At 70.3% G+C, this 56,202-nt stretch carries 50 protein-coding genes and 1 tRNA gene (1 of these 51 only partly in view); 34 read left to right on the forward strand and 17 right to left on the reverse strand.

Annotated features, from left to right (window positions below; all coding sequences use genetic code 11):
• From ABTU92_RS13610 to ABTU92_RS13620, 3 genes are all read left to right on the forward strand, one after another.
• Positions 1 to 2,718: valine--tRNA ligase (locus tag ABTU92_RS13610; RefSeq protein WP_408091450.1), on the forward strand; the 2,718-nt coding region annotated here is incomplete at its 5' end.
• A 361-nt stretch (positions 2,719 to 3,079) separates the two neighbouring features.
• On the forward strand, positions 3,080 to 3,418 hold the full coding sequence (locus ABTU92_RS13615; RefSeq protein ID WP_408091452.1) for a P-II family nitrogen regulator: 339 nt from the start codon (positions 3,080 to 3,082) through the stop codon (positions 3,416 to 3,418).
• Between the two features lie 102 nt (positions 3,419 to 3,520).
• Positions 3,521 to 4,258, forward strand: coding sequence for an NAD-dependent epimerase/dehydratase family protein (locus ABTU92_RS13620; RefSeq protein WP_408091454.1), 738 nt, complete (start codon positions 3,521 to 3,523; stop codon positions 4,256 to 4,258).
• 13 nt (positions 4,259 to 4,271) lie between these two features.
• On the opposite strand, the gene ABTU92_RS13625 is transcribed toward ABTU92_RS13620, so the two are convergent.
• Positions 4,272 to 4,874: a DNA-3-methyladenine glycosylase gene (locus ABTU92_RS13625; protein ID WP_408091456.1), complete on the reverse strand. Its 603-nt coding sequence runs from the start codon at positions 4,872 to 4,874 to the stop codon at positions 4,272 to 4,274.
• 336 nt (positions 4,875 to 5,210) lie between these two features.
• Here ABTU92_RS13625 and ilvD point away from each other — a divergent pair, with 336 nt between their 5' ends.
• Both ilvD and ABTU92_RS13635 read left to right on the forward strand, forming a co-directional pair.
• Positions 5,211 to 6,935, forward strand: a complete 1,725-nt coding sequence (ilvD, locus tag ABTU92_RS13630) for a dihydroxy-acid dehydratase (RefSeq protein WP_408091458.1) — start codon at positions 5,211 to 5,213, stop codon at positions 6,933 to 6,935.
• A complete protein-coding gene (locus ABTU92_RS13635; protein WP_408091460.1) occupies positions 6,922 to 7,848 on the forward strand; it encodes a tetratricopeptide repeat protein in 927 nt (308 codons plus the stop codon). The genes ilvD and ABTU92_RS13635 overlap by 14 nt, the downstream gene beginning before the upstream one ends.
• A 14-nt stretch (positions 7,849 to 7,862) precedes the next feature.
• Here the strand turns inward: ABTU92_RS13635 and ABTU92_RS13640 are convergent, their stop codons facing one another.
• The 4 genes from ABTU92_RS13640 to ABTU92_RS13655 all read right to left on the reverse strand — a co-directional run bounded on the left by ABTU92_RS13640 (position 7,863) and on the right by ABTU92_RS13655 (position 9,649).
• Positions 7,863 to 8,273 (reverse strand): type II toxin-antitoxin system VapC family toxin, encoded by a 411-nt coding sequence (locus ABTU92_RS13640; protein ID WP_408091462.1) that lies wholly within the window; start codon positions 8,271 to 8,273, stop codon positions 7,863 to 7,865.
• Positions 8,270 to 8,524, reverse strand: a complete 255-nt coding sequence (locus tag ABTU92_RS13645; RefSeq protein WP_408091464.1) for a FitA-like ribbon-helix-helix domain-containing protein — start codon at positions 8,522 to 8,524, stop codon at positions 8,270 to 8,272. Before ABTU92_RS13645 ends, ABTU92_RS13640 begins: the two co-directional genes overlap by 4 nt.
• 94 nt (positions 8,525 to 8,618) lie before the next feature.
• Positions 8,619 to 9,413: an exodeoxyribonuclease III gene (gene xth / locus ABTU92_RS13650; RefSeq protein WP_408091466.1), complete on the reverse strand. Its 795-nt coding sequence runs from the start codon at positions 9,411 to 9,413 to the stop codon at positions 8,619 to 8,621.
• Positions 9,414 to 9,520: 107 nt separating this feature from the next.
• Positions 9,521 to 9,649 carry a hypothetical protein gene (locus tag ABTU92_RS13655; protein WP_408091468.1) on the reverse strand — a complete coding sequence of 43 codons (129 nt, stop codon included), beginning with the start codon at positions 9,647 to 9,649 and terminating at the stop codon, positions 9,521 to 9,523.
• A gap of 81 nt (positions 9,650 to 9,730) precedes the next feature.
• Here ABTU92_RS13655 and ABTU92_RS13660 point away from each other — a divergent pair, with 81 nt between their 5' ends.
• From ABTU92_RS13660 to ABTU92_RS13675, 4 genes are all read left to right on the forward strand, one after another.
• On the forward strand, positions 9,731 to 10,876 hold the full coding sequence (locus ABTU92_RS13660) for an efflux RND transporter periplasmic adaptor subunit (RefSeq protein WP_408091470.1): 1,146 nt from the start codon (positions 9,731 to 9,733) through the stop codon (positions 10,874 to 10,876).
• Positions 10,877 to 11,047: 171 nt separating this feature from the next.
• Positions 11,048 to 14,242, forward strand: a complete 3,195-nt coding sequence (locus ABTU92_RS13665) for an efflux RND transporter permease subunit (RefSeq protein ID WP_408091472.1) — start codon at positions 11,048 to 11,050, stop codon at positions 14,240 to 14,242.
• A 93-nt stretch (positions 14,243 to 14,335) separates the two neighbouring features.
• Positions 14,336 to 15,349: a Bug family tripartite tricarboxylate transporter substrate binding protein gene (locus tag ABTU92_RS13670; RefSeq protein ID WP_408091474.1), complete on the forward strand. Its 1,014-nt coding sequence runs from the start codon at positions 14,336 to 14,338 to the stop codon at positions 15,347 to 15,349.
• A 266-nt stretch (positions 15,350 to 15,615) separates the two neighbouring features.
• Positions 15,616 to 16,821: a diguanylate cyclase gene (locus ABTU92_RS13675; RefSeq protein WP_408091476.1), complete on the forward strand. Its 1,206-nt coding sequence runs from the start codon at positions 15,616 to 15,618 to the stop codon at positions 16,819 to 16,821.
• A 16-nt stretch (positions 16,822 to 16,837) separates the two neighbouring features.
• On the opposite strand, the gene ABTU92_RS13680 is transcribed toward ABTU92_RS13675, so the two are convergent.
• Together ABTU92_RS13680 and erpA are read right to left on the reverse strand one after the other, a co-directional pair.
• On the reverse strand, positions 16,838 to 17,848 hold the full coding sequence (locus ABTU92_RS13680) for a tripartite tricarboxylate transporter substrate-binding protein (protein ID WP_408091478.1): 1,011 nt from the start codon (positions 17,846 to 17,848) through the stop codon (positions 16,838 to 16,840).
• A gap of 199 nt (positions 17,849 to 18,047) precedes the next feature.
• Positions 18,048 to 18,389, reverse strand: a complete 342-nt coding sequence (erpA, locus tag ABTU92_RS13685; protein WP_408091480.1) for an iron-sulfur cluster insertion protein ErpA — start codon at positions 18,387 to 18,389, stop codon at positions 18,048 to 18,050.
• A gap of 101 nt (positions 18,390 to 18,490) precedes the next feature.
• Here erpA and ABTU92_RS13690 point away from each other — a divergent pair, with 101 nt between their 5' ends.
• From ABTU92_RS13690 to surE, 11 genes are all read left to right on the forward strand, one after another.
• Entirely contained in the window at positions 18,491 to 19,708 is a 1,218-nt protein-coding gene (locus tag ABTU92_RS13690; protein WP_408091482.1) for a deoxyguanosinetriphosphate triphosphohydrolase, read from the forward strand.
• Between the two features lie 36 nt (positions 19,709 to 19,744).
• On the forward strand, positions 19,745 to 21,550 hold the full coding sequence (argS, locus tag ABTU92_RS13695) for an arginine--tRNA ligase (RefSeq protein ID WP_408091484.1): 1,806 nt from the start codon (positions 19,745 to 19,747) through the stop codon (positions 21,548 to 21,550).
• Between the two features lie 82 nt (positions 21,551 to 21,632).
• Positions 21,633 to 23,366, forward strand: coding sequence for an SPOR domain-containing protein (locus tag ABTU92_RS13700; RefSeq protein ID WP_408091486.1), 1,734 nt, complete (start codon positions 21,633 to 21,635; stop codon positions 23,364 to 23,366).
• Between the two features lie 284 nt (positions 23,367 to 23,650).
• On the forward strand, positions 23,651 to 24,661 hold the full coding sequence (gene nagZ, locus ABTU92_RS13705; RefSeq protein WP_408091488.1) for a beta-N-acetylhexosaminidase: 1,011 nt from the start codon (positions 23,651 to 23,653) through the stop codon (positions 24,659 to 24,661).
• A gap of 279 nt (positions 24,662 to 24,940) precedes the next feature.
• Positions 24,941 to 25,837: a segregation and condensation protein A gene (locus tag ABTU92_RS13710; RefSeq protein ID WP_408091646.1), complete on the forward strand. Its 897-nt coding sequence runs from the start codon at positions 24,941 to 24,943 to the stop codon at positions 25,835 to 25,837.
• Between the two features lie 64 nt (positions 25,838 to 25,901).
• On the forward strand, positions 25,902 to 27,110 hold the full coding sequence (gene scpB, locus ABTU92_RS13715; RefSeq protein WP_408091490.1) for an SMC-Scp complex subunit ScpB: 1,209 nt from the start codon (positions 25,902 to 25,904) through the stop codon (positions 27,108 to 27,110).
• Between the two features lie 282 nt (positions 27,111 to 27,392).
• On the forward strand, positions 27,393 to 27,653 hold the full coding sequence (locus ABTU92_RS13720; RefSeq protein ID WP_111359047.1) for a twin-arginine translocase TatA/TatE family subunit: 261 nt from the start codon (positions 27,393 to 27,395) through the stop codon (positions 27,651 to 27,653).
• 190 nt (positions 27,654 to 27,843) lie between these two features.
• Positions 27,844 to 28,395 carry a Sec-independent protein translocase protein TatB gene (tatB, locus tag ABTU92_RS13725; protein WP_408091492.1) on the forward strand — a complete coding sequence of 184 codons (552 nt, stop codon included), beginning with the start codon at positions 27,844 to 27,846 and terminating at the stop codon, positions 28,393 to 28,395.
• Positions 28,392 to 29,213, forward strand: coding sequence for a twin-arginine translocase subunit TatC (gene tatC / locus ABTU92_RS13730; RefSeq protein ID WP_408091494.1), 822 nt, complete (start codon positions 28,392 to 28,394; stop codon positions 29,211 to 29,213). The genes tatB and tatC overlap by 4 nt, the downstream gene beginning before the upstream one ends.
• Positions 29,214 to 29,339: 126 nt before the next feature.
• Positions 29,340 to 30,689: a serine--tRNA ligase gene (serS, locus tag ABTU92_RS13735; RefSeq protein ID WP_408091496.1), complete on the forward strand. Its 1,350-nt coding sequence runs from the start codon at positions 29,340 to 29,342 to the stop codon at positions 30,687 to 30,689.
• Positions 30,690 to 30,979: 290 nt separating this feature from the next.
• Positions 30,980 to 31,744 (forward strand): 5'/3'-nucleotidase SurE, encoded by a 765-nt coding sequence (gene surE / locus ABTU92_RS13740; RefSeq protein ID WP_408091498.1) that lies wholly within the window; start codon positions 30,980 to 30,982, stop codon positions 31,742 to 31,744.
• Between the two features lie 250 nt (positions 31,745 to 31,994).
• Here surE and ABTU92_RS13745 read toward each other — a convergent pair whose 3' ends face one another.
• Positions 31,995 to 32,381, reverse strand: a complete 387-nt coding sequence (locus tag ABTU92_RS13745; protein ID WP_408091500.1) for a response regulator — start codon at positions 32,379 to 32,381, stop codon at positions 31,995 to 31,997.
• Positions 32,382 to 32,787: 406 nt separating this feature from the next.
• Between ABTU92_RS13745 and ABTU92_RS13750 the strand changes: the two genes are divergently transcribed.
• From ABTU92_RS13750 to ABTU92_RS13765, 4 genes are all read left to right on the forward strand, one after another.
• Entirely contained in the window at positions 32,788 to 33,441 is a 654-nt protein-coding gene (locus ABTU92_RS13750) for a protein-L-isoaspartate(D-aspartate) O-methyltransferase (RefSeq protein WP_408091502.1), read from the forward strand.
• A gap of 303 nt (positions 33,442 to 33,744) precedes the next feature.
• A complete protein-coding gene (locus ABTU92_RS13755) occupies positions 33,745 to 34,671 on the forward strand; it encodes an ABC transporter ATP-binding protein (protein WP_408091648.1) in 927 nt (308 codons plus the stop codon).
• Complete coding sequence (locus ABTU92_RS13760; RefSeq protein WP_408091504.1) at positions 34,668 to 35,435, forward strand: ABC transporter permease; 768 nt, start codon at positions 34,668 to 34,670, stop codon at positions 35,433 to 35,435. The genes ABTU92_RS13755 and ABTU92_RS13760 overlap by 4 nt, the downstream gene beginning before the upstream one ends.
• Positions 35,436 to 35,703: 268 nt before the next feature.
• Positions 35,704 to 37,236: a peptidoglycan DD-metalloendopeptidase family protein gene (locus ABTU92_RS13765; RefSeq protein WP_408091506.1), complete on the forward strand. Its 1,533-nt coding sequence runs from the start codon at positions 35,704 to 35,706 to the stop codon at positions 37,234 to 37,236.
• A gap of 141 nt (positions 37,237 to 37,377) precedes the next feature.
• Here the strand turns inward: ABTU92_RS13765 and ABTU92_RS13770 are convergent, their stop codons facing one another.
• The gene (locus ABTU92_RS13770; RefSeq protein WP_408091508.1) at positions 37,378 to 38,307 is read right to left on the reverse strand and encodes an ATP-binding protein; all 930 of its coding nucleotides are present in this window, start codon (positions 38,305 to 38,307) and stop codon (positions 37,378 to 37,380) included.
• 237 nt (positions 38,308 to 38,544) lie between these two features.
• On the opposite strand from ABTU92_RS13770, the gene yajC reads away from it, so the two are divergent.
• The 5 genes from yajC (at position 38,545) to ABTU92_RS13795 (ending at position 42,970) form a co-directional block, all read left to right on the forward strand.
• Positions 38,545 to 38,892 (forward strand): preprotein translocase subunit YajC, encoded by a 348-nt coding sequence (gene yajC / locus ABTU92_RS13775; protein WP_408091510.1) that lies wholly within the window; start codon positions 38,545 to 38,547, stop codon positions 38,890 to 38,892.
• A 117-nt stretch (positions 38,893 to 39,009) separates the two neighbouring features.
• Positions 39,010 to 40,617 (forward strand): protein translocase subunit SecD, encoded by a 1,608-nt coding sequence (gene secD, locus ABTU92_RS13780; RefSeq protein WP_408091512.1) that lies wholly within the window; start codon positions 39,010 to 39,012, stop codon positions 40,615 to 40,617.
• A gap of 16 nt (positions 40,618 to 40,633) precedes the next feature.
• A complete protein-coding gene (secF, locus tag ABTU92_RS13785) occupies positions 40,634 to 41,587 on the forward strand; it encodes a protein translocase subunit SecF (RefSeq protein ID WP_408091514.1) in 954 nt (317 codons plus the stop codon).
• A 7-nt stretch (positions 41,588 to 41,594) separates the two neighbouring features.
• Positions 41,595 to 41,978 (forward strand): Mth938-like domain-containing protein, encoded by a 384-nt coding sequence (locus tag ABTU92_RS13790; protein ID WP_408091516.1) that lies wholly within the window; start codon positions 41,595 to 41,597, stop codon positions 41,976 to 41,978.
• Between the two features lie 149 nt (positions 41,979 to 42,127).
• On the forward strand, positions 42,128 to 42,970 hold the full coding sequence (locus ABTU92_RS13795; protein ID WP_408091518.1) for a phytoene/squalene synthase family protein: 843 nt from the start codon (positions 42,128 to 42,130) through the stop codon (positions 42,968 to 42,970).
• Between the two features lie 180 nt (positions 42,971 to 43,150).
• Here ABTU92_RS13795 and trmFO read toward each other — a convergent pair whose 3' ends face one another.
• Both trmFO and ABTU92_RS13805 read right to left on the reverse strand, forming a co-directional pair.
• Positions 43,151 to 44,557, reverse strand: a complete 1,407-nt coding sequence (trmFO, locus tag ABTU92_RS13800) for a methylenetetrahydrofolate--tRNA-(uracil(54)-C(5))-methyltransferase (FADH(2)-oxidizing) TrmFO (RefSeq protein WP_408091520.1) — start codon at positions 44,555 to 44,557, stop codon at positions 43,151 to 43,153.
• 219 nt (positions 44,558 to 44,776) lie between these two features.
• The gene (locus ABTU92_RS13805; protein ID WP_111360476.1) at positions 44,777 to 44,938 is read right to left on the reverse strand and encodes a DUF1127 domain-containing protein; all 162 of its coding nucleotides are present in this window, start codon (positions 44,936 to 44,938) and stop codon (positions 44,777 to 44,779) included.
• A 583-nt stretch (positions 44,939 to 45,521) separates the two neighbouring features.
• On the opposite strand from ABTU92_RS13805, the gene ABTU92_RS13810 reads away from it, so the two are divergent.
• From ABTU92_RS13810 to ABTU92_RS13820, 3 genes are all read left to right on the forward strand, one after another.
• Positions 45,522 to 45,953: a hypothetical protein gene (locus tag ABTU92_RS13810; protein ID WP_408091522.1), complete on the forward strand. Its 432-nt coding sequence runs from the start codon at positions 45,522 to 45,524 to the stop codon at positions 45,951 to 45,953.
• Positions 45,954 to 46,125: 172 nt separating this feature from the next.
• Positions 46,126 to 46,593, forward strand: coding sequence for a MaoC family dehydratase (locus ABTU92_RS13815; RefSeq protein WP_408091524.1), 468 nt, complete (start codon positions 46,126 to 46,128; stop codon positions 46,591 to 46,593).
• A gap of 270 nt (positions 46,594 to 46,863) precedes the next feature.
• Positions 46,864 to 47,271 carry a hypothetical protein gene (locus tag ABTU92_RS13820; protein WP_408091526.1) on the forward strand — a complete coding sequence of 136 codons (408 nt, stop codon included), beginning with the start codon at positions 46,864 to 46,866 and terminating at the stop codon, positions 47,269 to 47,271.
• A 282-nt stretch (positions 47,272 to 47,553) separates the two neighbouring features.
• Here ABTU92_RS13820 and ABTU92_RS13825 read toward each other — a convergent pair whose 3' ends face one another.
• The 3 genes from ABTU92_RS13825 to ABTU92_RS13835 all read right to left on the reverse strand — a co-directional run bounded on the left by ABTU92_RS13825 (position 47,554) and on the right by ABTU92_RS13835 (position 48,970).
• Positions 47,554 to 48,345, reverse strand: a complete 792-nt coding sequence (locus ABTU92_RS13825; protein WP_408091527.1) for a DUF2189 domain-containing protein — start codon at positions 48,343 to 48,345, stop codon at positions 47,554 to 47,556.
• Positions 48,346 to 48,613: 268 nt separating this feature from the next.
• The gene (locus tag ABTU92_RS13830; RefSeq protein WP_408091529.1) at positions 48,614 to 48,856 is read right to left on the reverse strand and encodes a DUF3222 family protein; all 243 of its coding nucleotides are present in this window, start codon (positions 48,854 to 48,856) and stop codon (positions 48,614 to 48,616) included.
• A gap of 38 nt (positions 48,857 to 48,894) precedes the next feature.
• Positions 48,895 to 48,970: transfer RNA gene (locus tag ABTU92_RS13835), tRNA-Lys, on the reverse strand.
• A gap of 196 nt (positions 48,971 to 49,166) precedes the next feature.
• Between ABTU92_RS13835 and ABTU92_RS13840 the strand changes: the two genes are divergently transcribed.
• Positions 49,167 to 50,342, forward strand: coding sequence for a M20 aminoacylase family protein (locus ABTU92_RS13840; RefSeq protein WP_408091531.1), 1,176 nt, complete (start codon positions 49,167 to 49,169; stop codon positions 50,340 to 50,342).
• Positions 50,343 to 50,611: 269 nt separating this feature from the next.
• On the opposite strand, the gene ABTU92_RS13845 is transcribed toward ABTU92_RS13840, so the two are convergent.
• Together ABTU92_RS13845 and ABTU92_RS13850 are read right to left on the reverse strand one after the other, a co-directional pair.
• Positions 50,612 to 53,332: a glycosyltransferase gene (locus ABTU92_RS13845; RefSeq protein ID WP_408091533.1), complete on the reverse strand. Its 2,721-nt coding sequence runs from the start codon at positions 53,330 to 53,332 to the stop codon at positions 50,612 to 50,614.
• Positions 53,333 to 53,519: 187 nt separating this feature from the next.
• Positions 53,520 to 54,065 carry a beta-1-3, beta-1-6-glucan biosynthesis protein gene (locus ABTU92_RS13850; protein ID WP_408091535.1) on the reverse strand — a complete coding sequence of 182 codons (546 nt, stop codon included), beginning with the start codon at positions 54,063 to 54,065 and terminating at the stop codon, positions 53,520 to 53,522.
• Positions 54,066 to 54,337: 272 nt separating this feature from the next.
• On the opposite strand from ABTU92_RS13850, the gene ABTU92_RS13855 reads away from it, so the two are divergent.
• A complete protein-coding gene (locus tag ABTU92_RS13855) occupies positions 54,338 to 55,972 on the forward strand; it encodes a beta-(1-6) glucans synthase (protein WP_408091537.1) in 1,635 nt (544 codons plus the stop codon).
• Here the strand turns inward: ABTU92_RS13855 and ABTU92_RS13860 are convergent.
• Positions 55,938 to 56,202: the 3' portion of a hypothetical protein gene (locus tag ABTU92_RS13860; RefSeq protein WP_408091539.1), read on the reverse strand. Its footprint extends 119 nt past the window's final position; only the last 265 of its 384 coding nucleotides appear in the window; the start codon falls outside the window, past its right edge; its stop codon occupies positions 55,938 to 55,940. The two genes, ABTU92_RS13855 and ABTU92_RS13860, sit on opposite strands and share 35 nt — an antisense overlap.

Below are 56,202 nucleotides of genomic sequence, written 5' to 3' on the forward strand. Positions count from 1 at the left end.
CCGCCATCTTGGGACGCGGCGCAGGCGTTCCGGGCCGGACGGCCGGACCGTGCGAACGCCGCGCCCTACTGCCTCGTCATCCCGCCGCCCAACGTCACCGGCTCGCTCCACATGGGGCACGCGCTCAACAACACTCTCCAGGACGTGCTGGTGCGGTTCGAGCGCATGCGCGGCAAGGACGTGCTGTGGCAGCCCGGCACCGACCACGCCGGCATCGCCACCCAGATGGTGGTCGAGCGCCAGCTCATGCAGCGCAAGGAGCCGTCGCGCCGCGAGATGGGCCGCGAGGCGTTCCTGGAGCGCGTCTGGGCCTGGAAGGCCGAATCCGGTGACACCATCGTCAACCAGCTCCGCCGGCTCGGCGCCTCGTGCGACTGGTCGCGCGAGCGCTTCACCATGGACGAAGGGCTTTCGCGCGCGGTGCTGAAGGTCTTCGTCAAGCTTTACGACGACGGGCTGATCTATCGCGACAAGCGGCTGGTCAACTGGGACCCCAAGCTCCTCACCGCCATCTCGGACCTCGAGGTGCAGCAGGTCGAGGTGAAGGGGAATCTCTGGCACATCCGCTATCCGGTCGAGGGCACGAGCGAGTTCATCACGGTCGCGACGACGCGGCCGGAGACCATGCTGGGCGACACCGCGGTCGCCGTGCATCCGAGCGACGAGCGCTACCAGCACCTCGTCGGCAGCCACGTGATCCTGCCGCTGGTCGGCCGCCGCATCCCGATCGTCGCCGACGAGTATTCGGATCCGGAGAAGGGCACGGGCGCCGTCAAGATCACCCCGGCGCACGACTTCAACGACTTCGAGGTCGGTCGAAGGCACCACCTGCCGCTCGTCAACGTGCTCGACACCGAGGGCCGGCTCGACCTCGCCGAGAACGCGGCGTTCCTCGACAAGGTCGAGATGAGCGAGGCGCTGCGCGAGACGATCGCGCTGCACGGGCTCGACCGCTTCGAGGCGCGCAAGAAGATCGTCGAGCGGCTGGAGACCGAGGGCCTGCTCGAGAAGATCGAGCCGCACACCCATATGGTGCCTCACGGCGACCGCTCCAGCGTCGTCATCGAGCCCTTCCTCACCGACCAGTGGTACGTCAACGCCAAGGCGCTCGCCGTCCGGGCGATCGACGCGGTGCGCGACGGGTCGACCGTCTTCGTCCCGAAGACCTGGGAGAAGACCTATTTCGAGTGGATGGAGAACATCCAGCCGTGGTGCATCTCCCGCCAGCTCTGGTGGGGCCACCAGATCCCGGCGTGGTACGGGCCGGACGGCAAGGTGTTCGTCGCCGAGACCGAGGAGGAGGCGGTCTCGCGGGCGCTCGCCTACTACGCCGAGACCGAGGCGATCACGCCCATGGAAGGGCACGACATGGCGCTCGACCCGGACAGCCGGGCGCCGTTCCTGATCCGCGACGAGGACGTGCTCGACACCTGGTTCTCCTCGGCGCTGTGGCCGTTCTCGACGCTCGGCTGGCCGGACGAGACGAAGGAGCTCGCGCGCTACTACCCGACGAGCGTGCTCGTGACCGGGTTCGACATCATTTTCTTCTGGGTCGCCAGGATGATGATGATGGGACTTCACTTCCAGGACGAGGTCCCGTTCAAGACCGTCTACATCCACGCGCTGGTCCGCGACGAGCGCGGCCAGAAGATGTCGAAGTCCAAGGGCAACGTCATCGATCCGCTCGAGCTGATCGACCAGTACGGGGCCGACGCGCTGCGCTTCACGCTCGCCGCCATGGCGGCGCAGGGGCGCGACATCAAGCTGGCGAAGTCGCGGGTCGAGGGCTACCGCAACTTCGCGACCAAGCTGTGGAACGCCAGCCGCTTCGCCGAGATGAACGGCTGCGTCACGGTGCCAGGCTTCGATCCGCGTGGCGCGACCGAGACGCTCAACCGTTGGATCGGCCACGAGCTCGCCCGCGCCGTCGGCGACACCACGGCGGCGCTCGAGGCCTACAAGTTCAACGAGGCGGCAGGCAGCGTCTACCGCTTCGTCTGGAACGTCTATTGCGACTGGTACCTGGAGCTCGCCAAGCCGGTGCTGCTCGGCGCCGACGGGCCGGCCAAGGACGAGACGCGCGCCATGGTGGCGCATGTGCGCGACGCCATCCTGCGGCTCCTTCACCCGTTCATGCCGTTCGTCACCGAGGAGCTGTGGACCGTCACGGCCGAGGGCGGCCCGGCCCGCGACGGTCTGCTGGCGCTCGCCCCGTGGCCGTCGGCCGAGGGGCTGGAGAACCCCGAGGCGGAGGCCGAGATCGGCTGGGTGATCGACCTCGTCACGGCGATCCGCTCGGTGCGGGCCGAGATGAACGTGCCGCCCGCCACCAAGCTGCCGCTGGTGCTGACCGGCGCGGCCGAGACGTTCGAGCGGGCGCGGCGCTGGTCCGATGTGATCGAGCGGCTCGCCCGGCTGGAGAGCATCGGCCACGCCGCGGCGGCCCCCAAGGGCGCCGTGCAGCTCGTCGTGCGCGGCGAGGTGGCGGCCATTCCGCTCGCCGGCGTGATCGACATCGCCGCCGAGAAGGCCCGGCTGACCAAGGAGAAGGCCAAGGCCGAGGCGGACATCGCGCGGGTCGACAACAAGCTCGCCAACGCCGACTTCCTGGCGCGCGCTCCCGAGGAGGTGGTCGAAGGCGAGCGCGAGAAGCGCGAGGAGGCGGTCGCCCGCCGCGACAAGATCCTCGAAGCCCTGGAGCGGCTGAAGGACGCTTGAGGCGGGCTGCCGCAGCATCGGTCATCCCGGGACGCGGGCGCACCCCGCGCGCCCGGGATCCATAACCCCTGTCTTCGTGAGCCATCGGCTCGGGCGTATGGGTTCCGGTTCCGCGGACCTTCGGTCCGCGTTCCGGAACGACGGCGCATGATCCGGGGCGCACCCGTCCGCCGCCATCCCCCGCACGATCGCCCCCGGCGCATGGCGGCAATCCTGCAAATCCGTGGAATTCCGTCTGTTTCGACGCGCGTTTGACGGTATCTTGCGCCGCACCGACACGCCTTCGGACCGCCGCGCCTTTTTCGGGCGCCGGGGCCTTCCCCGTCTGCTCGGCGTCCGTTCCCGATTTCTGGAGTGCCGCATGAAGCTCGTCACCGCCGTCATCAAACCCTTCAAGCTCGACGATGTTCGCGACGCCCTCACGGCGGCCGGCACCCAGGGCATGACCGTCACCGAGGTCAAGGGCTACGGCCGCCAGCGCGGCCACAAGGAGGTCTATCGCGGCGCCGAGTACGTGGTGGCGTTCCTGCCCAAGATCCGCATCGACGTGGTGGTCGACGACGACCGGGTCGAGCGGGTGATCGAGACGATCCGCGGCGCCGCCCGCACCGACCACATCGGCGACGGTAAGATCTTCGTCACCCCGATCGAGCGGGCGCTGCGCATCCGCACCGGCGAGGTCGACGGCGACGCCCTCTGACGGGCTTCGACGACGCGGCTCCGCGCCGACCGACGGAACCCCGATACGCCTCCGGCGCTTCGACGGTTGTCACCGGGGCTCCCGGGGACCGTCGGAGGCGTCATGCGCATCTTTCTTGCCGGAGCGACCGGGGTGATCGGGCGGCGCCTGGTGCCGCTGCTGATCCGCGACGGTCACGAGGTCACCGGGACCACGCGCCTGCCGGAAAAGGCGGAGGCGCTGGCGCGCGCCGGTGTGCGGCCCGCCGTGGTCGACGTGTTCGACGGCCCGGCGCTCGCCGCGGTCGTCGAGAAGGCGCGGCCGGACGTCGTCGTCCACCAGCTCACCGATCTGCCCGACCTGCTCGATGCCGAGGGGCTGAACGAGGCGCTGGCCCGCAACGCCCGCATCCGCATCGAAGGGACCTGCAACTTGGTCGCCGCCGTGCAGGCGGCGCGGGTGCCGCGGCTCGTCGCTCAGAGCATCGCCTTCGCCTATGCCGAGGGGCCGCGCCCCTACACGGAAGCCTCGCCGCTCGCCGCGGCCGAGGAGGGGCCGCAGGCCGTGACGGCGCGCGGCCTCCACGCTCTGGAGGAGCTCGTCACCACGATGCCGGGCTTCGACGGCCTCGTGCTCCGCTACGGCCGGCTCTACGGCCCCGGCACCTGGGCCGAGACGGCGCCGGCCGGCGCCCCCCTGCATGCCGACGCGGCGGCCGAGGCGGCCCGGCTGGCGATCACCCGCGGGGCGCCCGGCATCTACAACATCGCCGAGGAGGACGGCGAGGTGGCGATCGACAAGGCGCGCGCCGCGCTCGGCTTCGATCCGGCGTTCCGGATCGCCGCGGGCGCGACGGCGTGACCGGCGGCGGCGTTCACGTCCTGCGAAACGGCTTGCTGAGGAACGGCGAGCCCTTCAGCCCGTAGCGCCACGGCCTGTCGGCCGCCTTGGTGATGCCGATGCGCGGGCCGGCGACGATCTCGGGCGTGCCCTGGCGCGCCAGCAGCACGAAGGGCGGGGCGTCGAGCGGCGCCCCGTCGAGCGCCCGCGTGATGCCGAGCGCCTCGCACAGGCGCCCCGGACCGGCGCACAGCAGGCGGTCGTCGGCGACGCCGCGGCGCGCCCGCATCGTCTCGATCCCCTCCGTTGGCGCGATCGCCCGGATCAGCACCGCGCTGGCCGAGCCCTCCGGCTCGCACACCGCGTTCACGCACCAGTGGATGCCGTAGGATCGGTAGACATACGCATGCCCGGGCGGGCCGAACATCACGGCGTTGCGGGCCGTGCGGCCGATATAGCTGTGCGCCGCCGGGTCCGTGTGGTGATAGGCCTCGACCTCGACGATCACGCCGCCGATGCCGTCGACCAGCAGCGTCGCCCCGATCAGATCGGGCGCGACGCGATGGACGCTGCGATCGAAGAAGCCGCGGTCGAGCCGCTGCGGGGCGCGGCGAGCGGGCGGGGCGGTCCGCGTCATGGTGAACGAAAGCTCGACGAAATCGGTGGTTTCGGCAGGTTCGCTTTGACGGTCCGTCGACCGGTCATGGGCATAGTGCGCGGCGGGGCGACGGGGTCTTTTCGCAGATCGACACGACGACGAAGCTGCGCGCTCCGCAAGCCGTCTGTGCACCCGTGACCACAGCGTGTGTCACGACAGCAACAGGGGATCAACATTTCCGTGACCGGGCCTGTGGCAAGCCTAAACGCCTATTTTCCGCCACACGCCTCCACGATTTCGAATGGGTCAAGATCGCTGACCTCGGTGCACGAACGTGCCGGTCGCGAGCGGTCTCGACCGGGGACACGACGCGCGATGGATGCCAGGACGGACCTGAAGAGCAGGTTGCCCAGCCGGCACGTGACCGAGGGTCCCGAGCGCGCGCCGCATCGGTCCTACTACTACGCCATGGGCCTCACCAAGGCGCAGATTCATCAGCCCTTCGTCGGCGTCGCGAGCTGCTGGAACGAGGCGGCGCCCTGCAACATCGCGCTGATGCGCCAGGCCCAGGCGGTCAAGAAGGGCGTCGCGGCGAACGGCGGCACGCCGCGCGAGTTCTGCACCATCACGGTCACGGACGGCATCGCCATGGGCCACGAGGGCATGAAGTCCTCGCTGCCGTCGCGCGAGGTGATCGCCGACTCGGTCGAGCTGACCATCCGGGGCCACGCCTACGACGCGCTGGTCGGTCTCGCCGGCTGCGACAAGTCGCTGCCCGGCATGATGATGGCGATGTGCCGCCTGAACGTGCCGTCGATCTTCATCTACGGGGGCTCGATCCTGCCCGGCACCTTCAAGGGCCGGCCCGTCACGATCCAGGACGTGTTCGAGGCGGTCGGCCGGCACTCGGTCGGCGACCTCTCGGACGGCGACCTCGACGAGCTCGAGCAGGTCGCGTGCCCGTCGGCCGGCGCCTGCGGGGCGCAATTCACCGCCAACACGATGGCGACCGTCTCCGAGGCGATCGGCCTCGCGCTGCCGTACTCGGCCGGCGCGCCGGCGCCCTACGAGATCCGCGACCGCTTCTGCATGACGGCCGGCGAGCAGATCGTCGAGCTGATCCGCCGCAACATCCGGCCGCGCGACATCGTCACCCGCGAGGCGCTCGAGAATGCCGCCGCGGCGGTCGCCGCGACCGGCGGCTCGACCAATGCGGCCCTGCACCTTCCGGCGATCGCCCACGAGTGCGGCATCGCCTTCGACCTGTTCGACGTGTCCGAGGTGTTCAAGCGCACCCCGTACATCGCCGACCTCAAGCCCGGCGGCCGCTACGTCGCCAAGGACCTGTTCGAGGTCGGCGGCATCCCGCTCATCCTGAAGACGTTGCTGGACCACGGCTTCCTGCACGGCGACTGCATGACCGTGACGGGCCGCACGATGGCGCAGAACCTCGCTTCGGTGGCCTGGAACAAGGCCCAGGACGTGGTCCTGCCGGCCAACCGGCCGCTGCTGCCGACTGGCGGCGTCGTCGGCCTCAAGGGCAATCTCGCCCCGGACGGCGCGATCGTGAAGATCGCCGGCCTGGAGAGCCTCACCTTCACCGGGCCGGCGCGCTGCTTCGACGGCGAGGAGGCCTGCTTCGAGGCGGTGAGGAAGCGCCGCTACAAGGAAGGCGACGTGCTGGTCATCCGCCACGAGGGTCCGCAGGGCGGCCCCGGGATGCGCGAGATGCTCGCCACCACGGCGGCCCTCTATGGGCAGGGCACCGGCGGCAAGGTGGCGCTGATCACCGACGGCCGCTTCTCCGGCGCCACCCGCGGCTTCTGCGTCGGCCATGTCGGGCCGGAGGCGGCGGTCGGCGGCCCGATCGGCCTCCTGCGCGACGGCGACATCATCGAGATCGACGCCGAGGCCGGCACCCTGAACGTGAAGCTCTCCAAGGCCGAGCTCGACGCCCGCCGGGCCGAGCTCAAGCCCAAGCGGCCGACGGCGACGTCGGGTTACCTGTGGAAATACGCCCAGCAGGTGGGATCGGCGCGGACCGGCGCCGTCACGCATCCGGGCGCCGTAGCCGAGAAGAAGTGCTATGCGGACGTCTAGGCGTATCGGCATCCTGGTCGCAGTCGGCCTCGCCCTCGGGCTGGGCAGCGCGGTCGCGTTCGATGCCACGCGCGGCCCGGTGGGGCCGGTGACCCCGGTCGGCCCGGTCGGGCCCGTGCAGGTGGCGCCGGCGGTGAGCATCGACCTGTTCCCGCGCGGCGCCGCCATCCTGGCGCCCGGCACGCTGCAGGCCGCCCCGACGCTGCGCAACCTCACCCCGGTCGAGGCGTTCCGCTCGGGCGCCCAGGCGCTGCGCGCCGGCGACACCAAGAACGGCCTGTCGTCGCTCGAATACGCCGCCGCCAGCGGCCACCCGATCGCCCAGTGGAAGCTCGGCCGGATGTATGCCGAGGGCGACGGCGTCAAGCAGGACGACGTCCGCGCCTTCGAGTACTTCCGCGAGGTCGCCGACGCCTATGCGGACGAGAGCCCCGGCACGCCGCGCGCCCGCTTCGTCGCCAACGCCTTCGTGGCGCTCGGCAACTACTATCTCGACGGCATCCCGAACTCGGTCGTGAAGTCCGATCCGGACCGCGCCCGCGAGATGTTCACCTACGCGGCCTCCTATTTCGGCGACCCGGACGCCCAGTATCACCTCGGCCGCATGTATCTCGAAGGGTACGGCGGCGTGAAGGACGCCCGCCAGGCGGCCCGCTGGCTGCAGCTCGCCGCCAACAAGGGCCAGTACCAGGCCCAGGCGATGCTCGGTGCCATGCTGTTCAAGGGCGAGGCGATACCGCGCCAGGGCGCCAAGGGCCTGATGTGGCTGACGCTCGCTCGTGACGCCGCGACCCCGCAGGAGGCGTGGATCACCGACCTGCACGCCGCCGCCTTCAAGACCGCCACGGAGACGGAGCGGGCCAAGGCGCTCGCCCATCTCGAGCACTGGCTGCGCGGCGGGCGGAAGGAGTAGGGGCGGGCGGCGGCTCAGATCGTCTCCGGGAGCAAGGTCGCATAACGAGTGCCCCCGCATCGACGTGCGAGGCGGACGTCCAGCGTAGCGGCCCGGCAGCTCCGCGCTTCTGCCAGTGCGAGGTAGAAGCAGTCGTACACCGCGTGGCGAAGGTCCACGGCGATCTCAAAGGCCCGGTCCGCCAACGACGCGCAGGGCACGACCTCGTCGAGAAGATCGATCGCGTCGTCCAGTCGCCGCCGAGCATCCTCCGGGTCGAAGCCCTCGAACTGCACCGTCTTCCACGCTGCATTGGCGAGTTCGGCGATGATCAGCTCGGGCGCGATGAGCGGTTCGCTCCTACGCAGAACGGCGCGTGCTTCCGCGCTCGACGAACTCTTGAAAACCCAACGGAACACGATACTCGCGTCGACCACGAGGGTCATGGACTGTCCTCGTCGTCGCGTCCGAACCGGATGGCCGCCGAGACGTCGAAGTCGCCGAGATCGGGGCAGTCTTCGAGCAACCGCCGGGACCTCTCGAGCTTTTGCTCGGGAGACAGACGCGGCCGCTCCGGCGCCGCCGCGGCGAGCACCTCGCGCAGCTCCTGCTCCAGCGATCGTCCGTTCAGCGCGGCGCGGCGTTCGAGGCGTGCGATGACGGCGTCGTCGAGATTGCGGACCAGGATCTCGCCCATCTCGTCCTCCGGTTGTGGGGCACCGCCAGCATAGCATGATCCGCGGCCTTGCCGTGGCGCGGGCGGCGCTGCCCTCGAGTGCGAGCCGGAACCCTCACCCCGCCTCGAGGGCGAGGTCGCACCACACCGGAACGTGGTCGGAGGGCTTGTCCCAGCCGCGCACGTGCTTGTCGATGCCGGCGGCGGCGAGGCGATCGGCTGCCTGCGGCGACAGCAGGAGATGATCGATTCGCAGGCCGAGATTCTTCTGCCAGCAGCCGGCCTGATAGTCCCAGAATGTATACAGACCCGGCGCGTCGGAGCCGGCCCGGATCGCGTCGGTGAACCCGAGCGCCTTCAGGGCCGAGAACTTGTCGCGGGTCTGCGGCAGGAACAGCGCGTCGCCGGCCCATGCCTCAGGGTTGGGGACGTCGAGGGCGGTGGGCAGCACGTTGTAGTCGCCGGCCATCACGAACGGCTCCTCCAGGGCCAGCCGGTCGCGCGCATAGGCGGCGAGCCGGTCCATCCAGCGCAGCTTGTAGGGGTACTTCTCCGTGCCCACCGGGTTGCCGTTGGGCAGGTAGAGGCAGGCGACCCGCACCACGCCGCCGGCCTCGGTGGAGACGACGCCTTCGATGAAGCGGGCGTGGTCGTCGTCCGGATCGCCCGGCAGGCCCGGCGTCACCTCGTCGAACGGCCGGCGCGACAGCAGCGCGACACCGTTGAACGTCTTCTGGCCGTGCACCGCGACGTTCCAGCCTGCGGCCTCGATCGGCTCGCGCGGGAAGGCGTCGTCGACGCATTTGATCTCCTGCAGGCAGACGATGTCGGGCTGGCGTTCCTGCAGCCAGGACAGCAGGTGATCGAGCCGCTGCTTCACCGAGTTTACGTTCCAGGTCGCGATCCGCATCGTTGTCTCCTGCGCCTCGCACTTGCGATACAAGGCGCGCCGTCCCGATTACAATTTCGCAATCATCATAGCGGATTGCTGTTTCGGTTTTCGCGGTATGCTAATTGCTAGTCGGTGACAATGCCGACGCCACCGGCCACTCGTTCGAGGCACCCTCCTTTGGCCCCGTCATGGACCGCGCTCGGGTTCATCGAAACGTCGATCGTCGGAGCGATGATCGGCGGTTCGATATTCATCGGGGCGTCGTCGCGACGCAACACGATCCGGCCGGGCGGACGGCGGCCATGTCGCACGGCAACTGAACACACGGGCAGGCCATGATCCGTCGTCGGGCTCTCTGGGGTGTGGTGGGTGTGCTCGCCCTCGCGGGCAGCGCCTTCGCCGTGCAGTGGCTCGGTGCCGAGAAATCCACGAGCCAGCCGGCGCGCACCGCCGGGCCGCGCGCCGTCGCGGTCGAGGCCGCGATCGCGGTCCACAAGAGGAGCCCGGTGACGGTCGAGGCGCTCGGCTCGGTGACGCCGCTCGCCAGCGTCGCGGTGCGCACCCGCATCGACAGCGAGATCGTCGGCATCCATTTCGAGGACGGCGCCGTGGTCAAGAAGGGCGACCTCCTGGTCACGCTCGACAGCCGCGCGCTCGAAGCCCAGATCCGGCAGGCCGAGGCGCAGCTCGCCCGCGACAAGGCGCAGCTCGAGGGCGCCGAGCGCGACCTGCGGCGCTACACCGAGCTGGTCGCGCGAGCCGCCACGCCGCAGACCAATCTCGACAACGCCAAGACCCAGGCCGACGTCTACCGGGCCGCGATCCTGGCGAGCCAGGCGACCATCGACCACCTCAAGGTGCAGCTCGGCTTCACCACGATCCGGGCGCCGATCTCGGGCCGCACGAGCCAGGCCAACGTGAAGATCGGCAATCAGGTGCGCACCGCCGACCTGACGCCGATCGCCACCATCAACCAGACGGCGCCCGTCTACGTCTCCTTCACGGTGCCGCAGCGTCTGCTGCCGCAGATCCGCGCCGCGCTGACCAACGAGGACGCCGTCGTCGAGGCCGTGATCCCGGGCGAGGCGCGCCGCGCCCGCGGCCAGATCGCCATGATCGAGAACACGGTCGACGCGGCGACCGGCATGGCGACCATCCGAGCGACGATGCCGAACGCCGACGAGCTGCTGTGGCCCGGCACGCTGGTCACGGCGCGCCTCACGTTGCGGATCGAGGACGCCGTGACGGTGCCGTCGACGGCCGTGCAGGTGAGCCAGCAGGGCAGCTTCGTCTATGTGGTGAAGGACGGCGTCGCCAAGGTGCAGCCCGTCACGGTGCTGCGCGCGAGCGGCCCCGAGACGGTCGTCGAGACCGGCCTGTCGGGGGGCGAGACGGTGGTGACGGCCGGCCATCTGCAGCTCACCGACGGCACGCGCGTCACGGTGCGCGGCGAGCCGCCGCCCCGCAAGGCCGGAGCGTGATCGCCCGCCTCAGCCACGGATGGAGGGTGGGCAAAGCGAAGCGTGCCCACCGATCCGGCTTGCCGGCGCGGCCAGGAACGCGGGCTCGACAGCGTGGGCACGGCGCGCCGAGCGCGCGCCTTTGCCCACCCTACGCGCAGCGCGCCGAAACGAGGTAGGAGACGGACCCCCGTGACGATCTCGGAGACCTGCATCCGCCGCCCGGTGCTGACGACGCTGATCACCGCGTCGATGATCGTGTTCGGCATCTTCGCCTACCGGCTGCTCGCCGTCGCGGCGCTCCCGACCGTCGACTATCCCACCATCTCGATCACCGCGACGCTGCCGGGCGCCAGCCCCGAGACCATGGCGGCCTCGGTCGCCTCGCCGATCGAGCGGCAGCTCTCGACCATCTCGGGCATCTCGTCGATGACCTCGATGTCGTCGCTCGGGACGACGCAGATCACCATCCAGTTCGATCTCGGCCGCGACATCGACGGGGCGGCCCTCGACGTTCAGACGGCGCTGTCGGTGGCGCAGCGACGGCTGCCGATCGAGATGACGACCCCGCCGAGCTTCCGCAAGGTCAATCCCGGCGACTTCCCGATCCTCTACATCAGCCTGGTCTCGCCGACCCTGCCGCTCTCCACCATCAACGATTACGGCGAGATCACGCTCGCCCAGCAGATCTCGCAGATCCCGGGCGTCGCCCAGGTGCTGGTCTACGGCGCGCAGCGCTTCGCCGTGCGGGTGCAGGTCGACCCGGTCGCGGCTGCGGCCCGCAACATCTCGCTCGAGGACATCCGCAACGTCGTCGCCAAGACCAACTCCAACACGCCGGTCGGCACCATCTCGGGCACCGACCGGAACGTGACCCTGACCGCCACCGCCGCGATGACCAAGGCGGCCGACTACCGCAAGGTCGTCGTCGCGTTCCGCAACGGCACGCCGGTCAAGCTGGAGGACGTGGCGCGCGTCGTCGACTCGGTCGAGAACGACCGGATCGCGAGCTACTTCAACAACGAGCGCGCGATCGTGCTGGCCATCCAGCGGCAGCCCGCCGCCAACACGGTCGCGGTGGTCGACGCGGTGCGCGAGCGGCTGCCGGGCTACCGGGCGCAGATCCCGGCGGCGATCCGCATGGAGGTGCTGAACGACCGCTCCGTCTCGATCCGCGAGGCCGTCTACGACGTGCAGGAGACGCTGGCGATCGCGATCGGCCTCGTCGTGCTCGTCATCTTCCTGTTCCTGCGCACCCTGCCGGCCACCATCATCCCGGCGCTCGCGGTGCCGATCTCGCTGATCGGCACCTTCGCGGTGATGTACGCGCTCGGCTTCTCGATCAACAACATGACCATGCTGGCCCTGACCCTGTCGGTCGGCTTCGTGGTCGACGACGCGATCGTCATGCTCGAGAACATCGTGCGCCACATCGAGGGCGGCATGCGGCCGTTCGAGGCGGCCCTCAAGGGCGCCCGCGAGATCGGCTTCACCATCGTATCGATCACGTTCTCGCTGATCGCCGTGTTCATCCCGGTGCTGCTGATGGGCGGTCTCGTCGGCCGCGTGTTCCGCGAGTTCGCCGTCACCATCGCGGTGGCGATCCTGATCTCCGGCTTCGTGTCGCTGACGCTCACCCCGATGCTCTGCGCCCGCGTGCTGCGCGGCCACCACGGCGGTGAGCAGAAGCAGAACGTGGTGCTGCGGCTGTTCGAGCGCGGCTTCGAGGGCATGCTGCGCGCCTACGAGGTGACGCTCGACCTCGTGCTGCGCCACAAGCCCGCCGTCCTGGTCGTCACGCTCGCCACCATGGTGGCGACGGTGTGGCTCTACGTGATCGTGCCGAAGGGCTTCTTCCCGGTCGAGGACACCGGGTTCATCTCGGCGACCGTGGAAGGCCCGGCCGACATCTCGTTCAAGGCGATGACGGAGCGACAGCGCAAGATCGCCGAGATCGTCCGCGCCGATCCGGCCGTCGCCTACGTCAACTCGACGGTCGGCGTCGGCGGGCCGAACCCGACCCCGAACTACGGCCGCATGTTCATTGCGCTCAAGCCCAAGAAGGAGCGCGGCGAGAACGCCACCGCCGTGATCCAGCGGCTGCGCCGCGAGACCGGCAAGGTCGTCGGCATGGCGACCTATTTCCAGAACGTCCAGAACATCAACATCACGGGCCGCATCTCGAAGAGCGAGTACCAGTACACGCTGCAATCGAGCGACACGGCCGAGCTGTACCGGGTCGCCCCGGAGTTGCGCGAAAAGATCGCGGCGCTGCCGGGGCTGCGCGACGTCACCACGGATCTCTACATCTCCAACCCGCAGATGACGGTCGAGATCGACCGCGAGCGTGCCGCCTTCTACGGCATCTCGGTCGATCAGGTCAGGCAGGAGCTGTTCAACGCCTTCGGCACCCGCCAGGTCGCGACCATCTACACGCCGTCGAACGACTATCAGGTGATCCTCGAGAGCCTGCCCGAGTTCCAGGCCGACCCGTCCGGGCTCGAGCGCATCTTCCTCAAGACCAATGTCAGCGGCGCGGCCGGCAACACGCTCACGCCCGGCGGCGGCGTCACCGGCAACACCGCGGCGAACGGGCCGTCGATCCCGCTCTCGGCCGTGACCCGCATCGTCCGGACGGTCGGGCCGCTGCAGGTCAACCATCAGGGCCAGCAGCCGGCCGTGACGATCTCGTTCAATCTCGTGCCCGGCTCGTCGCTCGGCCAGGCCGTCGACGCGATCCGCGAGATCGAGCGCGAGTCGAACCTGCCGGCGTCGATCGCCACCGGCTTCCAGGGCTCGGCCCAGGTGTTCCAGGAGTCGCTGCGCGGGCAGGGCGTGCTGGTGCTCGCCGCCGTATTCGCCGCCTATGTGGTGCTCGGCATCCTGTACGAGAGCTTCATCCACCCGATCACCATCATCTCGGGCCTGCCGTCGGCCGGCGTCGGCGCGCTCTTGATCCTGATGGCGTTCGATATGGAGCTGTCGGTGATCGCCATGATCGGCATCGTCATGCTGGTCGGCATCGTCAAGAAGAACGCCATCATGATGATCGACTTCGCGATCGAGCGGCGGCGGGTCGGGCTCGGCGCCGAGGCGGCGATGCGCGAAGCCTGTCTGTTGCGCTTCCGCCCGATCATGATGACCACCTTCGCGGCGATCTTCGGCGCGCTGCCGATCGCGCTCGGCACCGGCGCCGGCGCCGAGCTGCGCCAGCCGCTCGGCGTCGCCGTGGTCGGCGGGCTGATCTTCTCGCAGCTCCTCACGCTCTACATCACGCCGGTGATCTACATCTATCTCGACAAGGTCGATCGCCGCCTGAAGAAGCGCCTCGAGCCGCAGCTCGCGCCCGTCCGCGACGGCGAGCGCGCGCCGGTCGCGGCCGAGTAGGGCGGGAGCAGAGGGCCGCGGCGCGGATCCGCGGCTCGCGGTTGGCACGCGAGTTGCCCTTCCGGAGCTCAAACCGGACCCGGAAGGACAACCATGACACTGCCCCGTCTCGCCCCCGCTCTCCTGCTTTCGATCGCGCCCGCCCTGATCGGCCTCCTCGCCGCCGCAGCGGTCGTCGCGCCGCTGCCCGCCGCGGCCGAGCCGCCCGTCGCTTGGCCGACCAAGCCGGTGCGGGTGGTGATCCCGTTCGGCGCCGGCAGCGCCACCGACGTGGTGCCGCGCGTCGTGCTCGAGCAGCTCTCCGCTCGCATGGGCCAGACCTTCGTGGTCGAGAACCGCGGCGGCGCCGGCGGCACGCACGGCTCGGCCGCGGTCGCCAAGTCCGAGCCCGACGGCTACACGCTGCTCGCCAACTCCTCGGCCCACACCATCACGCCAGCGCTCTATCCGAACCTCGGCTACGACGTGACCAAGGATTTCGTCCCGCTCGGCGTCATCGGCAGCGTGCCGAACGTGCTCATCGTCGCGCCATCGACGGGGCTGAACACGGTCCAGGACTTCGTCGCCGCCGCCAAGGCGAAGCCCGGCGAGTTCACCTTCGCCTCGGTCGGCATCGGCTCGGCCGTGCATCTCTCGGCCGAGCGGTTCCGCGCCAGCGCCGGCTACCAGGCCGTCCACATCCCGTTCAAGGGTGGCGCCGAGGCGCTGACCGAGGTGATCGCCGGCCGCGTCACCTACTATTTCTGCCCGATCTCGACGGCGCTGCCGCACATCAAGGCCGGCCGCCTGAAGGCGCTCGCGGTGTCGAGCCCGACCCGCGCCGCCGCGCTGCCCGACGTGCCGACCACCCTCGAGGCCGGCTTCCCGAACTCGGACTACACGGTGTGGATCGGCTTCTTCGCCCCGGCGAAGACGAGCCCGGCGATCGCCGAGACCTTCCACCGCGAGCTCGTCGCGGCGCTCGCGAGCCCCGTCCTCAAGGAGAAGCTCACGCAGATCGGCGTCGAGCCGATGCCGATGACCCCGACCGAGTTCGCCGCGCAGGTGCGGCGCGAGGTCGGCGAGTACGGCGCCTTCGCCAAGTCGATCGGCATGACGGTCAACTGAGCCGCCACGCGAGTCCGGCGGCGATCCCCGCCGCCGGCCCTCACACCGTCCCGTCCTCGCGGCGGGCGGTCGGCCTGGGGGCCGACCCGGTCGGTCCTTGGACCGCTGGTTTTTTGCAACCGCCGATGACAATTTTTAATCCCTGAGGAGTAATGCTTTATCCGCATGCATGCTGGCCCGGGTCGTAGCCGGACGCTCCGGCATGCCGACCAGGTTGGATCGCGATGTCCGTCGAGTCGTCCCTCGCGTCCGTCGAGCGCCGTGCCGTGGCCTATGCCGATTGGGTGCGCAAGCTCAGGCGTGGACTTCCGGTTCCGCTGCTGAGCGAGGCCGGTGCCGGTCGTCGCGTCGACACGGCGGCCGATCCGCTGGCGGCGCTCGCCGTCGAGCTCGATCTCCTCGCCGCCCAGATCACCCGGCGGGAAGCCGAGTTCGAGCGCCTGTTCGATCTCGTCCACATGGTCGACAAGGGGGTCGGGGTCGACGACGTGCTCGACCGCATCTTCGACTGGTTCGTCGACCTGATCCCCTACGACCGCATCGGCTGCGCCTTCGTCACGGCCGACGGCACCCATCTCACGGCGCATTGGGCGCGCTCTCAGCTCGGGCCCGTGCAGATCGGCAGCGGCTATTCGCAGCCGCTCGCCGGGTCGAGTCTCGCCGCCGTGCTGGCGCGAGGCGAGCCGCGCATCCTCAACGACCTCGAAGCCTACCTGGCAGACCATCCCGAGTCCGACTCGACCCGCCGGATCGTCCGCGAGGGCGGCCGCTCGAGCTTCACCTGCCCACTCGTCGTCGGCGAGCGGCCGATCGGCGTGCTGTTCTTCACCAGCCGCGAGACGAACACGTATCGCGAAATGCATCAGGCGATCTTCCGCCAGATCGCCGCGCAGGTGTCGATCGTCATCGAGAAGAGCCGGCTCTACCAGGACATCGTCGAGCACAATCGGCGCCTGCAGGAGGAGCGCGGACGCCTCGCCGAGGCGGCGATCCGCGACCCGCTCACGGGCGCGCTCAACCGCGGTGCGATCATGGATCGGCTCGCCGCGGCGCTGCGCGACGCCGGCCGCGGCGATACGGTCGGCATCGTCATGGCCGACATCGACCGCTTCAAGTCGATCAACGACCAGTGCGGCCACGCCGCCGGCGACGCCGCGCTGGTCGAGTTCACCCGCCGGCTGGCGGCGGCGTTGCGCGAGGGCGATCTGATCGGTCGCTACGGTGGCGAGGAGTTCCTGCTGGTGCTGCCCGGCGTCGGGGCGGAGGCGGTCCGCACCGCAGCGGAGCGCCTGCGCCGGACCGTCGCCGCGACGCCGTTCGATCTCGGCGGCGAGGTCCGCTCCGTCACGGCGAGCTTCGGGGTCGTCGCGGTGACGGCCGAGGACGGCCCGCCGGCCGAGCTGGTGGCGGCCGCGGACCGAGCCCTCTACGTCGCCAAGAACAGCGGCCGCGACAAGGTCGTGGCCGGCTGAGCTTCGTTTCAGCGTCTCAGCGCGGCAGCACGTCGATGCGCAGCGCGCCGGTGCTGATCAGCAATGCCGTCCACTTGGCGATGTCGGCATCGATGTAGCGGGCGAATGCCGCCGGCGAGGTCGCCTGCGGCGCGGCGCCGAGCGCCGCCAGCCGGTCGCGCAGCTCCGGGCGCGCGAGCAGGCTGCCGACATCGTCGGCGATGCGCGCGACGAGCGCGTCCGGCGTGCCGCGCGGGGCGAGCAGCCCGAACCAGCCGACCGACTCGAAATCCGGCAGGCCGGATTCGGCGATCGTCGGCAGCGCCGGGAAGCTCGGCGAGCGCGTCCTGCCGGTCGTCGCGACGGCGATGAGGCGGCCGTCCTCGACGGTCTCGCGGATGGTCGGAGGCGGCGCGAACAGAAGGTCGAGCCGGGCGGCCAGCAGCTCCTGCATGGCGGCGCCGGTGCCGAGCAGCGGAACGTGCTGGAGCAGCACGCCGGCCTGCTGCTGGAACATCACCCCGGTGAGATGCGAGGCGGCGCCCGATCCGGACGAGCCGTAGCGCAACGGACGACCGGCCGCGAGGCGGTCGCGGGCGAGCCGGATCAGCGACTCGACCGTGGTCGCCTTCACGGCGGGGTGGAGGGTCAGCACATAGGGCGGGGCGGCGACGAGCGCGATCGGAGCGAAGTGGTCGGTGACGCGGAACGCCGCGGCGAGCCCGCCGTCGACGCCGCTCGCGGCCGCCATCAGGGTTCCGGTCGATCCCATCAGGAGCGTGCGGCCGTCGGCCGGCGACCGCAGGACGGTGCGGGCCGCGATCCCGCCGGACGCTCCGGGCACGTTCTCGGCCGAGACGCTGCGGCGCCAGAGCCCGGCCAGCCGGGTGGCGATCAGGCGCGCCAGGATGTCGGTGCCGCCGCTGGCGACCGCGGGCACGATGATCCGCACCGGACCGGCCGGCAGGTCGTCGGCGCGCCCGGGCGACGCCGCGACGACGGCTGCCGCCCCGAGGAGGGCCGAGCAAACGCGGCGGCGGTCGAGCATGGCAGGGCCGGGGTTGTGGCGCGTCGCACGGGCGCGCCATGGCTTCTGACGTCGTGTTACAGAAGGGGTCGCCAATATCAGGTAAAGCGGCAGCGAAGCAGAGGGCGCGGCCTACGCAGGGCAGCGCTGCACAATCTGCAGCCGCAGGTCGGCCGGCGGTCGGCCGGGGTCGTCGAGGAGACGGAGCGCGGGCCGGGCGTCAGATCGAGAAGCTCGTCCCGCAGCCGCAGGAGGCGGCGGCGACCGGGTTCTTGATCTTGAAGGCGGCGCCGATCAGGTCGTCGACATAGTCGATCTGGGCACCGGCCATGTACTGTTGCGACACCGGGTCGATCAGCACCGTCGCCCCGTCGCGGGCCAGCACCAGGTCGTCCGCGGCCTTCTCGCGGTCGAGATCGAACTTGTACTGGAAGCCGGAGCAGCCGCCGCCCTCGACACTGACCCGCAGCATCGCGCCGGCCGGCTCGGACGCGAGAATCTCGCCGATGCGCCGGACGGCGCTGTCGGTCAGGGTGATGTCCGTGGTGACGGCATCGGTCATCGGGAAGCCCTTCGCAGTTGACGGAAATTGCGTGGTCCGGCCCAAAAAAGGTAAGTGCTGCCCCGGCAGGGGTCAATGTGTAGGGGAGCGGAAAGGCCGTCATGGCGGTTCAGGACGCATGCGCGCGGGCGCCGTTCGCGGCCGACGCGAAGGCCGGCCGGGGGCGGCTCCATCCGGAGCCGCCCAGCCCGGGCCGCAGCGATTTCCGCCGCGACTGCGACCGGGTGATCCACTCGACCGCGTTCCGCCGGCTCGCCCACAAGACGCAGGTGTTCGTCTATCACGAGGGCGACCACTTCCGCACGCGCCTCACCCACACGCTCGAGGTGACCCAGGTGGCGCGCTCGATCGCCCGCCAGCTCGGCCTCGACGAGGACCTCGCCGAGGCCTGCGCGCTCGCCCATGACCTCGGCCATCCGCCGTTCGGCCATGCCGGGGAGCGGGCGCTCGACCGCTGCCTCGCGGCGCATGGCGGCTTCGACCACAACGCCCAGACGCTCGCCGTGGTGACCCGGCTGGAGCGCCGCTACCCGGCCTTCGACGGACTCAACCTGACGTGGGAGACGCTGGAGGGGCTGGTGAAGCACAACGGCCCGCTGGTCGGTCCGCGCGTGCGACGAAAGTCGGGCGAGACTTTGTGCGGCGCAGCATCGGCCCTGCCGCTGGTGATCCGCGATTATGATGCGAGGCACGATCTCGATTTGGCGAGCTTTCCCAGCCTGGAGGCCCAGGTCGGCGCCATCGCGGACGATATCGCCTACGATGCCCACGACATCGACGATGGCCTGCGGGCCGGCCTGTTCACGCTCGACGCGCTGGCCGAGGTCGAATTTATTGCGCACATCGTGGGGGACATTTGTGCGGAGCACAAAAACATCGATCCCGCTCGTCTGGTTCACGAGCTGGTCCGCCGGATCATCACGGTGATGATCGTCGACGTCGTGGCTGAGACTCGCGGGCGGGTTGCGAGCCTCGATCCGGCCTCGGTGGCTGATGTGCGGGCCGCCGAATCACCGCTGGTTGCATTCTCGGCCGCCATGGCGGCCGCCGACAAGGCGATAAAAGCCTTCCTGTGGACCCACATGTACCGGCATCCCAGGGTCATGCAGGTGATGACGGCGGCCGAGGGCGTGCTCGCCGACCTGTTCGGCCGCTACGTCGCCGCGCCCGACCTCCTGCCGGCCGAATGGCGCCACGATCTGCCGGACGAGCCGGGCGCGCGGGCGCGCCGGATCGCCGACTTCATCGCCGGCATGACCGATCGCTACGCGATCGCCGAGCATCGCCGGCTTTTTGACTCGACCCCGCAATTGCGTTAGGCCGCGGCCCGCAGCTCCGCCCGGGACAGAACCAAAATGCTTGATAGGACGAAAGAAACCAGCCATGTCTTCGCCGCCGTCCTGGCCCGGGTGCAGGCGGCGCTCGACGCCCTCGTCGCGAAGGGCGCGCTGCCGGCCGGGCTCGATCGCGGCCGCGTGCTGGTCGAGCCGCCGCGCGATGCGAGCCACGGCGACCTCGCGACCAACGCCGCCATGGTGCTGGCCAAGGACGCCGGGCAGAAGCCGCGCGATCTCGCCGAGAGAATTGCCGAGGCGTTGCGCGGCGACGACTGGGTCCAGTCGGTCGACGTCGCCGGGCCGGGCTTCATCAACATGACGCTGAAGCCGCAGGTCTGGCGGGCCGCCCTCAAAGCGACCCTGATGGCCGGCGCCGACTACGCTCGCGGCGTGCCGGGCGGCGCGCCCGTCAACGTCGAGTACGTCTCCGCGAACCCGACCGGCCCGATGCATGTCGGCCACTGCCGCGGCGCCGTGTTCGGCGACGCGCTCGCCAACCTGCTCGAGTTCGCCGGGCGGCGGGTGACGCGCGAGTACTACATCAACGACGCCGGCGCCCAGGTCGACGTGCTCGGCCGCTCGGCCTATCTGCGCTACCTGGAGGCGCTCGGCGAGGAGATCGGCGCCATCCCGGACGGCCTTTATCCGGGCGACTATCTGGTGCCGGTCGGCCAGGCGCTGGCCCGCCGGTTCGGTCCGGACCTCAAGGACAAGCCGGAGGCCGAGTGGCTGCCGGTCGTCCGCAAGACCGCGATCGACATGATGATGGCGATGATCCGCGACGATCTCGCCGCCCTCAACGTCCGCCACGACGTGTTCTTCTCGGAGCGGTCGCTGATCGAGGGCGCGACCGATCAGGTCGGCGCCACCATCGCGGCGCTGCGGGCCGAGGGGAAGGTCTACGAGGGCCGGCTGCCGCCGCCCAAGGGTGCGCCGCCCGAGGATTGGGAGGACCGCGAGCAGACGCTGTTCCGGGCGACCGAGTTCGGTGACGACATCGACCGGCCGCTGAAGAAGTCGGACGGCTCCTACACTTACTTCGCCTCCGACATCGCCTATCACAAGAACAAGGTCCTGCGCGGCTTCGACGACCTGATCGACGTGTGGGGCGCCGACCATGGCGGCTACGTCAAGCGCATGCAGGCGGCCGTCAAGGCGGTGAGCGAGGGCCGCGCCGCGCTGGACGTCAAGATCGTCCAGCTCGTGAAGCTGTTGCGAGCCGGGCAGCCGGTGAAAATGTCGAAGCGGGCCGGGGACTTCGTGACGCTTCGTGAAGTGGTGGACGAGGTCGGCAAGGACGCCGTCCGGTTCATGATGCTGTACCGCAAGAACGACGCCGTGCTCGATTTCGACCTCGCCAAGGTGATCGAGCAGTCGCGCGACAACCCGGTCTTCTACGTCCAGTACGGCCACGCCCGCGGCCGCTCGATCTTCCGCAACGCGCGCGACACGCTGCCCGACATGCCGGAGGACTGGAAGGGGCCGGCGGCACTCAAGCTGTGGCTCGCCGGCGCCCCGCTCGACCGGCTCGACGATCCCGGCGAGATCGCGCTGATGCGCACCATCGCCCAGTTCCCGCGGCTGGTGGAGGCGGCGGCGGCGGCGCACGAGCCGCACCGAATCGCCTTCTACCTGTACGATCTGGCGAGCGACTTCCACGCCCAGTACACGCGCGGTGGCAAGGACTCGCCACATTTACGGTTCATTATCCAGGATGATCCAACACTGACGTCGGCCCGTCTCGCGCTTGTTCAAGGTGTGATCACGGTGCTCTCCGTGGGGCTAGGTCTGCTCGGGGTCGAAGCGCCTGACGAGATGCGGTGACCCTCGCCGGCGCGCACGGACTGCGGTGATCCGGCCGCGTCCGCAGTGAAAGAGTGGCGCCGCGACCGGTGAGCTTTCAGGCATGGCGGAAGACCGATATCGGCGAACCGACGGTCCTGGCGCGACGGCTGCCCGTGCGGCCCCGCGCACCGATCCCGCGACCGATCCGCTGGTCGAACTGGCCCGGCTGATCGGGCAGAACGAGCCCGTCGCCTACGAGCCGTCGAGCCGCGTCTCCCGCATGCGCGACGGCATCGCGCGCGAGGGAGCGACCCGCGATCCCATGAGTCGTGACAGCCGCGACGGCGTGGAGAGCCGCATCGAGCGCGGTCCCGCCCCGTCGCTCCGCCGCAGCGAGCCGGCGGCCCGCACGCCCGAGCCGCCGCAGCCCGATCCAGTTCCCTACGAGCCCGGCTATCCGGAGCCGCGCTTCGGCCGCTCGCCCTCCGATTACGCCCGCGGCGGCGGCGAGCCGCGTTACGCCGATCCGTCGCTCGACACCGACGCCCGCCATCCCGACCAGCGCTACAGCGGCTACACCGAGCCGCCGCCGCCGCGCGCGACGGCCGCCGATCCGCGCCGCGGCGATCCGCCGGCGTGGCTGACCGCCCGCGCCGAGGTTCCGCCGGAGCCGCGCGCCGCCGAGACCGGCTGGCGTGCCCCGCGATCGCGCGATGCTGCGCCGCCGCCGCCGCCCGCGCCGGCCGCCGAGCCGGCCTGGGACGCCGGCTATGCCGACCCGCACGGCCGTCCGCTCGACGGCGGCTATGCGGCGGCCGAGCCGATGTTCACGGGTCGGCCGGAGCCGCTCGCGATGACCCGCGAGGACGCGCTGGAATACGACCCGCGCTACGCCCCGGCCGCCGACGGCGCCTTCGAGGCTGGCGAGACCTACGATCCGTCTCGCGACCCGGCCCGCGATCGCGACTATTACGGCGCGGCCTATGACGGCCGCTATCCGGCCGAGGACGACGCACGCGCCGAGCCGCCGTCGCGCCGCCGCGGCTTCATGGTCGCCGCCGCCATCCTGGCGGTCGCCGTGGTCGGCACCGCCGGCGCCTATGGCTGGCGCAGCATGAAGGGTGGTCCATCGGAGGCCGGTGGCCCGCCGGTGGTCCGGGCCGACACCTCGCCCAAGAAGATCGCCTCGGCGGTCCAGGGCGGCGACAAGCAGATCTACGAGCGCGTCGGCGGCGGCCAGAACGAGCGGCTGGTGCCGCGCGAGGAGCAGCCCGTCGCGGTCCGCGACGTCTCTGGCGACGCGACGTCCAACCTGCCGCCGCAGGTGAGCGCGCCGGCGACCGTGCCGTCGGCGGCGCCCGGCGACCCGAAGCGCATCCGCACCGTCACGATCCGGCCGGAGAGCGAGGCCAATCAGGGCCGACCGCCGGCCGCGACTCCGGTCGCCCCGGCTCGCCCGGCCGCCGCGGCGCCCGTCGCGCCGGCTCAGCCGCGCCAGGCCGCCCCGGCCGGGAACGCGCCGATGGCGATCACGCCGCAGGCCGCGCCCGCCGCGCCGCCCGCCCGCACCGCGATGACCACGCCGGTGCCGAGTGCCGCCGAGAGCGGCGGCTACGTCGTCCAGCTTTCCGCCCAGAAGACGCCCGAGGAAGCGCGCGCCTCGTTCCGGGCCATGCAGGCCAAGTATCCGTCGGTGCTGTCCGACCGTCAGGTCCTGGTGAAGAAGAAGGATCTCGGCGCCAAGGGCATCTACTACGGCAGTCAGGTCGGCCCCTTCGCCAGCCGCGACTCGGCCATCCAGCTCTGCGAGAGCCTCAAGGCCGCCGGCGGCAACTGCCTGGTGCAGAAGAACTGATATCGCAGCCTCGTTTCTCCTGATGCTGAGGAACAGTCGTCCCGGTCGGCCGTCGCCGACCGGGACGACTGCGTCTCGAACCATGTGGCCACCGGCCGCCGGGGGCGCCCCCGCCCTTCGAGACGGCTGCTCCGCAGCCTCCTCAGGACGAGGGCGGACGAGGGGTGGGGCTCCGTGGCTGGCGAGCCCCTTCGACCCGGAACGGCTCGCCTCGCGGGGGATAACTGCACCCGAACGGCCCGCGCGCTTTGACCTCGGCGCCCGGGACCGGGATAAACGGCGGCATGACGGCTCGTGCGTTCATCACCGGGGTGTCCGGCCTGCGCCTGACCGACGCCGAGCGGCAGTTTCTCCGCACGGCGCGGCCGTTCGGCCTCATCCTGTTCAAGCGTAATGTCGATGCTCCGTCGCAGGTCTCTGCGCTCGTTGACGAATTCCGTGACGCCGTCGGGGCGGAGGCGACCGTCCTGGTGGACCAGGAGGGCGGCCGGGTGCAGCGCCTCGGGCCGCCGCACTGGCCGGCCTATCCGGCCGGAGCCTGGTACGGCGCCCTCCACGCCCGCGATCCGCAGGCCGGCCTCGCCGCCGCTCGGCTCGGCGCCCGGCTGATCGCCGCCGACCTTTTCTCCCTCGGCATCACGGTCGACTGCCTGCCGGTCGCCGATGTGCCGGCCCCGGAGGGCGACCCGGTGATCGGCGACCGCGCCTATGGGACGAGCCCGGACGTCGTCGCGGCGCTCGCCGCCGCCGCCGCCGAAGGGGTGATGGCCGGCGGGGTGCTGCCGGTGGTGAAGCACATGCCGGGCCATGGGCGCGCCGCCTGCGACAGCCACAAGGCCCTGCCGGTCGTCGCGGCCGACCGGGCGACCCTCGAGGCGACCGACGTCGCCGCCTTCCGGCCGCTGGCCGGCCTGCCGTTCGGGATGACGGCCCATGTCGTCTACACGGCGCTCGATCCGGACCGGCCCGCGACCCTGTCGCCGACCATCGTCGGCGAGGTGATTCGCGGCGCGATCGGCTTTTCCGGGGCGCTGATGACCGACGATCTCTCCATGGGGGCGCTGTCCGGCAGCCTCGCGGAGCGCACCCGCGCGGCGCTCGCGGCGGGCTGCGACCTGGCCTTGCATTGCAATGGAAATCTCGTGGAAATGGAGCAGGTTGCCGCCGAGAGCCCGGACCTCGCCGGGGCGGCGGCGCTGCGCTGCGCCGCGGCGCTCGCCGCCCGCCGTCCACCCGACGGGATCGACCTCGCCGAGGCGCGGGCCGCCTTTTCCCGTATGATCGCCGCTTCCTGAGCCGCTGGGTGACCTGAAGGCATGACCGAGCAGTCCGGCCAAGACGACATCGGCCCCGACGACGGTATCGATCCGACCGGCTCCGCCATGGACCCGGCGCCGACGGACGCGTCCGTTCCAAACCCCTCCGCCGTGGAGTCGTCTGCCGTGGACCCGGCTGTCGCGGACCCGGCTGTCGCGGACCCGTCCGATGCGGTGCCGTCCGATGCCGCGCCGGCCGATGCTCCGGCGACCGCAGCCTCGGCAGCCGGCGAGACGCCGGCCCAGTATCCGCCCGAGGTGGTCGAGGCCGATCGGGCGGCCGACGAGCCGGCCCTGATCGTCGACGTCGAGGGCTTCGAAGGTCCGCTCGACCTGCTGCTCGCGCTCGCCCGCCAGCAGAAGGTCGACCTCCACAAGATCTCGATCCTGGCGCTCGCCGAGCAGTACCTCGCCTTCATCGAGGAGGCGCGCAAGCTCAGGCTCGAGCTCGCCGCCGACTATCTCGTGATGGCGGCGTGGCTGGCCTACCTGAAGTCGCGGCTCCTGCTGCCCGCCGGCACCAACGAGCCGGAAGGGGTGAGCGCCTCCGACATGGCCGCCGCCCTGGCGTTGCGGCTGAAGCGGCTCGAGGCGATCCGCGACGCGGCGGCGAAGCTGATGGCCCGCCCGCAGCTCGGCCGCGAGGTGTTCGGCCGCGGCGATCCCGAGCCGATCGAGGAGATCAAGCGGCCCGAATGGTCGGCGACGCTCTACGATCTCCTGTCGGCCTATGCGAGCCAGCGGCAGCGCCAGGCGCTGTCGCATGTGCGCATGAAGAAGCGCAACGTCTGGTCGCTCGCCGACGCCCGCTCGATCCTGCAGCGCCTGCTCGGCTCGGTCGGCTCCGACGACTGGAGCGTGCTGGACGGCTACCTGGTGACCTACGCGGTCGAGCCGTCGATGCGCTCGACCGTCTACGCCTCCAGCCTCGCGGCGCTTTTGGAGCTGGTGCGCGAGGGCGTCATGGACGTCCATCAGCCGACCGCATTCGCGCCGATCTATATCCGCAAGCACGTCGGGGCCCCTCAAATGGCCGCCGAGGTGGCTGCCGACGCCACCGACGACGTGCCTGCCGAAGTGACCGTCGGGGAACCGATGGGACGAGACGACGACTCGCCGCCGCCGCCGTCCGCGGCGGACGAGCCGGTCCAGTGACGAGGGGATGCCCGAGATGAGCCGCGACGGATGGCGGATTGCGAAACTGGCCGAAGAGGCGACCATGATCCCCGAGAACGAGCCCGGCCGCGGGGAGGTCCGGAAGCGCCGTGGCCGCAAGGCCGAGACGCCGCGTGAGGCCGCGAGCGAGGCCGTTGTGCCGACTGCGGCCGAGCCGGCGGCCGAGGACGCCGTGGTCGACGAGGCCTTGGCCGACGAGCGCGTGTCCGACGCGGTGGCTGCCGACGAACCAGCCGCCGATGAGGCGGTCACGGCCGAGGCCGAGCCCGCGACCGCCGAGGGGCTCGACGAACCCACCCACGAGGCGAACGAGGAGGCACGCGACGACGCTGTCGCCGAAGCCGTCGTCGCGACCGAGCCCGAGGTGACGGTCGAGACCCCGGTCGGGACCGGGGCCGAGACGCAGGCCGTCGCGGAGGTCGCCGAGACCGAGCTGACGGTCACCGAGACGGCGGAGCAGGGGGCTGATCAAGGGCCGGAGACCCGGCCGGACGAGCTGCGCCTGCTGGAGGCGCTCCTGTTCGCGGCGTCCGAGCCGGTCGAGGAGAAGGCGCTCGCCAAGCGCCTGCCGGCCGGCACCGACGTGAAGGGTGGCCTCAAGCGGCTGCAGCTCGAATACGCGCCGCGCGGCGTCAACCTGGTGCGCATCGGCACCAAATGGGCGTTCCGCACGGCGAACGATCTCGCCTGGCTGCTCACCCACGAGGCCGGCGAGCCGAAGAAGCTGTCACGCGCCGCGGTCGAGACCCTGGCGATCATCGCCTATCACCAGCCGGTGACGCGCGCCGAGATCGAGGAGATCCGCGGCGTCGCGGTCGCCAAGGGCACCATCGACGTGCTCCTGGAGACCGACTGGATCCGCCCGCGCGGCCGCCGCAAGGCGCCGGGCCGCCCGCTCACCTTCGGGACCACCGACCACTTCCTCTCGCATTTCGGCCTGGAGCAGCTCGGCGACCTGCCGGGCCTCGACGAGCTGAAGGGGGCGGGGCTGTTCGACGGCCAGCTCCCGTCCGGCTTCGGCGTGCCGAATCCCTCCGACGATCCGGCGCTGCGCGAGGACGAGGACCCGATCGACTCGGTCGAGCTCGACCTCGGCCTGGCCCCCCGGGTGGAGGACGCCCCGGCCGGCGAGAGTTTTGGCGAAGCCGGCGAAGGCGGAGCGACGGCCGGCGAGCAGGCGGGCGAGGAGCCGGACGCAATGTCGGCGCCCGAGGTGTCGCACGATCCGGAGGCGCGCGAAGAGGGGGAGTGAGGCGACCTCCTCCGCCGTCATGCCCGCGCTCGTCGCGGGCATCCACGTCGTTGCTGTCCCGCCGCGTGCAAGGTCGTGGATGGCCGGGACGAGCCCGGCCATGACGGAGAAGGCGACGGCGGGCGGTCGCCGGTTGCTTCCTTCCGAAGCGCATCAACTCTCTTTCACGGCGTGCGCAATCGACGCGCGGGCGGTCCTTGTCTTCGTCGGGTCGACCGCCTAGGTTCACGACAAAACCGAAGGCGAGCCCGGATCGCGGCCCGTCGGTTGGAGGGTAACGCGATGGGTTCAATGAGCATCTGGCACTGGATCATCGTCCTCGGCGTCGTGCTGCTGCTGTTCGGCCGCGGCAAGATCTCCGAGATGATGGGCGACGTCGCGCAGGGCATCAAAGCCTTCAAGAAGGGCATGTCCGAGGACGACACCGCCAAGGTCGAGCCGGCCAAGCCGGCCGAGCCGGTGCGGACGATCGACCACCAGCCGACCACGGCGCCGTCGCAGTCCGTCCAGCAGCCGCAGGCCGAGACCCACAAGGCCGGCTGATCGCCGGCCGGCCGTCCCGGCTGTCCCCCGCGCCAGCGGCGCCGCGACGATCGCCGCGCCGCGCGGTGCCCCCGCGGTCGCGCTTGAACCCGTCCCCGATCTGCGGCAAACCGCTTGGCGTCGCGCCGGCGGACGACCGGCCATTGCGGGGGCCGCACCGTCACGGGCGGGCGGCACCCTCGGAGCCACGATGTTCGATATCGGGTGGAGCGAGCTCCTGCTCATCGGCGTGGTCGCGCTGATCGCGATCGGCCCGAAGGAGCTGCCGGGCGTGCTGCGCGCCGTCGGCCAATGGACCGGGAAGATGCGTCGCATGGCGGCCGAGTTCCAGGGCCAGTTCCAGGAGGCGCTGCGCGAGGCCGAGATGGCCGACCTGAAGAAGCAGGTCGACGAGCTCAACGACGCCGCCCGCAGCATCGCCACCTACGACCCGCTCGCCGAGACGGCGAAGTCGATCGCCGCCCCCACCCCGATCACGCCACCGGCTGATACAACGGCGTCGCCCGACACGCCGGCCGTGACGGCCGAGCCGCTGCCGGCGCCCGAGGGTGTCGCGCCGGCCGCTGCGGTCGAATCGCCCGTCCCCGAAGCGCCCGTCACGACGCCGAGCACCGAGCCGGTGGCCGGCGCCGCCGTGGCTCCGGCCGAAGTGCCCCCGGCGGCCACGCCGGTGCCCGCACCCGTCGAGACGGTGGCCGAGACGGTGGGCGAGGCCGCGCCGACCAAGGACCGCCCGGCATGACCCACGAGGACATCGAGGCGACCAAGGCGCCGTTGATGGACCACCTGATCGAGCTGCGCTCGCGGCTCATCAAGTCGCTCATCGCCTTCGCGATCATGTTCATCCTCTGCTTCGCCTTCGCCAAGCAGATCTACAACGTGCTGGTGTGGCCCTTCGTGTGGGTCGCAGGGCCGGAGAACTCCAAGTTCATCTACACGGCGCTGCTGGAGTACTTCGTCACCCAGCTCAAGCTCGCGATGTTCGGCGCCGTCTTCCTCGCCTTCCCGGTGATCGCGACGCAGATCTACATGTTCGTCGCGCCCGGCCTCTACCGGCACGAGCGCAACGCCTTCCTGCCCTACCTGGTGGCGACCCCGATCTTCTTTTTTCTCGGCGCCATGGTGGTCTATTTCCTCGTGATGCCGATGCTGGTGCGCTTCTCGCTCGGCATGCAGCAGCTCGGCGGCGGCGAGACCGCCGACATCGCGCTGCTGCCCAAGGTCGGCGAGTATCTCGGCCTGATGATGAGCCTGGTGCTCGCCTTCGGGGTGGCGTTCCAGCTGCCCGTGATCCTGACGCTGCTCGGCCGCATCGGCATCGTCGATTCCGCGATGCTCAAGGCCAAGCGCCGCTACTTCATCGTCGGCGCCTTCGTGATCGCCGCGGTGCTGACCCCACCCGACGTGATCTCGCAGCTCTCGCTCGCCGTCCCTCTGATGATCCTCTACGAGGCCGCGATCCACTCGGTCCGCTTCGTCGAGACCAAGGCGAAGGACGAGAAGGCGAAAGCCGCCGCCGACGCCGGCTCCCCGCCGGCCGCCTCGTCGCCCACCGGCTGACCGGTTCGGGGCCACCGTTCCGACCGGGCGGCCCGCCCGCATCGTCGCCGCGTGGTCGCGACGACGGTGCTATAAGGGCCCATCGATTCCGTCGCCGTTGTCACGCACGCCGCCAGAGCCCGTCCCATGTACGACATCAAGTGGATCCGCGAGAACCGCGAGACTTTCGATCGCGGCCTGCAGCGCCGGAACCTGGCGCCGCTGTCGGCCGAGCTGTTCGCGCTCGACGACCGCCGCCGCGCCGCCATCCAGGCCCTGGAGGCCGCGCAGGCGCGTCGCAACGCGGCGTCGAAGGAGATCGGCGAGGCGAAGAAGAGGAAGGACGAGGCCGCGGCAAAAGCCCTGATGGACGAGGTCGCGGGGCTGAAGGCCTCGATCCCGGCCATGGAGGCCGAGGAGAAGGCGGCGAGCGCGGCGCTCGACGAGGCGCTGGCAAAAATCCCGAACACGCCGCTCGACGCGGTGCCGGACGGCGCCGACGAGCACGGCAATGTCGAGCATCACCGCTTCGGGGCGCCGCCGGTGCTGAGCTTCACGCCGCGCCAGCATTTCGAGCTCGGTGAAGGCCTGAAGCAGATGGATTTCGAGGCGGCGTCGCGGATGTCCGGCGCCCGCTTCGTCGTGCTGAAGAGCAAGCTCGCGCGGCTCGAACGCGCGCTCGCTCAGTTCATGCTCGACCTCCACACCACCGAGCACGGTTACACCGAGGTGTCGCCGCCGCTCCTGGTGCGCGACGACGCCATGTTCGGCACGGCGCAACTGCCGAAGTTCTTGGATGATCAGTTCGCCGCCGTTTCCGGAGAAGGGCTTCGGGCGATCACCGAGCCTGGGCATACCTCCGACGACGCTCTCGGCGTCGGAGCAAATCGTCGTTGGCTCATCCCCACCGCCGAAGTCCCGCTGACCAATCTCGTCCGCGAGCAGATCGTCGAGGAAGCCGAGCTGCCGCTGCGGCTCACGGCCGGCACGTATTGCTTCCGGGCCGAGGCGGGGGCGGCGGGGCGCGACACGCGCGGCATGATCCGCCAGCATCAGTTCTACAAGGTCGAGCTCGTCTCCATCACGACGCCGGAGAAGAGTCTCGAAGAGCACGAGCGCATGCTCGCCTGCGCGGAAGAAGTGCTGCGCCGGCTCGGCCTGCACTACCGCGTGGTGACGCTGTGCACGGGCGACATGGGCTTCGCGTCCCAAAAAACCTACGACATCGAGGTGTGGCTGCCGGGGCAGGGGATGTTCCGCGAAATCTCCTCCTGCTCGGTGTGCGGCGACTTTCAGGCGCGCCGCATGAGCGCGCGCTATCGCACCGCCGAGGGCCGCGCGGTGCGTCCGGTCCACACCCTCAACGGCTCGGGCGTCGCCGTCGGCCGCGCCATGATCGCCGTGATGGAGAACTACCAGCAGGCCGACGGCGCGATCGCCGTGCCCGAGGTGCTGGAGCCCTATATGGGCGGGTTGAAGGAAATCAGAAGCGAGTAGCGAATGGCGAATAGCGAGTAGGGAACGGGGTGTCCTCCGACCTCGTCCGGAGGAGGCCGCGCAGCGGCCGTCTCGAAGGGCGAGGGCGGCTCCACGACGAGTGGCCACATGGTTCGAGACGCGGCCTGCGGCCGCTCCTCACCATGAGGGGCGAGACGGTGCGACGGAGCGGAGGCTCACGCTCTCGGACCCACTGTTCGCTATTCGCAATTCGCTGATCGCTGCTCACCATCCGCTATTCGCTATTCGCTACTCGCTACTCGCTCTTCGCCAACATCGAGAACCGATCCGTGCGCATCCTGGTCACCAACGACGACGGCATTCACGCGCCGGGGCTCGACGTCTGCGTCGAGATCGCCCGCGCCCTCTCGGACGACGTGTGGATCGTCGCGCCCGAGTTCGACCAGTCGGGCGTCTCGCATTCGCTGTCGCTCAACGATCCGCTGCGGCTGCGCGCCATCGAGGACCGCCGCTTCGCCGTCAAGGGCACGCCGACCGACTGCGTGATCATGGGCGTGCGCCACATCCTTGGCGACAAGCGGCCCGACCTCGTGCTCTCCGGCGTCAACCGCGGCTCGAACGTCGCCGAGGACGTCACCTATTCGGGCACCATCGCGGGCGCCATCGAGGGCACGATCCTCGGCATCCCGTCGGTCGCGCTGTCGCAGTCCTACGGCGCCGAGAGCAAGCAGAAGCCGCACTGGGACACCGGCTTGCGCCATGCGCCCGCGCTGATCCGCAAGGTGATCGACACCGGCATCCCGCGTGACGTGCTGATCAACATCAACTTCCCGGACTGCCGGCCGGACGATGTGAAGGGCGTCGCGGTGTCGAGCCAGGGCAAGCGCGACATCGACTGGCTGAAGATCGACCCGCGCTACGACGGCCGCGGCAACCCGTATTTCTGGATCGCCTTCGACCGGGTGAAGAAGAACCCGCCCGGCCGCGGCACCGACCTCGCCGGCCTCGCCGACAAGCGCATCACCGTCACGCCGCTCCGCCTCGACATGACCGACGAGCCGTTCATGACCAAGCTGGCGCAGGTGTTTTCGTGACCAGCAGTGCTTGCTAGGCACTTCGGCAGCGGCAGCCTCGGACTGCTCTCTCCCCCCTTGTGGGGGAGAGGTGGAGAGGGGGGTGAGCCACGATCTCCGAGCCCGCGGCTCACCCCCCCTCCCTGTCCCTCCCCCACAAGGGAGGAGGGAACGCAGGCCGCCACGTCCGAACCCTTCGGCGCGACGTCGGAAAGCAAACGAGGCGCCGTAGCGCCCCGTTTTTCCATTCGCTACTCGCCATTCGCCGTCGTCACACCACGGCGGCGCGCTCGAAGGCCTGCGAGAGGATCTTGCTGAGATTGTCCTGTTGGAAGGGCTTCTGCAGGGTGGGGCGGTTCATGAACTTCTCGGGCAAGCCGCGCTCGCCGTAGCCGGTGGCGAACACGAAGGGCAGGCCGCGCTCCTCGAGAATCTCGGCGACCGGGCTGACGGTCTGGCCGGCGAGGTTGACGTCGAGGATCGCCATGTCGAAGTCGCCGGTCCTGGCGAGCTTGATCGCGTCGTCGATCCGGCCGACCGCGCCGGCGACCGTGTATCCGAGATCGCCGAGCATGTCCTCGAGCAGCATCCGGATCATGATCTCGTCCTCGACGACGAGGATGTTCTTCGAATCGGCGGCCGCGTCAGCCTTGTCCATTGTTGCTCCGTCCTGTGATGCGCCCCGTCCCGTCGGACGGACCGTGTCGTGCGAACTTTTTTCGCGCGCGTCGTCTGTACGCGAGTCGTCTGTACGCGAGTCGTCTTCACACGAGTCGTCGTGGTCCTGGAGTGCGCTGGAGAGCGCGCTCCAAAGCGATCCACCGGAAGGCAGTCACGCACCGTCCGATGAATCGAACGAACAAACCCGAGAACCAATCCGCGCCGGCGCGATTGGTTCCTCGTGGATGAGAATTTCGTAACCTGCCCAGGCTAGCGCAGGTGCTATGGTTGGTAAGGCGTGAATGGGGCAAATTGGGGGTGGCCGCAACCCCGCACCTGCCTGCGGGGCGAAGGGCCGCGAGTCCCGTGTGCTGCGTCCGGGCGTCCGAAGGAACGCGAGTGCGATGACGAGTGTCGCCGATCGGAGGATCGGCCCGATGGAGTTTCTGCTCGGTCTGCGCCGCCGCGGCATCGCCGATCCGGCCGTGCTGCGCGCCATGGAAGAGGTGCCTCGCGAACATTTCGTGCGGGCCGAGGACGCCGCGGTCGCCTATGCGGACCACGCGATGCCGATCGACTGCGGCCAGACGATCAGCCAGCCCTACGTGGTCGCCTACATGACCGAGCGGCTCTCGCTCGCGCCCGAGCACAAGGTGCTCGAGGTCGGCACCGGCTCGGGCTATCAGGCGGCGGTGCTGTCGCGGCTCGTCGCCCGGGTGGTGACGATCGAGCGGTACCGGACGTTGGCCGAGCAGGCGCGGGAGAGGTTCGCTGCGCTCGGCTACGACAACATCGCGGTGGTGATCGGCGACGGGCTCGCCGGCGTGCCGGACGAGGCGCCCTACGATCGCATCATCGTGACGGCGGCGGCCGAATCGATTCCGCGCGCGCTCGTCGAGCAGCTCGCCGACGGCGGCGTCATGGTGCTGCCGCTCGGGCCGCAGGACGGCGCCCAGATCATCGTGCGGCTGACCAAGACGCCGAGCGGCCTCTTCCGCGAAAACTTCATCGGCGTCCGCTTCGTGCCGCTGCTGCCCGGCAAGGCACGGGAGCTGTAGCGTGTCCCGGACAAGGCATGTCGGGCCGCAGGCCCGATGTGCCGCCGAGCCGGGACCCAGGGGCGGCACGGCACTGCCTCGTTCGATCGCCCTGGGTCCCGGGTCACGGCGCGATGCGCCGCACCCGGGACACGAGTCCGGGCACGGGCGGAAGGCCGCGGCTGTCACCCGGCGGCCACACCTCGGCATGGCCGCTCCGCTCGGGGTTGCCGCGGCGTGGGGGCGTGCCGATATGTCGCCGGCGGCCGTGCCGCGCCGTCGTCCCCCGTCCGGCCGGAGCCCGTGCCTCCAATGTCACCGCCGCTGTCGCCCGTCATCTCGATCGAGGGCCTGACCAAGACCTACGCGTCCGGCTTCCAGGCGCTGAAGACGATCGACCTCGACATCATGCGCGGCGAGATCTTCGCGCTGCTCGGCCCGAACGGCGCCGGCAAGACGACGCTGATCTCGATCGTCTGCGGCATCGTGCGGGCCTCGACCGGCAGCGTCAGGGTCGACGGGCACGACATCGTCACGGACTTTCGCGCGGCGCGGTCGCTGATCGGCCTCGTCCCGCAGGAGCTGACCACCGACGCCTTCGAGAGCGTGTGGGACACGGTGTCGTTCAGCCGCGGCCTGTTCGGCAAGCCGAGGAACCCGGCCCATATCGAGAAGGTGCTGCGCGATCTCTCGCTGTGGGAGAAGCGCGACAGCAAGATCATGACGCTGTCGGGCGGCATGAAGCGCCGGGTGCTGATTGCCAAGGCGCTGTCGCACGAGCCCCGCATCCTGTTCCTCGACGAGCCGACCGCCGGTGTCGACGTCGAGCTGCGCAAGGACATGTGGGAGGTGGTGCGGACGCTGCGCGCCTCCGGCGTCACCATCATCCTGACCACCCACTACATCGAGGAAGCCGAGGAGATGGCCGACCGCATCGGCGTCATCAACCACGGCGAGATCGTGCTGGTCGAGGAGAAGGCGACGCTGATGCGCGAGCTCGGCAAGAAGCAGCTCACCGTGCTGCTCAACGACCGGCTCGACGCGGTGCCCGAGGCGCTCGCCGGCTACGGCCTGACGCTCGCCGACGAGGGCAGGGCGCTGGTCTATGCCTACGACACCAAGGGCGAGCGCACCGGCATCACCCGGCTCCTGCAGGATCTGGCGGAGGCGGGGATCGGCTTCCACGACCTCGTCACCACCCAGAGCTCGCTCGAGGACATCTTCGTCGATCTCGTGAGGCAGCGCCGATGATCACTAATTTCCGGGCGGTGCAGGCCATCTACGTGTTCGAGATGTCCCGCACCGGGCGCACGCTCCTGCAGAGCATCGTGTCGCCGGTGCTGTCCACCTCGCTCTACTTCGTCGTGTTCGGCGCGGCGATCGGCTCCCGCATCACCGAAATCGAGGGGGTGCCGTACGGCGCCTTCATCGTCCCCGGGCTGATCATGCTCCTGTTGCTCACCCAGAGCGTCGCCAACGCCTCGTTCGGCATCTACTTCCCGCGCTTCACCGGGACCATCTACGAGATCCTCTCGGCCCCGGTGTCCTATGGCGAGATCGTGCTCGGCTATGTCGGGGCGGCCGCCACCAAGTCGATCATCCTCGGCCTGATCGTGCTCGCCACGGCTGGGCTGTTCGTCCCACTGCAGATCGCGCATCCGGTGTGGATGCTCGTCTTCCTGGTGCTGACCGCGGTGACGTTCAGCCTGCTCGGCTTCATCATCGGCATCTGGGCCGACGGCTTCGAGAAGCTCCAGCTGGTGCCGCTGCTCGTCATCACGCCGCTCACCTTCCTGGGCGGCACGTTCTACTCGATCTCGGTGCTCCCGCCTGCATGGCAGACGGTGGCGCTGTTCAACCCCGTCGTGTACCTGATCTCGGGGTTCCGCTGGGCCTTCTTCGAGACCGCCGACGTGCATGTCGGCATCAGCCTGGCGATGACGCTCGTCTTCCTCGGCGCCTGCCTCGCAACCATCGCGTGGATCTTCCGCACCGGCTATCGCCTGAAGGCGTGACGCCACGGGTTGCATCAATGTGTCGGCACAGTTAACGCCCAGAAGAACAAAAGAAGAACAAGGTTCCGGGCCAATCCGCTCCCGACATCGCTCCGCGACCGCCAAGATACGGGCGCGACAATGCAAAGTTCCATTGTAATCGTAAAGGAAACGTCTTTCCGGAGGCGCGAGGGTTAAATCAATCTTTACTCGCTCGGTGCTTAACTCGGGCCTGTCTCCGTGTGTGTCCGTCGCGTGTGTGTGTCCGTCGCGTAGAGTGAGTGAGCCGATGCGTACGATCGTCGAGTCGTCGAGCCCGTACTGCGTGTCGCGGGTGTTGGTCCTGCTCATGGTCGGCTTCGGCGTGGCGAACTGCAGCACCGACTCGACGCGGCTCGCGGAAAGCCCCCTCCAGAATCCTTACGCGGGCGGTGGCCGTCCGTCCTACGAGACCACCGGCTCGGTGCCGGGCGGGCAGGGTGCCCCGGTTGGGCGCGTCGATTCGCGGCCGCTCGGGCAGCCCGTTGCGGCCCAGCCGCTGCCGCCGCCTTCGGCGCCGGCCCCGAGTTACGCATCTTATGGAGCACCCGTCTCCTACGGGGCGCCGCCGGCCTCGCATCACGGGTCCGTCGCCGGGGGCGGTGTCGCCGGGGGCGGGCGCGGGCTCGGATCCTATCAGCCAGGGCCGCAAGCCGCGGCGCCGAAGCCCGCCTATGAACGGGTCGCCTCGGCCGACATCACCGGCGCCGTGCCACGCCTGCAGACGGCGAAGCCGATGACCGCGGCGGCGCCTGGTTGGCAGTGGGAGGGCGGCACCCCCGTCACGGTGGCGCCGGGTGATTCCTTCGGCTCGCTGTCGAAGCGCTACGGCGTGCCGGCCAACGTCATCGCCGAGGCGAACGGCCTCGCGCCGACCGCCACGCTGCATGCCGGCCGCCGGCTGGTGATCCCGCGCTACGCCGGGCCGTCGACGGCCGCCGCGGCACCCGCTCCGGGCCCGGCGGCGCCGCCGGCCGTGCAGCCGGTGTCGGCGGCCGGCCCGCGCACCGCCGCCGGCACGGTCCATGTCGTCGGTCCGGGCGACACGATGATCGGCATCTCGAAGCGCTATCAGGTGAAGATCGGCGATCTCGCCGCGGCCAACAACATCCAGCCGCACGCCATGCTCAAGCTCGGCGACCGTTTGGTGATCCCGGGGCGCGGCGGCCGCACCGCCTTCGTGCCGCCGCAGCCGGCCGCGGCCCCCGCTCCCGTCGCCCAGGCGCCGGTCGCGCCGGCGCCCGCGCCGGTCCGCACCGCCACGGCACCGCAGGCCGCACCGCCGCCGGCACCGGCCCCGCAGCAGACCAAGCTCGCCTCGCTCGATCCGCCCGCGACCGCCTCGGTCCATCGCACCACGGTCGCCGATCCGCCGGCCGACGACGATCGCGACGCGCGCAACGGCGCCCTGTCGTTCCGCTGGCCCGTGAAGGGCCGGGTGATCGCCGGGTTCGGCAAGACCAACGGCCAGCAGAACGACGGCATCAATCTCGCCGTGCCGGAGGGCACCGCGGTGCGGGCCGCCGAGGACGGCATCGTCGCCTATGCGGGCAGCGAGCTGAAGGGCTACGGCAATCTCGTGCTGATCCGCCACGCCAACGGCTTCGTCACCGCCTACGCCCACAACAGCGAGCTGATGGTGAAGCGCAACGACCAGGTGCGGCGCGGCCAGGTGATCGCCAAGTCGGGCCAGACCGGCTCGGTCTCGGCGCCGCAGCTCCACTTCGAGATCCGCAAGGGCTCGGCGCCCGTCGACCCGATGCCGCATCTGCCCGGCGCGTGAGCCGGGCGGTTCGACCGAAATCGAGAGTCATCACTGCGATGCCCGGCCCAGCGCCGGGCATCGGCGTTTTTGAACCTCGCCCCGCAGGCGGGGAGAGGGAACCCCCCGCACGACTGGCTCAGCGTCACGCCTCGCTCAGTGTCACGCCTCGCTCAGCGTCACCTCGAGGCGGCCGGCCAGATCCTGGATGAACTGCCAAGCGACGCGCCCGGAGCGCGAGCCGCGTGTCGTCGCCCATTCGAGCGCTTCGCGGCGCAGCGCGTCGGCGTCGATCGGAATCTTGTGATGGTCGACGTAGCCCTTCACCATGGCGAGATACTCGTCCTGGCTGCAGCGGTGGAAGCCGAGCCATAGGCCGAAGCGGTCCGACAGCGACACCTTCTCCTCGATCGCCTCGCCCGGATTGATCGCGGTGGCGCGCTCGTTCTCCATCATGTCGCGCGGCAGCAAGTGCCGGCGGTTGGAGGTCGCGTAGAGGATGACGTTCTCGGGCCGGCCCTCGATGCCGCCCTCGAGCACGGCCTTGAGCGACTTGTAGGAGGTGTCCGCGGCGTCGAAGGAGAGGTCGTCGCAGAACACGATGAACCGGCATGCGGGCGCGCCGCGCAGGATGCCCATCAGGTCGGGCAGGCTCTCGATGTCCTCGCGGTGGATCTCGATCAGCTTCAGCGTGCCCGCCTTGGCGCCGAGCGCCGCGTTGACTCCGGCGTGGACGGCCTTGACCAGCGACGACTTGCCCATGCCGCGGGCGCCCCACAGGAGCGCGTTGTTGGCCGGCAGGCCGCGTGCGAAGCGCTCGGTGTTGGCGAGCAGCTGATCGCGGACGCTGTCGATGCCGCACAGAAGCGACATGTCCACCCGGTTGACGTGCGGCACCGGGGCGAGGCGGCGTCCCTCCGGCTGCCACACGAAGGCGTCGGCGACGCTCATGTCGGGCGCCGAGGGGGCGGGCGGCGCCAGCCGCTCCAGGGCGGCGGCGATGCGCTCCAGCAGGGCGTCCCGGGTGGTCGGGGAAGCGGTGAGGGCAGGGGTGGCAGGCTGATCGGCAGGCTGATCGGCAGGTCGATGCATGGCGTCCGGCTCCAGGGGGTTCCCCATACCGGGGGGCGGGCGCCGCCGCAAGGCGGGCCGCGCCCCGGCTCTGCGTGCGGCGCAGGGCTCGATGCAACTCGCTGCCGCGACAGGAAGACCCGTGACGCGCCGTTGCAATCGACAGCCCCCCCGGTATAGTCCCGGCGGTTTTTCGCCCCGGCCCGCGCAGACCACCGGGCCTCCGGGGCTGCCCGCTTTCCGAAGGAGCACCAGTCGATGTTCGTGACGCCCGCCCATGCCCAGGCCGCCGCAGCGACGAGCGGCACCGAGATGGTGATGTCGCTGCTGCCGTTCATCCTCATCTTCGTGATCATGTATTTCCTCATCCTGCGGCCGCAGCAGAAGCGCGCTAAGCAGCACCAGGAGATGATCAAGAACGTCCGTCGCGGCGACAGCGTCGTCACCTCGGGCGGCATCGTCGCCAAGGTCACCAAGGTGATCGACGACAACGAGATCGAGATCGAGCTTGCGGACGGCGTCCGGGCGCGCCAGATCCGCGCCATGGTGGCGGAGGTCCGGGCCAAGGGCGAGCCCGTGAAGGACGAGGTGGTCAAGACGAGCTGACCGCGGCGGTCACGGCGGCCGGGCGCCCAACAGGTCGCCCTTCTCACGCCGTCCGCCACGTCTTCGTCCGCCACGCCGTTCGCGCCCGTCGGCGCGCCAATCGGGAACTCGAGGCTCATGCTTTATTTTTCGCGGTGGAAGGCGACCGCCATCCTGCTCGGGACGTTGCTGGTCTGCCTCTTCGCGGTGCCGAACTTCCTGCCCGACAGCGTCGTCGACAAGTGGCCCAAATGGGCGCAGCGCCACGTCGTGCTCGGCCTCGATCTGCAGGGCGGCTCGCACATCCTGCTCGAGGTCGATTCGAACGCGGTGCGTCGCGAGAAGGTCGAGAACCTGCGCGACGACGTGCGGCGCGCGCTGCGCGACGCCAAGATCGGCTACACCGGCCTGACCGCGCGCGGCGACACGGTCGAGGTCCGGGTCCGCGAGGTGGCCGACGTGCCGCAGGCGCTGACCAAGCTGCGCGAGCTGTCGCAGCCGCTCGGCGGGATCCTCGGCGGCAGCGGCCAGCGCTCCGTCGACATCGCCGACCAGGGCAATGGCGTCATCCGGCTGACCGTCACCCAGGCTGCCATGACGGAGCGCATCCGCCAGTCGGTCGAGCAGTCGATCCAGATCATCGAGCGCCGCGTCAACGAGCTCGGCACCGTCGAGCCGTCGATCCAGCGCCAGGGCATCGACCGCATCCTGGTCCAGGTGCCCGGCCTGCAGGATCCCTCGCGCCTCAAGGATCTGCTCGGCAAGACCGCGAAGCTCACCTTCCGGCTGGTCGACATGAACAACAGCGCCGCCGACGCGGCGCAGACCGGCCGGGTGCCGCCCGACGACGAGCTGCTCTACGAAGGCCGCGGCGGCCAGCGCACCCCGATCCTGGTCGAGAAGCGGATCATGGTGTCGGGCGAGGATCTCACCGATGCCCAGCCCGGCTTCGACAACCGCACCAGCGAGCCGATCGTCTCGTTCCGCTTCAACACGAACGGCGCCCGCCGCTTCGCCCAGACCACCCAGGAGAATGTCGGCCGTCCGTTCGCCATCGTGCTCGACAACGAGGTGATCTCGGCCCCGGTGATCCGCGAGCCGATTCTCGGCGGCTCGGGGCAGATCTCCGGCAACTTCACGGTCGAGAGCGCCAACGATCTCGCCATCCTGCTGCGCGCCGGCGCCCTGCCGGCGCCGCTGACCATCGTCGAGGAGCGCACCGTCGGCGCCGGCCTCGGCCAGGATTCGATCGAGAAGGGCAAGATCGCCGCCTATGTCGGCTCCGGCCTGGTGGTGGTCTACATCCTCGCCACCTACGGCATGCTCGGGCTGTTCGCCAACATCGCGGTCGCCATCAACGTGGCGATGATCTTCGGCATCCTGTCGCTTCTCAACGCCACTTTGACGCTGCCCGGCATCGCCGGCATCGTGCTCACGGTCGGCATGGCGGTCGACGCCAACGTGCTGATCTACGAGCGCATGCGCGAGGAGGCGCGGGGCGGCCGCTCCGCCATCAACGCCATCGACGCCGGCTTCTCGCGGGCGCTGGCCACCATCCTGGACGCCAACATCACGACCCTGATCGCCGCCGTGGTGCTGTTCTTCCTCGGCTCGGGACCGGTCCGCGGATTCGCCCTCACCCTGATCATCGGCATCTTCACCACGGTGTTCACGGCCTTCACGCTGTCGCGGCTGATCGTGGCCTTCTGGGTGCGGATGACGCGGCCCGCCGCCGTCCCGATCTGACCGTCCGGAGCCCCTCGTGAAGCTTCTGCGCCTCGTTCCCGACGATACCAACCTGCCGTTCATGAAGTGGCGGCGGATCACGTTTCCGCTGTCGGGCTTCCTGTCGCTCCTCGCCATCGCGCTGTTCTTCACGGTCGGGCTGAACTTCGGCATCGACTTCCGGGGCGGCACCCTTATCGAGATCCAGGCCAAGAACGGCGCGACGGCCGATCTCGGCGACATCCGCTCGAAGCTCACGGCGCTCGACCTCGGCGAGGTGCAGCTCCAGCGGTTCGGCGCGCCCTCCGACGTGCTGATCAGGCTTGCCCAGCAGCCGGGCGGCGACGAGGCCCAGCAGGCGGCGGTCCGCAAGGTCCGCGACACGCTCGGCGACGGCTACGACTACCGCCGCGTCGAGGTGGTCGGGCCGCGCGTCTCCGGCGAGCTCGTCCAGAACGGCGTGCTCGGCATGCTGGTGGCGATCATCGGGATCCTGATCTATCTGTGGTTCCGCTTCGAATGGGAGTTCGCGGTCGGGGCGACCATCGCGACCCTGCACGACGTGGTGCTGACCATCGGCTTTTACAGCGTCACGCAGATCGACTTCGACCTGTCGTCGGTCGCCGCCGTGCTCACCATCATGGGCTTCTCGGTCAACGACACCGTCGTCATCTACGACCGCATTCGCGAGATGCTCCGGCGCTACAAGAAGATGCCGCTGGAGGAGCTGCTCGACCTCGCGATGAACTCGACGCTGTCGCGCACCGCCATCACCTCGACGACCGTCATCCTGTCGCTGCTCGGCATGTTCTTCTTCGGGCCGGAGGCGATCCAGAGCTTCGTCCAGGCGATGCTGTTCGGCGCCATCGTCGGCGTCTACTCCTCGGCCTTCATCGCCGCGCCGCTGCTGATCTATTTCGGCCTGCGCGTGCGCGCCGTGGCCGAGGAGGGCGAGGGCGAGGCGAAGACGCGGGCCAAGGCGCGGACCTGACGGCGACATGCCGCTGGACCGCGCCGACCGCCACCTGCCGCGCCCGGCCCTGATCGATTCTTACGGGGACGGCGGCTTCCGGCTCGGCGACCTGTCGCATCGCGGCGCGCTGGTCTGCCTCACCGACGGGATCTGGGCGGCCGACATCGCCGCACCCGAAGCGATCGGCGACGACGTGATCGCGTTCGTCGCCGGCAGCACGCCGCCGGTGGAGCACCTGCTGATCGGCAGCGGGGCGGCGCCGTGGATCGTCCCCGAGGCGCTGCGGGCGCGCCTGCGCGAGCACGGCATGGTCGTCGAGAGCATGACGACGGGGCCGGCGGTGCGCACCTGGAACATGCTCCTGGTCGAGCGCCGCCGCGTCGGGGCGATTCTGCTGCCAGTGCTTTGAAGCGGTTCTTGTGGCGATGAATCAGCCTCGTCATGCCCGCGCTCGTCGCGGGCATCCACGTCGTCCGGGCTGTCGTAAAGCAAGAGCGTGGATGGCCGGGACGAGCCCGGCCATGACGGTACGAGCTTGGCATCCCGCAGGGTGATCCATTGAGCATCGACTCCTTCGTCCATTGCGAGGCGCTCGTCCGCGAGCAGGACCGCGACCGCTGGCTCGCCGCGCTGTTCGCGCCGGTGGAGCGGCGTCCGCATCTGGTCGCCCTCTACGCCTTCAACGCCGAGATCGCCCGCGTCCGCTCGGTGGTCCGCACCCCGATGGCGGGCGAGATCCGGTTGCAGTGGTGGCGCGACGCGCTTGCCGGGGAGGGGCACGGCGACGTGCGCTCGAACCCCGTTGCCGCCGCGCTGCTCGACACGATCGCGGCCTGCGGCCTGCCGGTCGCGCCGCTCCTCGACCTGATCGAGGCGCGCAGCTTCGATCTCTACGACGACCCGATGCCGAGCCTCGACGCGCTCTACGGCTATGTGAGGAAAACCTCGTCGGCGACGATCGCGCTGGCCGCCCGGATCCTCGCCGGTCCGGACCCGGTCGTCGCGGCGCTCGCCGGCCCGGCCGGCCTCGGCTGGGGCCTCGCCCGCCTCGTGCAGGCGGTTCCGGCGCATTCTTCACGCGGCCAGATCTATCTGCCGTCCGACCTGCTGGGCGACCACGGCGTCGATCCGGCCGACCTTTCGGCGCGACGCGCGAGTCCGGGTCTCGTCGCGGCGCTGGCGGATCTGCGAGCGCGCGCGAGGCTGGAGCTCGTCGAAGCCGGGCGGGCGACCGCCATGGTTCCGGCCGCCGCCCGGCCGGCCTTCCTGCCGGCGGCGCTGGCCGGCCCGCTGCTCGACCGCCTGGACCGCGCCCAGGCCGCCGACCCGTTCGCCGCCGTGGAGCTCGCGCCCTGGCGCCGCCAATGGGTGCTCTGGCGCGCGGCGCGCCGGATGCGCTGATCGATCGTTCCTCCGCGTGCCCCGGACAAGGCCCGTCGGGCCGCAGGCCGGACGGGCCGCCGAGCCGGGGCCCAGGGGCGACACGCGACCGCCTCGCTCGATCGCCTATGGGTCCCGGGTCACGGCGCGTTGCGCCGCGCCCGGGACACGAGGCTCGTCAGATTCGAGGGGCCCCCGGATTCACTCCGCCGCGGCCGGCAGGGCGCCGCGCCAGGCGTCCAGGTCCGCGAGGGCGCGGGCGGAGAGCGCCTGCTTGCGGGCGACCGTCTTGGCGGTGCCGCGCAGCCTCCCGCCGTCCGGGGTCTTCACCACCGAGCGCTCCAGCGGCGGGAACAGGCCGAAGTTGACGTTCATGGGCTGGAAGGAGCGCGGCCCGGCGTCGATCGTCACCACGTGGCCCCCCGTGATGTGGCCGAGCAGGGCGCCGTGCGCCGTGGTGGGGGGCGGCGGCGCCACGGTCTCGCCGCGCCGCTCGGCGGCGGCGAACAGGCCGGCCATCAGGCCGACCGCGGCCGATTCGACATAGCCCTCGCAGCCGGTGATCTGGCCGGCGAAGCGCAGCCGCGGCATCGCCTTCAGCCGCAGCGTCTCGTCGAGCAGGCGCGGCGATTCGAGGAACGTGTTGCGGTGGATGCCGCCCAGACGCGCGAACTCGGCGTTCTTCAGGCCCGGAATCATCCGGAACACACGCACTTGCTCGGCGTGCTTCATCTTGGTCTGGAAGCCCACCATGTTGAACAGCGTGCCGAGCCGGTTGTCCTGCCGGAGCTGGACGACGGCGAACGGCTTCTGGTCCGGCTTGTGCGGATTGGTGAGGCCGACAGGCTTCATCGGCCCCCAGCGCAGCGTGTCGGCGCCGCGCTCGGCCATCACCTCGACCGGCAGGCAGCCGTCGAAATAGGGCGTCGCCGCCTCGAAGTCGCGGAACGCGACCTTCTCGGCCGAGAGGAGCGCGGCCACGAAGGCCTCGTACTGGTCGCGATCGAGCGGGCAGTTGAGATAGTCGGCGCCCGACCCGCCGGGCCCCGCCTTGTCGTAGCGTGACTGCGCCCAGGCGACCGACATGTCGATCGAGTCGCGATGGACGATCGGCGCGATGGCGTCGAAGAAGGCGAGCGCGTCGGCGCCGGTGAGGTCGCGCACCGCGGCGGCGAGTGGCTCGGAGGTCAGCGGGCCGGTGGCGACGATCACGCTGTCCCAGTCGGCCGGCGGCAGCCCGGCGATCTCCTCGCGGCGGATGTCGATCAGCGGATGCGTCACGAGCGCCGCCGTCACGGCGACCGAGAAGGCGTCGCGGTCGACCGCGAGCGCGCCGCCGGCCGGCACTTGGTTGGCGTCGGCCGACCGCATCACCAGCGACCCGAGGCGCCGCATCTCGGCGTGCAGCAGGCCGACCGCGTTGGTCGCCGCGTCGTCGGAGCGGAACGAGTTTGAGCAGACGAGCTCGGCGAGGCCGTCGGTCTTGTGGGCCGCGGTGGCGCGGCCGGGCCGCATCTCGTGCAGCACCACGGGGACGCCGCGGGAGGCGATCTGCCAAGCCGCCTCGCTGCCGGCGAGGCCGCCGCCGATGACATGAATGGGCTGCATGAATCCGCTCGTCCCGCCGCTGCGGTGGTGGCCGCCCGGTTCCGACCGCGCGCCTTCCGTTCGGTCGATATAGGGGAGGGGGGGCCGAAAAGAAAAGCGCCCGCCGGTGAGGGCGGGCGACTTTCGGGTGCAGCGAAGACGGTGCAGGTCGGAGGGCCGGGCTCGAACAGGAGCCGGTCGCGGGCCGGGCGCCGTGTCGGCGCCGAACGGCGCGGCAGATTACTCGGCCTTGGCGGCGTCCCAGGCGATCTGCTGGATGTCGGCGCGCATGATGCCGATGTCGGCCAGCTCACGGTCGCCGAGGCGGCTCAGCTCGCGCAGGCTGTCGTTGTACTTGCGCCACACGCGGAAGACGTGGACGAGCTTGGAGAAGAGATACATGGTAACCCCCGTAGTCCATCGCGTGGGTTTGTGCCCTCGCGACGTCTTTGTTGCATAAATAAGTTGCTGAATTCGGACGAGAAGAGCTTCATTTTGCGATGCAGCTATTCATCTGCTGCATTGGCGAGCAGCTAATGCACAATCCGTGCTCAGGTGTGGCGATCCGGTTCAGGGGTGCCGCCAGGCTGGTCACGTCCCGGACCGGCCGTAGCAGTCCGCCTGCCGCGATAACGGGCGCTGCGCCGAGTGCGCCTGATCGATGGGCAATTCGGCAGGCTGGCCGTGACACACCCGGTCGCTGGCCGCGGCGCCCTCAGGCGTGAACCTCCGGCCGGTCTAGAACCACCAATCGTCGGGGACGAGCATTCGCCGCATTTCGGCGGCACGGGGCGAGCATGATCACCGACATGGCCGGGCAGATCCGCGGCGCTTCGCGCGTTCCGCGGCCTTGCGTGGACCGAATCGACTCGTCGCCCGGCCGGTTGCGCCGGGTGGCGGAGCGCGCCAGTCTCGCCTTCGCGACCTTCCCGAGAATCACCGTAACGGGTCGGACGATAGCGTCCGACCGCATTGGAGGACCTGGATGAATCGTCGCTTGATAGCCCTCGCGGCGGCGGCCGCCGCGATCGTGGCAAGCCCGCCGCTGAAGGCCGCTCCGCTCGGCGTCGCCGGCGGGCTCGGTGCGGCCGCCGACGCGGCGGCCGTGGTCGACACGGTCCAGTACTACTACGGTGGCTATCAGCACTGCTGGTACCCGAACGGCTGGCGTGGTCCGGGCTTTTACCGTTGCGGCTTCAACTGGCGGCGCGGCTTAGGCTGGGGCGGCCCGGCCGGCTGGCAGGGTTGGGCGGTGCCCGGCCCGCGCTATTACGGGCCGCCGCGTGTCTATGGTCCGCCGCCGCGCGCCTACGGCCCGCCGCCGCGCGTCTACGGCGCGCCGCCGCCGCCGGTGCGGCGTGGCCCGCCGCCCCCGCCCCCGCCGGGCGGTCGGTTCGAGCGGCTGACGCCGCGCTGAGACACGGCCTCGGGCTGATCGAGACGACACGGCGGGCCGCCTTAGGGCGGCCCGCTCGCATGTCGGAGGGGATGGCGTCGTGCGACCGCCAGTGTCGGCTTGTGTTCGCGCACATCCCATGGTGCTGTTGCGCCTTTGATGCATCGCACCCAACCGGGACCGAGACCGCACCATGGCCGACACTGTTCTGGAGCCGCGCAGCCTGTTCTTCGAGGATCTCGCCATCGGCATGAGCGAGACGCTGGAGCGCACCGTCACCGACGCGGCGGTCCGCGCCTTCGCCGACGTCAGCGGCGATCACAATCCGATCCACCTGTCGGAGGAGTACGCCGCCGGGACGATGTTCAAGTCGCGCATCGCGCATGGCGTGTTCACGGCGAGCCTGATCTCGGCGGTGCTCGGCATGCGGCTGCCGGGGCCGGGCGTCATCTACTTCTCGCAGACCCTGAACTTCCGCGGGCCGGTCCGGATCGGCGACACCATCCACGTCAAGCTCGAGGTCGCCGAGCTGATGCCGGAGAAGTGCCGGGCGCGGCTCGCCTGCACCTGCACGGTGGCCGGCGAGGTGGTGCTCGACGGCGACGCCTGGGTGAAGGTGCCGTCGCGGCTGCCGAAGCCGGACGCGCCGAAGCCCGCGTGACGGCGCGCCGCGGGCGGAGCCGGCCCCGCCCGCGCGCTAATCCCGGCGCTCACGTATAACGATCGCGAGCGGTCGCATGCGGCGAATGAATTAGATGCCGCACAGCGAACGTGTATAGTTTTCGATGCACGACCGGGGCGGGACTCTTGTCAGGAGGGCCGCATGCCTCAACCACAACGGTCCTGGGTTGAGCTGGCCGCTATTCTTCGCATGCGACACGACCGGCCGCCCGCCGCGGCACAGCGCCGTGACGCGACGCCGGCCGGCGGCATGATGGCAGACGCCGCGGCCGACGACCGCGGGTTCGACGACGGCGGATTCGACGATCTCGACGACATGATGCTGGACTTCGCCGGCGACGCCGCCACCGCCGCCGACGGCTTCCGCACCGCCGGCAGCGTCGTGGTCGACGATCTGCTGCTGTGCCGGCGCATGCGGGCGCTCCGCCTCGACCCGGACGAGCTCTACTGCAGCGAGCCGCGCGCCTTCGGCATGCTCCGGCGGCTGTGCGCGACGTGCCCGGTGCCGGGCCGCTGCGCCCGCGACCTCGCCGACGAGTTCGCCGACCCGGCCTGGCAGGACTGGCGCAACTACTGCCCGAACGCGACGACGTTGAGCATCCTCAGCGCCCTGCGGGGCTGCGGCATGGGTGACGTCGACCCGCCGGCTGGCCAATAGAACACGCGCGGCGACAGGGGTAGGGCGCCGCCGTCGCATTTCGACCTCGTGCCCCGGACAAGGCGCGTCGGGCCGCAGGCCCGACGCGTCGCAGAGACGGAGCCCAGGAGCGGCACGACGGGCATCTCGGCTAGAGCTTCGCCTCGACGCCCTGGGTCCCGGTTCGCGACGCGTCGCGTCGCGCCCGGGACACGGGGCTTTCACCCTGGTCTGCAAAGTGGATCTGCAGACGTTTGGACGATGCAGACCGGCCGCTCGCTTGTGCGCGGCCGAGCCTTCAGCTCAGACCACGACCTTGCGGTAGAGGTGCCAGGTCGCGTGCGCCAGCACGGGCAGCACCACGGCGAGCCCGATGAAGAACGGCAGCGAGCCGATCGCCAGCGTGACCGCGACGATCAGGCCCCACACCGCCATGGCGATCGGATTCTTGGCGACCGCCCGCACCGAGGTGTGCATGGCGCCGACGGCGCCGACGTCGCGATCGAGCAGCATCGGGAACGAAATCACGCTGATCACCAACACGGTGAGAGCGAACACGAAGCCGATGGCGTTGCCGACGATCAAGAGCGTGCGTCCGTGCGCGGTGCCGAACACGTCGGCGAGGAAGCCGGACAGCGATTCCGGCGAGCCGTAGCCGAACAGGCCCTCGTAGAGGCCTTCGGCGACGGCGAGCCAGATCACGAACAGCAGCATCAAGAGACCGCCCAGCATCGCGATCGAATCGATCGACGGGTTCTTCAGCACCCCGAAGGCGTCGCGCCAGCCGGCCGTGAGGCCTTGCTCGCGGCGGCGGCTGAGCTCGTAGAGCCCGAGCGCCACGAACGGCCCGACCAGGGCGAAGCCGGCGACGAGTGGGAACAGCAGCGGCACCACGTCGTAGCCGAAGCTCAGCCGGGCCAGCACCAGGCCGACGATCGGATAGAGCAGGCTCAGGAACACCACATGGCTCGGCATGGCACGGAAATCGTCGATGCCGCGGCGAAGCGCGTCGCCGAGGTCGCCCATCCCGATCCGCCGGATCGCGGGACGGATCGGGTGCTCGACCGACCCGGCGAAGACGTGAAGTGTCGACATGCTGTCCTCCCTTGGCGTCTGCTCGATGGCATCTGCGCGCGCGGGATGACCCTGCGGCTCGTCGCGGCCGCTTGCACGAGAGGTCGTCCCCGGCGATCAGGCTAGGCCGAGGGCGGCATCACGCGGTTTCACGAAGCCGCCAGCACAACCGCGCGCATTGTCGCAGCGGTCGTGTACGGCGATACCGACGTCACCGGGAGTGGCGCGCGAGGGGGCGCAGCGAGGGGGACGTCGGCTTCGCGTGACGCGACGGCGCGGGGTCCGGCGGTCAGGGGCGCAGCAGCTGCACCTTGGCGGTCGCGACGATCCGCTGGGCGATCACCACGGGGCAATCCGGCGCGTGCACGATCGCCTCGACCGGGTGCTGCCACGAGACCGAGGCGCCGCACAGCTTGCACTTGTTGGCGGCGCCGCCGTCCTCCTCCGACACGGTCTCGATCGCCGTCTTGAGCAGGGCGGCGGCAACCTTGCGGACGTCCTCGTCGGTGATGGCGGCGGTGAGGTCGGTCATTGGCATCGTTCCGAGCCGTACGAATGATCGGCAATGGGTGGTGAGCCCGCCGGGACTCGAACCCGGGACCCCATGATTAAAAGTCACGTGCTCTACCGACTGAGCTACGGGCTCCTGAGCGCCCGTGTGTAAAGACCCGGCCCCGGCGTGGCAAGTCGCCGGCGACGGCGTGTGGATGCGGCGGCGGCCGGCGTCCGGGATGCGGCAGGCGATGCACCCGGCGGGACCCCGGACCGCCGGGCTGCGTGTGGTCTTCCGCGGGCCTCCGCGCGATACTGCGGCAAAGCCTTTTGCCGAGTGAGGATTTGCGATGCCGATCGTCAACCGAGTCGCCGACCTGCATGCCGAGATCACGGCCTGGCGGCGGGATCTCCATGCCCATCCGGAGCTCCTGTACGACCTGCCGCGCACCTCGGCCGTGGTGGCCGAGAAGCTGAAGGCGTTCGGCTGCGACGAGGTGGTCACCGGGCTCGGCCGCGCCGGCGTGGTCGGCGTCATCCGGGGCGGCAAGGGCCGCGCGGGAGCGCCCGGCAAGGTGATCGCCATGCGGGCCGACATGGACGCGCTGCCGCTCGACGAGCTCGGCGACCTTCCCTACAAGTCGACCACGCCCGGCAAGATGCACGCCTGCGGCCATGACGGCCACACGGCCATGCTGCTCGGCGCCGCCCGCCATCTCGCCGAGACCCGCAACTTCGCCGGCACGGCCGTGGTGATCTTCCAGCCGGCCGAGGAGGGTGGGGCGGGCGCCAAGGCGATGATCGAGGACGGCCTGTTCGAGCGCTTCGGCATCGACGAGGTCTACGGCATGCACAACTGGCCCGGCCAGCCGGTCGGGCGCTTCGCCACCCGGGTCGGGCCGATCATGGCGGCGCAGGACACGCTGCATATCGACATCGAGGGCGTGGGGGCGCACGCGGCGCGGCCACATCTCGGCGTCGACACGATCCTGGTCGGCTGCCAGATCGTCAACCAGATCCAGTCGATCGTGTCGCGCAACGTCGACCCGCTGAAGAATGCCGTGGTGTCGATCTGCCTGTTCCAGTCCGGCACGACGGACAACATCATCCCGCAGACCGCGAAGCTGCTCGGCACGGCGCGCAGCCTCGCGCCGGAGGTGCGCGATCTTCTGGAGGCGCGCCTCGGAAAGATGATCGCGGCGACGGCGGAGGCCTATGGGGCGAAGGCCAAGTTCGAGTACCGGCGCGGCTATCCGGTGCTGGTCAACCACGCCCGCGAGGCGGAGTTCGCCGCCGGCATCGCGGCCGACGTGACCGGCGCCGACAATGTCGACACCACGATCCCGCCCTTCATGGGCGCCGAGGACTTCGCCTACATGCTGCAGAAACGGCCCGGCGCCTTCGTGTTCGTCGGCAACGGCGACTCGGCAGGCCTGCACAATCCCGCCTACAACTTCAACGACGACGTGATCCCCTACGGCACCTCGTACTGGGTGCGCCTCGTCGAGACGGCGCTGCCGGGGTGAGGGCGGGTCTCCGCCGTGACGCGGTCGCGTGCCCCGGACAAGGCGCCTCCGGCCGCAGGCCGGATGCGCCGCAGAGCCGGGGCCCAGGGGCGGCACGGCGAGGCGTCGCCCTCGTGCGGCACCACCACCGGACCGTCCCTGATCTGCGGCCCCTGGGTCCCGGCTCGCGCTGGCGCGCGTCCGGGACACGAGGTTCAGGGAAGACCGCCAACGAAAAAGGCCCGGCGTGAGCCGGGCCTTTCGATTTCATGGTCTCGAGACCCGTCGCCTCACTGGGCCGGCTCGACCGCCTTGTCGGAGGTCATGGCCGGCTCGGCGCGGCGGACCGCCGCCGGGCGTCGCGGGGCGAGGCCGAGCAGCTCGGCCGTGCGGGCCTGCAGGCTGCGCCAGGTGGCGAAGTCGTTGAGCGGCGAGCCCTCGAGCCCGGCCAGCGCGACCGCCGACAGGAAGGGCAGGCTCTGCACCACGAGGACGATGGCGAACAGGTTCACCTCGCGGACGCTCTCGTGATTGGTCACCCACACCGTGAAGGCGCCGATCAGCAGCAGCGTGCCGAACACCGCCTCGTCGAAGGCCGGGAACGACACCCGCTTCTTGGTCTTGCCGCCCTTGGCCGTGACCACGAAGGGCAGGTGGTCCTTGATCAGGCCGGTGCCGACCGCCTTGGCGACCGTCCACTGCATGGCCATGGCGGCCAGCATGGCGCCGGTCGCCTGCAGCGGGCCGATCTTCACCCGCGACCGGTAGAGGGTCGTGAAGTGCAGGATCGACACGATCGAGGCGGCCAGGATCGGGATGGTCAGCACCTTGTCGGGAATGGCGATGCCGACGAAGGCGACGACCGGCACCCACAGGAGGTTCAGCATCGCGACGACGACGCCGAGGCTCTCCGCGCCCATCCAGTTCACCCAGCCGAGCAGGAACTCGCGCCGCTGCGCCGCCGTCAGGTTGCTCATGCCGGGCAGGAATCGCCGCCAGTGCTTTTTGGCGATCTGGAAGCCGCCATAGGCCCAGCGGTGACGCTGCTTCTTGAACGCCTCGAACGTGTCGGGCAGCAGGCCGTGGCCATAGCGCCGGTTGGTGTAGAGGGCGCGCCAGCCCTGCTCGTAGATGGTGAGGCCGAGATCCGTGTCCTCGCAGATCGTGTCGGACGACCAGCCGCCTGCGTCGTCCATGGCGGCGCGGCGGATCAGGCACATCGTCCCGTGCGTGACGATGGCGTCGACCTCGTTGCGCTGGACCATGCCGATGTCGAAGAACCCGGCATACTCGCCGTTCATGATCTGCGACAGCGGCGTCTTCTCGCCGTCGCGATGGTCCTGCGGCGCCTGCACCAGGCCGACCTGCGGGTCGGCGAAGGCCGGCACCAGGTCCTTCAGCCAGTCGGGCGTCACCGTGTAGTCGGCGTCGATCAGGCCGATGATCTCGGCGTCCGGCGCGGTGTGCTGCATGGCGATGCGCAGCGCGCCCGCCTTGAAGCCCTTCACGTTCTGCAGATTGAGGAACTTGAAGCGGTCGCCGAGCAGGCGGCAATGCGCCTCGATCGGGTCCGTGTAGGCCGGATCCGTGGTGTTGTTGATCGCCACCACGCATTCGAAGTTCGGGTAGTCGAGCCGCGCCACCGAGTCGAGCGTCGCCTTCAGCATCTCGGGCTGCTCGTAATAGGCGGGGACGTGGATCGACACCTTCGGGGCGAAACCCTCCGGCGCCTTGGTGCCGGGCCGGACCAGCCGCTGCGGGCCGCGGCCGAACAGCACCTGGGCGATCTCGTCGATCTTCCACAGGGCGATGACGACCAGCGGGATCATCAGCAGCACGCCGACGCCGAGCGCGATCGCTTGGCCCATGACGAAGTAGTGGCCGCTCCAGTAGTCCCACACGACCCCGGTCCAGGCGCCGACGATGTTGGCGAACACGGCGAGGGTGAGGGCCTGCAGCAGGGTGGCGCCGGTCACGAACAGGATCGGCAGCGACACCACGAGGCTCGCCACCACGGCGACGACCGCGAGGGTGACGAAGGCCGGGTCGTAGACCGGGCCGGTCCAGGCGAACTTGGGCTGGCGGGCGGCGTCGAACATGCCCCAGTAGGCGCCGACCGAGCCTTCGAAGGTCTTCCACGGCTGGTCGAACGCTTCGATGATGTTGTAGTCGATGCCCAGCGCCTCGGCCCGTGCGACGAAATCGCGCAGCAGCATCGCCTGAATCTCGCGGCCCGGCTCGGCGGCGCGGCGATTGTAGCCGGCGCTCGGCCAGCCGAACTCGGCGATGACGATGCGCTTGCCCGGGAACGCCTCGCGCAGCTTGTAGTAGTTGTTGATCGCGAGATCGACGGTCTCGCCGGCCGAGAAGCCTTCCCAGTAGGGCAGGATGTGGACGGCGATGAAGTCGACGGCCGAGGCGAGCTCGGGGTGGTTCAGCCAGGTCGAGTAGATTTCACCGGTGGTGACCGGGACATTGCCGCCGACCTCGCGCTTCACCTGCTGGATGTAGCGGATCAGCTCGCCGACCTGCTCCTTCTCGGAGAGGTCGCGCGTCACCGTTGCGCCATCGACGGTCTCGGTCTTCTTCTTGAAGTCGGCGCGGTAGATCGCCTCGTTGCCGACCACGATGGCGTTGATGTTGCGGTTCTTGCGGTAGAGGTCGACAACCGACTTGATCTCGCGCTCGTTGCGCTTGGTGTCGCCGTCCAGCCAGGCGCCGACCGCGACCTTCAAGCCGAACTCGTTGGCGACCGGCGGGACCAGCTCGGCGCCGCCGGTGGCCGAATAGGTGCGGATGGCCCTCGTGTAGGGCGACAGCACCTTCAGATCGTTTCGGATCTGCTCCGTGGTCGGGCGGTTGCCCTCTTCCGGATGCCCCTCGAAGGGCGAGTAGGACACGCTGGTCAACGGCCCGGAGACGTTGGGGGCCGAGCTCTGGCTTTGCCAGATGGCCCACGCGCCCGCGTGCAAGCACGCCACGAGCGCGACCACCGCAGCGACGGAGCGCATGGTCTCTTCTCTACCGAATGGGGCGGAGGTGATCGGTCTCGAGCCTGTCCCCTAGGCTCGACCGGGAAAGGCCTTGCGCTGCACCATATGGATACCGCGCGGCCGTGTTCAACTAGACTTTGGACATGGCGAATTCAGGGCGATCCGATCCGCCATGCAGTGCAACCTTACAGCCCCGTAAACGACGTCAACGCGGGTTCGTTCCTTGCTGGGGAGCAGGAGCTGCCGCGGCCGCAGCCGGAGCCGCCGGGGCGGTGTCCGGATTCAGCCAGCAAGCATGCACACGCGTGTTCAGGGTTTCGGTGGCCTTCGGGTCGATGTTGCCCTGTCGCACGACGCACCTGAACGTCGTCTGAACGTGACCGCCCGGGCAGCCGAAACGATCGTACAGCTCGAGGTGCCGGAAGGCGGTGTCGAGGTCGTCGCGCCACAGCAGGCTGACCACTCGCTCGCCCAGCCAGACGCATTCGGCGGCGGCCGCCGGACCCTGCAGGGCGCGGCCGGCCTCGACGGTCTGATCCGCCCGCGTCTTGCGTTCGGTGCGAGCCGGATCGGCCGGCGGCTGTTGCTGCGGCGGCTGAGGTGCTGCCGGCGGTTGCGGTTGCTGCGGCGCCGGCGGTTCCGGCGGCTTCTGGTCCGGCGCCTGGGCGGCGGCCGGCGAAAGGAGGGCGGCACACGAGAGGAATGCTGCAGCGACGGCGGCGGCAGCGACGCGCGAACCGGAAAGAGGCATGATGTGCTGTGAGCCTGGGCGAGTTCGTCCAGGACGGCGTGGACCATCATGGACCGGAGCGGCATTACGGCATGGCGACAATGTCAATCTTGCGACGGACGGATCGTCTTGTCCACTCGTCCGCGCGGCATTCCCGGTCGTCCTCGTCCGGCGCCTGACGCGACCTCCGGCACCGGATCTGATCGTCGCTCCGCCGCCGCGGCCGAGAGCCCTCTTGGCGCGGCGTCGGCGGCACGCTAGCACCTGCCGGTCGCTCTCCCACGGAAGCCTCCATGCGTCTCCCGCTCAGCCTTCTGGTCGTCGCCGTCGCGCTCGTGGCGGGGTTCTGGTGGTGGCTCGGCCGGCCCGTGCCGGTCTCGCCGGTCGCCGGCGGCGCGCCGCCGGCCGACCGCAAGCTCGAATGCATCTCCTACGCGCCGTTCCGCGGCCTGCAGAACCCGTTCGACCTGACACTGCGGGTGCAGCCCTGGCAGATCGAGGAGGATCTGGCGCGGCTCGCGCCGCTCACCCGCTGCATCCGCACCTACTCGATCCGCAACGGTCTCGACCAGGTGCCGGCGATCGCCGAGAAGCACGGCCTGAAGGTGCTGCAGGGGCTGTGGCTGTCGAGCAACCGCGAGCTCAACCGGGCCGAGATCGCCGGGACGATCGCGCTGGCCAAGCGCTTCCCGCAGGTGATCACCGGCGTGGTGGTCGGCAACGAGGTGCTGCTGCGCGGCGAGCTCTCCGCCGCCGATCTCGCCGGCGTCATTCGCGACGTGAAGGCGGCCGTGCCGGTGCCGGTCACCTATGCGGACGTCTGGGAGTTCTGGCTGCGCAACCGGGATCTGGCCTCCGCCGTCGACTTCATCACCATCCACATCCTGCCGTACTGGGAGGACATCCCGATCCCGGCCGCCGACTCGGGCGCCCATGTCGAATCGATCGTGAAGAAGGTCGCCGACGCGTTTCCGGGGCGCGACATCCTGGTCGGCGAGGTCGGCTGGCCGAGCGCCGGCCGCATGCGCGAGGGCGCGCTGCCGTCGCTCTCCAACGAGGCGCTCGTCGTGCAGGACGTGCTCGCCCGCGCCGCGCGCGGCGGGTTCCGGGTCAACGTCATCGAGGCGTTCGACCAGCCCTGGAAGCGCATCCTCGAAGGCACGGTCGGCGGCCACTGGGGCATTCTCACGGCCGGTGACCGGACACCGAAGTTCCTGGTCGGCGAGCCGGTGTCCGATCATCCGGACTGGGCGAAGCAGGCCGGGCTCGGCATCGCCGTGGTGCTCGCCGTGTTCGGCGCCGCCCTCCTGGTCGCCGGGCCGGCGCGGGCCGGGCTCGGCGTGGCCGTGTGGGGCGCCGTGATGGTCGATGCCGTCGTGGGCGGCGCGCTGGCCGGCTGGACGGCCGAGAAGATCATGGTCGAGAGCCTCGGCTGGGGCGGTTTTGCGCGCGGTGCGGGGTTTGCCGTTGCCGCGCTCGCGGCGCCGATCGTCGGGGCCGGGCTGCTGGTCCGCGGCGGGCGGCCGCCCGGCTTCGTGCCGGCGCTCGGCGGCCGGGCGGACCGCACCGGCGACGCGCTCGCGACCGCCGGCGCGTGGCTTCTGGTGCTGACCGCCGTGCTCGCCGTGCAGACCGCGCTCGGCCTCGTCTTCGATCCGCGCTACCGCGACTTCCCGTTCACGGCCCTCACCGCCGCGACGCTGCCGTTCCTGCTGATGGCGGTGCGGCCGGCTCGAGCGGGCGAGACGCTGGCCGCGACGGCGGGTGGGCGCGGACCGGCCGAGATCGTGATGGCGGTCACGCTGGTGCTGTCGGCCGGCTTCATCGTGATCAACGAGACGGTCGCGAACTGGCAGGCCGTGTGGCTCGCCGTCGTCTTCGTCCTTCTCGCCGTCACGCTTCTTCGCGTGCGGGGCGGGCGAGGCTGAGGGCCAGGATCGCGGCGCCGGTGCCGGCGAGGCCGGCATTGTAGAGCACGACGCCGAGCGCGCTCGCCGCGAGCCCGATCGCGAGCATGAACACCGACGGCCGGATCAGGTTGATCAGCGCGGCGCCGAGCGCCACCCAGCCGAACACGCCGACATTGAAGAGCCGCGACGCCACCAGCCGCACCATGCAGACGCCGGTCTGGTGGGACGTGCCGGCGTCGCAGGCGAGG

Source organism: Rhodoplanes sp. SY1 (genome assembly GCF_046000175.1).
Lineage (GTDB): Bacteria > Pseudomonadota > Alphaproteobacteria > Rhizobiales > Xanthobacteraceae > Rhodoplanes.

Bases quoted from the DNA above. Each gene is read 5' to 3' on its own strand.
- ABTU92_RS13615 (WP_408091452.1), top strand. From the start codon at position 3,080: ATGAAGCTCGTCACCGCCGTCATCAAACCCTTCAAGCTCGACGATGTT.
- ABTU92_RS13620 (WP_408091454.1), top strand. From the start codon at position 3,521: ATGCGCATCTTTCTTGCCGGAGCGACCGGGGTGATCGGGCGGCGCCTG.
- ABTU92_RS13625 (WP_408091456.1), bottom strand. From the start codon at position 4,874: ATGACGCGGACCGCCCCGCCCGCTCGCCGCGCCCCGCAGCGGCTCGAC.
- ilvD (WP_408091458.1), top strand. From the start codon at position 5,211: ATGGATGCCAGGACGGACCTGAAGAGCAGGTTGCCCAGCCGGCACGTG.
- ABTU92_RS13635 (WP_408091460.1), top strand. From the start codon at position 6,922: ATGCGGACGTCTAGGCGTATCGGCATCCTGGTCGCAGTCGGCCTCGCC.
- ABTU92_RS13640 (WP_408091462.1), bottom strand. From the start codon at position 8,273: ATGACCCTCGTGGTCGACGCGAGTATCGTGTTCCGTTGGGTTTTCAAG.
- ABTU92_RS13645 (WP_408091464.1), bottom strand. From the start codon at position 8,524: ATGGGCGAGATCCTGGTCCGCAATCTCGACGACGCCGTCATCGCACGC.
- xth (WP_408091466.1), bottom strand. From the start codon at position 9,413: ATGCGGATCGCGACCTGGAACGTAAACTCGGTGAAGCAGCGGCTCGAT.
- ABTU92_RS13655 (WP_408091468.1), bottom strand. From the start codon at position 9,649: ATGAATATCGAACCGCCGATCATCGCTCCGACGATCGACGTTTCGATG.
- ABTU92_RS13660 (WP_408091470.1), top strand. From the start codon at position 9,731: ATGATCCGTCGTCGGGCTCTCTGGGGTGTGGTGGGTGTGCTCGCCCTC.
- ABTU92_RS13670 (WP_408091474.1), top strand. From the start codon at position 14,336: ATGACACTGCCCCGTCTCGCCCCCGCTCTCCTGCTTTCGATCGCGCCC.
- ABTU92_RS13680 (WP_408091478.1), bottom strand. From the start codon at position 17,848: ATGCTCGACCGCCGCCGCGTTTGCTCGGCCCTCCTCGGGGCGGCAGCC.
- erpA (WP_408091480.1), bottom strand. From the start codon at position 18,389: ATGACCGATGCCGTCACCACGGACATCACCCTGACCGACAGCGCCGTC.
- ABTU92_RS13690 (WP_408091482.1), top strand. From the start codon at position 18,491: ATGGCGGTTCAGGACGCATGCGCGCGGGCGCCGTTCGCGGCCGACGCG.
- argS (WP_408091484.1), top strand. From the start codon at position 19,745: ATGCTTGATAGGACGAAAGAAACCAGCCATGTCTTCGCCGCCGTCCTG.
- ABTU92_RS13700 (WP_408091486.1), top strand. From the start codon at position 21,633: ATGGCGGAAGACCGATATCGGCGAACCGACGGTCCTGGCGCGACGGCT.
- nagZ (WP_408091488.1), top strand. From the start codon at position 23,651: ATGACGGCTCGTGCGTTCATCACCGGGGTGTCCGGCCTGCGCCTGACC.
- scpB (WP_408091490.1), top strand. From the start codon at position 25,902: ATGATCCCCGAGAACGAGCCCGGCCGCGGGGAGGTCCGGAAGCGCCGT.
- ABTU92_RS13720 (WP_111359047.1), top strand. From the start codon at position 27,393: ATGGGTTCAATGAGCATCTGGCACTGGATCATCGTCCTCGGCGTCGTG.
- tatB (WP_408091492.1), top strand. From the start codon at position 27,844: ATGTTCGATATCGGGTGGAGCGAGCTCCTGCTCATCGGCGTGGTCGCG.
- tatC (WP_408091494.1), top strand. From the start codon at position 28,392: ATGACCCACGAGGACATCGAGGCGACCAAGGCGCCGTTGATGGACCAC.
- serS (WP_408091496.1), top strand. From the start codon at position 29,340: ATGTACGACATCAAGTGGATCCGCGAGAACCGCGAGACTTTCGATCGC.
- ABTU92_RS13745 (WP_408091500.1), bottom strand. From the start codon at position 32,381: ATGGACAAGGCTGACGCGGCCGCCGATTCGAAGAACATCCTCGTCGTC.
- ABTU92_RS13750 (WP_408091502.1), top strand. From the start codon at position 32,788: ATGACGAGTGTCGCCGATCGGAGGATCGGCCCGATGGAGTTTCTGCTC.
- ABTU92_RS13760 (WP_408091504.1), top strand. From the start codon at position 34,668: ATGATCACTAATTTCCGGGCGGTGCAGGCCATCTACGTGTTCGAGATG.
- ABTU92_RS13765 (WP_408091506.1), top strand. From the start codon at position 35,704: ATGCGTACGATCGTCGAGTCGTCGAGCCCGTACTGCGTGTCGCGGGTG.
- ABTU92_RS13770 (WP_408091508.1), bottom strand. From the start codon at position 38,307: ATGCATCGACCTGCCGATCAGCCTGCCGATCAGCCTGCCACCCCTGCC.
- yajC (WP_408091510.1), top strand. From the start codon at position 38,545: ATGTTCGTGACGCCCGCCCATGCCCAGGCCGCCGCAGCGACGAGCGGC.
- secD (WP_408091512.1), top strand. From the start codon at position 39,010: ATGCTTTATTTTTCGCGGTGGAAGGCGACCGCCATCCTGCTCGGGACG.
- ABTU92_RS13790 (WP_408091516.1), top strand. From the start codon at position 41,595: ATGCCGCTGGACCGCGCCGACCGCCACCTGCCGCGCCCGGCCCTGATC.
- trmFO (WP_408091520.1), bottom strand. From the start codon at position 44,557: ATGCAGCCCATTCATGTCATCGGCGGCGGCCTCGCCGGCAGCGAGGCG.
- ABTU92_RS13805 (WP_111360476.1), bottom strand. From the start codon at position 44,938: ATGTATCTCTTCTCCAAGCTCGTCCACGTCTTCCGCGTGTGGCGCAAG.
- ABTU92_RS13810 (WP_408091522.1), top strand. From the start codon at position 45,522: ATGAATCGTCGCTTGATAGCCCTCGCGGCGGCGGCCGCCGCGATCGTG.
- ABTU92_RS13815 (WP_408091524.1), top strand. From the start codon at position 46,126: ATGGCCGACACTGTTCTGGAGCCGCGCAGCCTGTTCTTCGAGGATCTC.
- ABTU92_RS13820 (WP_408091526.1), top strand. From the start codon at position 46,864: ATGATGGCAGACGCCGCGGCCGACGACCGCGGGTTCGACGACGGCGGA.
- ABTU92_RS13825 (WP_408091527.1), bottom strand. From the start codon at position 48,345: ATGTCGACACTTCACGTCTTCGCCGGGTCGGTCGAGCACCCGATCCGT.
- ABTU92_RS13830 (WP_408091529.1), bottom strand. From the start codon at position 48,856: ATGACCGACCTCACCGCCGCCATCACCGACGAGGACGTCCGCAAGGTT.
- ABTU92_RS13840 (WP_408091531.1), top strand. From the start codon at position 49,167: ATGCCGATCGTCAACCGAGTCGCCGACCTGCATGCCGAGATCACGGCC.
- ABTU92_RS13845 (WP_408091533.1), bottom strand. From the start codon at position 53,332: ATGCGCTCCGTCGCTGCGGTGGTCGCGCTCGTGGCGTGCTTGCACGCG.
- ABTU92_RS13850 (WP_408091535.1), bottom strand. From the start codon at position 54,065: ATGCCTCTTTCCGGTTCGCGCGTCGCTGCCGCCGCCGTCGCTGCAGCA.
- ABTU92_RS13855 (WP_408091537.1), top strand. From the start codon at position 54,338: ATGCGTCTCCCGCTCAGCCTTCTGGTCGTCGCCGTCGCGCTCGTGGCG.